Annotated in this window: 44 protein-coding genes, 13 pseudogenes and 1 other annotated feature (2 of these 58 running past the window's edge); of the genes and pseudogenes, 12 read left to right on the top strand and 45 right to left on the bottom strand. The window is 58.2% G+C overall.

Annotated features, from left to right (window positions below; all coding sequences use genetic code 11):
- Positions 1-238, top strand: partial view of a PTS system mannose/fructose/sorbose family transporter subunit IID gene (locus ABOC21_RS20845; protein WP_426813127.1) — the final stretch only. It extends 581 nt beyond the left edge of the window; the window shows 238 of its 819 coding nt (coding positions 582-819); its start codon lies off the left edge, out of view; the stop codon is at positions 236-238.
- An 83-nt stretch (positions 239-321) separates the two neighbouring features.
- Here the strand turns inward: ABOC21_RS20845 and ABOC21_RS20850 are convergent, their stop codons facing one another.
- The 3 genes and pseudogenes from ABOC21_RS20850 to ABOC21_RS20860 all read right to left on the bottom strand — a co-directional run bounded on the left by ABOC21_RS20850 (position 322) and on the right by ABOC21_RS20860 (position 2,406).
- Positions 322-1,104 (bottom strand): glucose-6-phosphate isomerase family protein, encoded by a 783-nt coding sequence (locus tag ABOC21_RS20850; protein ID WP_426813128.1) that lies wholly within the window; start codon positions 1,102-1,104, stop codon positions 322-324.
- Complete coding sequence (locus tag ABOC21_RS20855; protein WP_426813129.1) at positions 1,097-1,660, bottom strand: glucose-6-phosphate isomerase family protein; 564 nt, start codon at positions 1,658-1,660, stop codon at positions 1,097-1,099. The genes ABOC21_RS20850 and ABOC21_RS20855 overlap by 8 nt, the downstream gene beginning before the upstream one ends.
- Before the next feature lie 115 nt (positions 1,661-1,775).
- A pseudogene (locus tag ABOC21_RS20860) lies at positions 1,776-2,406 on the bottom strand (alanyl-tRNA editing protein).
- A 92-nt stretch (positions 2,407-2,498) separates the two neighbouring features.
- Here ABOC21_RS20860 and ABOC21_RS20865 point away from each other — a divergent pair.
- Complete coding sequence (locus ABOC21_RS20865; protein WP_426813130.1) at positions 2,499-3,401, top strand: LysR family transcriptional regulator; 903 nt, start codon at positions 2,499-2,501, stop codon at positions 3,399-3,401.
- Positions 3,402-3,406: 5 nt separating this feature from the next.
- Here ABOC21_RS20865 and rihC read toward each other — a convergent pair whose 3' ends face one another.
- The 7 genes and pseudogenes from rihC to ribF form a co-directional block, all read right to left on the bottom strand.
- On the bottom strand, positions 3,407-4,321 hold the full coding sequence (gene rihC, locus ABOC21_RS20870; RefSeq protein ID WP_426813131.1) for a ribonucleoside hydrolase RihC: 915 nt from the start codon (positions 4,319-4,321) through the stop codon (positions 3,407-3,409).
- A gap of 65 nt (positions 4,322-4,386) precedes the next feature.
- Positions 4,387-5,337 carry a 4-hydroxy-3-methylbut-2-enyl diphosphate reductase gene (gene ispH, locus ABOC21_RS20875; RefSeq protein WP_426813132.1) on the bottom strand — a complete coding sequence of 317 codons (951 nt, stop codon included), beginning with the start codon at positions 5,335-5,337 and terminating at the stop codon, positions 4,387-4,389.
- 1 nt (position 5,338) lies between these two features.
- Positions 5,339-5,788, bottom strand: coding sequence for an FKBP-type peptidyl-prolyl cis-trans isomerase (fkpB, locus tag ABOC21_RS20880; protein ID WP_045860016.1), 450 nt, complete (start codon positions 5,786-5,788; stop codon positions 5,339-5,341).
- Between the two features lie 97 nt (positions 5,789-5,885).
- Positions 5,886-6,383 (bottom strand): signal peptidase II, encoded by a 498-nt coding sequence (gene lspA, locus ABOC21_RS20885; RefSeq protein WP_045860018.1) that lies wholly within the window; start codon positions 6,381-6,383, stop codon positions 5,886-5,888.
- Positions 6,383-6,520, bottom strand: a pseudogene (locus tag ABOC21_RS20890) (zinc finger domain-containing protein); the annotation flags it as partial. The pseudogene ABOC21_RS20890 and the gene lspA, both read right to left, overlap by 1 nt.
- A 219-nt stretch (positions 6,521-6,739) precedes the next feature.
- A pseudogene (gene ileS / locus ABOC21_RS20895) lies at positions 6,740-9,200 on the bottom strand (isoleucine--tRNA ligase); the annotation flags it as partial.
- A gap of 44 nt (positions 9,201-9,244) precedes the next feature.
- Entirely contained in the window at positions 9,245-10,183 is a 939-nt protein-coding gene (gene ribF, locus ABOC21_RS20900; RefSeq protein WP_426813133.1) for a bifunctional riboflavin kinase/FAD synthetase, read from the bottom strand.
- Positions 10,184-10,513: 330 nt separating this feature from the next.
- Between ribF and rpsT the strand changes: the two genes are divergently transcribed.
- The gene (gene rpsT, locus ABOC21_RS20905) at positions 10,514-10,777 is read left to right on the top strand and encodes a 30S ribosomal protein S20 (RefSeq protein ID WP_003018940.1); all 264 of its coding nucleotides are present in this window, start codon (positions 10,514-10,516) and stop codon (positions 10,775-10,777) included.
- Between the two features lie 72 nt (positions 10,778-10,849).
- Here rpsT and nhaR read toward each other — a convergent pair whose 3' ends face one another.
- From nhaR to dnaK, 4 genes are all read right to left on the bottom strand, one after another.
- Positions 10,850-11,749, bottom strand: coding sequence for a transcriptional activator NhaR (gene nhaR / locus ABOC21_RS20910; protein WP_426813134.1), 900 nt, complete (start codon positions 11,747-11,749; stop codon positions 10,850-10,852).
- 52 nt (positions 11,750-11,801) lie between these two features.
- Positions 11,802-12,974 (bottom strand): Na+/H+ antiporter NhaA, encoded by a 1,173-nt coding sequence (nhaA, locus tag ABOC21_RS20915; protein ID WP_426813135.1) that lies wholly within the window; start codon positions 12,972-12,974, stop codon positions 11,802-11,804.
- Between the two features lie 223 nt (positions 12,975-13,197).
- Positions 13,198-14,334 (bottom strand): molecular chaperone DnaJ, encoded by a 1,137-nt coding sequence (gene dnaJ, locus ABOC21_RS20920; protein ID WP_045860025.1) that lies wholly within the window; start codon positions 14,332-14,334, stop codon positions 13,198-13,200.
- Between the two features lie 86 nt (positions 14,335-14,420).
- The gene (dnaK, locus tag ABOC21_RS20925; protein ID WP_426813136.1) at positions 14,421-16,337 is read right to left on the bottom strand and encodes a molecular chaperone DnaK; all 1,917 of its coding nucleotides are present in this window, start codon (positions 16,335-16,337) and stop codon (positions 14,421-14,423) included.
- Positions 16,338-16,872: 535 nt separating this feature from the next.
- On the opposite strand from dnaK, the gene satP reads away from it, so the two are divergent.
- Entirely contained in the window at positions 16,873-17,439 is a 567-nt protein-coding gene (gene satP, locus ABOC21_RS20930; RefSeq protein ID WP_426813137.1) for an acetate uptake transporter, read from the top strand.
- A gap of 44 nt (positions 17,440-17,483) precedes the next feature.
- Here satP and ABOC21_RS20935 read toward each other — a convergent pair.
- The 3 genes and pseudogenes from ABOC21_RS20935 to tal all read right to left on the bottom strand — a co-directional run bounded on the left by ABOC21_RS20935 (position 17,484) and on the right by tal (position 20,567).
- A pseudogene (locus ABOC21_RS20935) lies at positions 17,484-18,795 on the bottom strand (MFS transporter).
- Positions 18,796-18,916: 121 nt separating this feature from the next.
- The gene (mog, locus tag ABOC21_RS20940) at positions 18,917-19,504 is read right to left on the bottom strand and encodes a molybdopterin adenylyltransferase (RefSeq protein WP_426813138.1); all 588 of its coding nucleotides are present in this window, start codon (positions 19,502-19,504) and stop codon (positions 18,917-18,919) included.
- 109 nt (positions 19,505-19,613) lie between these two features.
- Positions 19,614-20,567, bottom strand: a complete 954-nt coding sequence (gene tal, locus ABOC21_RS20945; protein ID WP_426813139.1) for a transaldolase — start codon at positions 20,565-20,567, stop codon at positions 19,614-19,616.
- Between the two features lie 202 nt (positions 20,568-20,769).
- On the opposite strand from tal, the gene ABOC21_RS20950 reads away from it, so the two are divergent.
- The gene (locus tag ABOC21_RS20950) at positions 20,770-22,200 is read left to right on the top strand and encodes an alanine/glycine:cation symporter family protein (RefSeq protein ID WP_426813140.1); all 1,431 of its coding nucleotides are present in this window, start codon (positions 20,770-20,772) and stop codon (positions 22,198-22,200) included.
- 77 nt (positions 22,201-22,277) lie between these two features.
- A complete protein-coding gene (yaaA, locus tag ABOC21_RS20955; RefSeq protein WP_426813141.1) occupies positions 22,278-23,057 on the top strand; it encodes a peroxide stress protein YaaA in 780 nt (259 codons plus the stop codon).
- 40 nt (positions 23,058-23,097) lie between these two features.
- Here yaaA and ABOC21_RS20960 read toward each other — a convergent pair whose 3' ends face one another.
- From ABOC21_RS20960 to yjjY, 7 genes and pseudogenes are all read right to left on the bottom strand, one after another.
- Positions 23,098-23,382: a DUF2502 domain-containing protein gene (locus ABOC21_RS20960; protein ID WP_426813142.1), complete on the bottom strand. Its 285-nt coding sequence runs from the start codon at positions 23,380-23,382 to the stop codon at positions 23,098-23,100.
- A 202-nt stretch (positions 23,383-23,584) separates the two neighbouring features.
- A complete protein-coding gene (thrC, locus tag ABOC21_RS20965) occupies positions 23,585-24,871 on the bottom strand; it encodes a threonine synthase (protein WP_426813143.1) in 1,287 nt (428 codons plus the stop codon).
- Positions 24,872-24,874: 3 nt separating this feature from the next.
- A pseudogene (gene thrB, locus ABOC21_RS20970) lies at positions 24,875-25,805 on the bottom strand (homoserine kinase).
- 1 nt (position 25,806) lies between these two features.
- A pseudogene (gene thrA, locus ABOC21_RS20975) lies at positions 25,807-28,270 on the bottom strand (bifunctional aspartate kinase/homoserine dehydrogenase I).
- A gap of 25 nt (positions 28,271-28,295) precedes the next feature.
- Positions 28,296-28,413, bottom strand: a sequence feature (Thr leader region).
- Entirely contained in the window at positions 28,352-28,420 is a 69-nt protein-coding gene (gene thrL / locus ABOC21_RS20980) for a thr operon leader peptide (RefSeq protein ID WP_071845000.1), read from the bottom strand. Its footprint overlaps the feature before it by 62 nt.
- A 212-nt stretch (positions 28,421-28,632) precedes the next feature.
- The gene (locus ABOC21_RS20985) at positions 28,633-29,319 is read right to left on the bottom strand and encodes a tRNA/rRNA methyltransferase (RefSeq protein WP_426813144.1); all 687 of its coding nucleotides are present in this window, start codon (positions 29,317-29,319) and stop codon (positions 28,633-28,635) included.
- Positions 29,320-29,716: 397 nt separating this feature from the next.
- Positions 29,717-29,857: a protein YjjY gene (gene yjjY, locus ABOC21_RS20990; protein WP_049268126.1), complete on the bottom strand. Its 141-nt coding sequence runs from the start codon at positions 29,855-29,857 to the stop codon at positions 29,717-29,719.
- 95 nt (positions 29,858-29,952) lie between these two features.
- On the opposite strand from yjjY, the gene arcA reads away from it, so the two are divergent.
- Positions 29,953-30,669: a two-component system response regulator ArcA gene (arcA, locus tag ABOC21_RS20995; RefSeq protein WP_045860047.1), complete on the top strand. Its 717-nt coding sequence runs from the start codon at positions 29,953-29,955 to the stop codon at positions 30,667-30,669.
- A 51-nt stretch (positions 30,670-30,720) separates the two neighbouring features.
- Here the strand turns inward: arcA and creD are convergent.
- The 4 genes and pseudogenes from creD to creA all read right to left on the bottom strand — a co-directional run bounded on the left by creD (position 30,721) and on the right by creA (position 34,738).
- Positions 30,721-32,080, bottom strand: a pseudogene (creD, locus tag ABOC21_RS21000) (cell envelope integrity protein CreD).
- 57 nt (positions 32,081-32,137) lie between these two features.
- Positions 32,138-33,562, bottom strand: coding sequence for a two-component system sensor histidine kinase CreC (creC, locus tag ABOC21_RS21005; RefSeq protein WP_426813145.1), 1,425 nt, complete (start codon positions 33,560-33,562; stop codon positions 32,138-32,140).
- Positions 33,562-34,252, bottom strand: a pseudogene (gene creB, locus ABOC21_RS21010) (two-component system response regulator CreB). Before creB ends, creC begins: the two are co-directional and overlap by 1 nt.
- A 12-nt stretch (positions 34,253-34,264) precedes the next feature.
- Positions 34,265-34,738 (bottom strand): protein CreA, encoded by a 474-nt coding sequence (creA, locus tag ABOC21_RS21015; protein ID WP_426813146.1) that lies wholly within the window; start codon positions 34,736-34,738, stop codon positions 34,265-34,267.
- Between the two features lie 209 nt (positions 34,739-34,947).
- On the opposite strand from creA, the gene robA reads away from it, so the two are divergent.
- Positions 34,948-35,817 (top strand): MDR efflux pump AcrAB transcriptional activator RobA, encoded by an 870-nt coding sequence (gene robA, locus ABOC21_RS21020; RefSeq protein WP_426813147.1) that lies wholly within the window; start codon positions 34,948-34,950, stop codon positions 35,815-35,817.
- Here robA and gpmB read toward each other — a convergent pair.
- Complete coding sequence (gene gpmB, locus ABOC21_RS21025) at positions 35,814-36,461, bottom strand: 2,3-diphosphoglycerate-dependent phosphoglycerate mutase GpmB (RefSeq protein ID WP_426813148.1); 648 nt, start codon at positions 36,459-36,461, stop codon at positions 35,814-35,816. The genes robA and gpmB overlap by 4 nt on opposite strands.
- Before the next feature lie 113 nt (positions 36,462-36,574).
- Here gpmB and yjjX point away from each other — a divergent pair, with 113 nt between their 5' ends.
- Positions 36,575-37,090 carry an inosine/xanthosine triphosphatase gene (gene yjjX / locus ABOC21_RS21030; protein ID WP_426813149.1) on the top strand — a complete coding sequence of 172 codons (516 nt, stop codon included), beginning with the start codon at positions 36,575-36,577 and terminating at the stop codon, positions 37,088-37,090.
- Here yjjX and trpR read toward each other — a convergent pair.
- The gene (gene trpR / locus ABOC21_RS21035; RefSeq protein WP_095103919.1) at positions 37,077-37,409 is read right to left on the bottom strand and encodes a trp operon repressor; all 333 of its coding nucleotides are present in this window, start codon (positions 37,407-37,409) and stop codon (positions 37,077-37,079) included. The two genes, yjjX and trpR, sit on opposite strands and share 14 nt — an antisense overlap.
- Before the next feature lie 145 nt (positions 37,410-37,554).
- Positions 37,555-39,493: pseudogene (gene sltY, locus ABOC21_RS21040) on the bottom strand (murein transglycosylase).
- 269 nt (positions 39,494-39,762) lie between these two features.
- Here sltY and ettA point away from each other — a divergent pair.
- The gene (gene ettA / locus ABOC21_RS21045; protein WP_426813150.1) at positions 39,763-41,430 is read left to right on the top strand and encodes an energy-dependent translational throttle protein EttA; all 1,668 of its coding nucleotides are present in this window, start codon (positions 39,763-39,765) and stop codon (positions 41,428-41,430) included.
- Between the two features lie 67 nt (positions 41,431-41,497).
- Here the strand turns inward: ettA and nadR are convergent, their stop codons facing one another.
- The 3 genes from nadR to serB all read right to left on the bottom strand — a co-directional run bounded on the left by nadR (position 41,498) and on the right by serB (position 45,206).
- On the bottom strand, positions 41,498-42,730 hold the full coding sequence (nadR, locus tag ABOC21_RS21050; protein ID WP_426813151.1) for a multifunctional transcriptional regulator/nicotinamide-nucleotide adenylyltransferase/ribosylnicotinamide kinase NadR: 1,233 nt from the start codon (positions 42,728-42,730) through the stop codon (positions 41,498-41,500).
- 112 nt (positions 42,731-42,842) lie between these two features.
- Entirely contained in the window at positions 42,843-44,225 is a 1,383-nt protein-coding gene (gene radA, locus ABOC21_RS21055; protein WP_426813152.1) for a DNA repair protein RadA, read from the bottom strand.
- 9 nt (positions 44,226-44,234) lie between these two features.
- Positions 44,235-45,206, bottom strand: a complete 972-nt coding sequence (gene serB, locus ABOC21_RS21060; RefSeq protein ID WP_426813153.1) for a phosphoserine phosphatase — start codon at positions 45,204-45,206, stop codon at positions 44,235-44,237.
- 103 nt (positions 45,207-45,309) lie between these two features.
- Here serB and ABOC21_RS21065 point away from each other — a divergent pair, with 103 nt between their 5' ends.
- Entirely contained in the window at positions 45,310-45,945 is a 636-nt protein-coding gene (locus tag ABOC21_RS21065; RefSeq protein ID WP_132729992.1) for a YtjB family periplasmic protein, read from the top strand.
- A gap of 11 nt (positions 45,946-45,956) precedes the next feature.
- Positions 45,957-46,973 carry a lipoate--protein ligase LplA gene (gene lplA, locus ABOC21_RS21070; protein ID WP_426813154.1) on the top strand — a complete coding sequence of 339 codons (1,017 nt, stop codon included), beginning with the start codon at positions 45,957-45,959 and terminating at the stop codon, positions 46,971-46,973.
- Positions 46,974-47,058: 85 nt separating this feature from the next.
- Here lplA and deoD read toward each other — a convergent pair whose 3' ends face one another.
- The 11 genes and pseudogenes from deoD to rimI all read right to left on the bottom strand — a co-directional run.
- Positions 47,059-47,778 (bottom strand): purine-nucleoside phosphorylase, encoded by a 720-nt coding sequence (deoD, locus tag ABOC21_RS21075; RefSeq protein WP_004857662.1) that lies wholly within the window; start codon positions 47,776-47,778, stop codon positions 47,059-47,061.
- A 57-nt stretch (positions 47,779-47,835) separates the two neighbouring features.
- Positions 47,836-49,059 (bottom strand): phosphopentomutase, encoded by a 1,224-nt coding sequence (deoB, locus tag ABOC21_RS21080; RefSeq protein ID WP_426813155.1) that lies wholly within the window; start codon positions 49,057-49,059, stop codon positions 47,836-47,838.
- 52 nt (positions 49,060-49,111) lie between these two features.
- A pseudogene (gene deoA / locus ABOC21_RS21085) lies at positions 49,112-50,435 on the bottom strand (thymidine phosphorylase).
- Between the two features lie 157 nt (positions 50,436-50,592).
- Positions 50,593-51,372 carry a deoxyribose-phosphate aldolase gene (deoC, locus tag ABOC21_RS21090; protein WP_426813156.1) on the bottom strand — a complete coding sequence of 260 codons (780 nt, stop codon included), beginning with the start codon at positions 51,370-51,372 and terminating at the stop codon, positions 50,593-50,595.
- A 437-nt stretch (positions 51,373-51,809) separates the two neighbouring features.
- Positions 51,810-52,590, bottom strand: a pseudogene (locus tag ABOC21_RS21095) (metal-dependent hydrolase).
- Complete coding sequence (locus ABOC21_RS21100) at positions 52,587-53,660, bottom strand: patatin-like phospholipase family protein (protein ID WP_426813157.1); 1,074 nt, start codon at positions 53,658-53,660, stop codon at positions 52,587-52,589. Before ABOC21_RS21100 ends, ABOC21_RS21095 begins: the two are co-directional and overlap by 4 nt.
- A 143-nt stretch (positions 53,661-53,803) precedes the next feature.
- Entirely contained in the window at positions 53,804-53,965 is a 162-nt protein-coding gene (locus tag ABOC21_RS21105; RefSeq protein ID WP_004857650.1) for a DUF1328 domain-containing protein, read from the bottom strand.
- A 122-nt stretch (positions 53,966-54,087) separates the two neighbouring features.
- A pseudogene (gene osmY, locus ABOC21_RS21110) lies at positions 54,088-54,700 on the bottom strand (molecular chaperone OsmY).
- A 218-nt stretch (positions 54,701-54,918) separates the two neighbouring features.
- Positions 54,919-56,509, bottom strand: a pseudogene (gene prfC, locus ABOC21_RS21115) (peptide chain release factor 3).
- Positions 56,510-56,600: 91 nt separating this feature from the next.
- Positions 56,601-57,278: a pyrimidine 5'-nucleotidase gene (yjjG, locus tag ABOC21_RS21120; RefSeq protein WP_426813158.1), complete on the bottom strand. Its 678-nt coding sequence runs from the start codon at positions 57,276-57,278 to the stop codon at positions 56,601-56,603.
- Between the two features lie 14 nt (positions 57,279-57,292).
- Positions 57,293-57,671: the 3' portion of a ribosomal protein S18-alanine N-acetyltransferase gene (rimI, locus tag ABOC21_RS21125; RefSeq protein WP_426813159.1), read on the bottom strand. The gene runs 68 nt beyond the window's last position; 379 of the gene's 447 nt are visible here — the last part of the coding sequence; its start codon lies beyond the right edge, outside the window; the stop codon is at positions 57,293-57,295.

Here is a 57,671-nt window from a genome sequence, read left to right on the forward strand (position 1 = left end):
CGGCGTCGCGGCGAGCTACGTGAAGCTGGGAACCGGGCTGGAGTTCATTACCCGCGACGGCGTCAATATCCACATCCAACAGATGCTGGACGGCATATTCCCGCAACTCCTGCCGCTGGTGGTGGTGCTGGGAACCTGGTATTTAATGGCGAAGCGCGGCGTTTCGCCGGTGAAGGCGATGGTCATGCTGCTGGTGCTGGCTGCGGCAGGCGTCGCCAGCGGCCTGTTTGCCGGCTAGCCGCGAACGCGGCCCCGCTTCGCAAGCCGGGGTCGCCGCCTGGAGCGCCAATATCTGAACCGGGGCATCGCGCCCCGGTTTTTTTATGGGTGAAAGTTGTGCCACAGCTCCGCCGTCCTGTCGGGGCTGGAGATAAACTGCAGGCGGGCGGGATCGTCGATAAACTGCTGATAAATCGGCGCGGAGGTGATGCCAAACTCGACGTACCGGCGCGGCGTAATCGCCTGCAGGCGGCCGGGAAGATAGCGTGAATTATGCTGCCAGATAATGTGCTTGTCCTGCAGCAGCGGGTACCACGCCAGCCCCTTATGCGCCCGCACGGCATCATATTCAAAGCCGTACTCCCGATCGCACCAGGCGCCGAAGGTCAGCGGCACCTCGGGATCGGCGGAAATGGTCGCGTGCCCCCAGCCCGGCGGCACCAGCACCTTATCGCCGGGTTCGGCAATTACCGCAAAGCAGCGGCCCGGGTCGTCCTCCACCCGCTCCTGCATATAGATAATCGCCCTCCCCTGCCAGATCTCATACAGCTCCGGCGGCGACCAGCCGCTGTGCTGGCTAATACGATGAATATGGCCCTGGCTGCGCACCGGCTCTTCCCCCAGCCTTCCGGCGGCGTAGGTCACGACGCCAAACAGCAGCATGCGCTTTTTCAGCTCATCGCGATCCTGCATGCGCGCCACGTCCATGGCGATCGCATAGACCTCATCCGGCTCTGTACAGTGCGGATCGCGCAGCGAGGCGCGGATCTGATCGAGGCGACGGATTTCCGGCATCGGCCCGGTCACGTCATTGCCGTAGCTAAAACCAGGAGGGTTCTGGTGAATCGTCATATCCAGGCCCCAGGCGCGGGCGGAGTCAGCCATTCTGCACCTCCTTTGCCTGAATCGTCTGGTTCTCCTCCACGACCCGCAGCCTGAAGCCGCCGTCCAGCGCCGCATAATCATGCCCGGCAGCGGCAGGCCACACCGCCAGCGCCGACAGAATATCGCTGCCGGTGTTGATCAGGCGGTGGGCGGTATAGCCGGGGATAACGTGCACCGAGCCGGCGAAAACCTTCTCCAGACGGGTTTCCCGGCGCTCGTTTTGCAGTAGCAGCAGGCCGCCGCCGCGCAGGCCGAAGTAGACTTCGCCCTGCTCGCGGCGGGCGTGAAAGTGCCCGCGGGTCATAAAAAATTCATCCCCGACTTTGCCGGGTTGGAGACGGGTTACGCCGGTATAAAGCTCGCCCGGTGCGGAGGAGGTATCGAGCATCTCAACTTCGTACACTACGCGGTCGCCCGCCATCGTCAGACGGGTTCGTTCATCGGCAAAAACGCCGACCAGATCCTGAATACGCGTCGACTTGCGCAGCAGCGGGCCGTCGGAAAACAGGCCGCTGGCCCACGCCACCTGCGGCGGCTGGAAAAAGAAAGGATTCATATTTGTCTCCGGCCCAAGGAGAACAGCACAATCAGCTTAGCTGATTAATCGATTAACCCAAGGGCGAGCGGATGACTTTGTAGCGGATGTCACAGCCGGCACCGCAAATGTACCTTCACGCCAGCGTGTAGCTCACGATCAGCTGGCCCTTTTTCATTTTCACCTGAGCGATCGCCACCTCGCCCAGCTCGGAGAGGCTGGCAACGTGGGTTCCGCCGCAGGGATAGGCAGGCAGGGAACCAAATCCTACCCTGCGCAGCCCGTCGGTCACGGAGATATGGCGCGGCAGGTTTTCCGCCCGCCAGCCGGCAATCTTTGCCTGCAGCGCGCCGGCCTCCGGCAGGGCCGCGTTAGCGCCCGAAGTGAAGGTAATCCGCCCCTCTCCGGGCCAGTGATGGGCCTTCGTCGGCTGCCAGCCGTACTGCTCTCCCGCCAGGCCAATCAGGTGGCCAGCGGAGTGCAGGCGGGCATGCTGATGCCGCACCGTGGCATCAATCCGCATCTCCACCTCGCCCGGGACCAGCGGCTGCGGGACAAGGTGCAGAATGCTGTCGCCAAACGCCGTCACCCCTTCAACGGCGATCTCCGCTATCCAGCCGCGATCCGCCGGCTGCCCGCCGCCCTGCGGATGAAACAGCGTCCGGTCCAGTTCTATTGCGTAGCGGCCATCGGCCTGCTCTACGCAGACTCACCACCCGCGCGCGCCCTTCGGTGGCATCGCTGGTGTAATAAAGACGTTCGGTCATGGTTGTTCTCCTCTCTTTGCGCACAGTATATTGATAATACGCGCAGCGATAATCCTGCCATCCGTCAATGCACCTTTGCTTAGAGAGCACAAATGAACTTAAGCTTACTTCCCGATTTGGCCCTCTTCGTGCAAATCGTCGAGCAGGGCAGCTTTTCCGCGGTCGCCCGGCTTGCGGGAACCACGCCCTCGGCGGTCAGCCGCAGCGTCTCGCGCCTTGAACGGGAGATGGGCAGCAAGCTGCTGCACCGCTCCACGCGCAAACTCCGCCTGAGCGATGCCGGCAAAACGGTTTACGCCCATGCGCTGGAGATGCTGGAAGCCGCGCGCCTGGCGATGGATGCCGCCAGCAGCACCCAGCAGGTGGCGCAGGGCAAGCTGACGCTCAGCGTGCCGAAGGCCGTCGGGCGGTTTGTTATCCATCCGCTGATGACTGAGTTTCTGACCCGCTTTCCGCAGGTTGACGTCTGCCTGCGTCTCGAAGATCGCTATCTGGATCTGATTGATGATGGTATCGACCTGGCGCTGCGCATCACCCATTCGCCTTCGCCGGGACTCCACGGCAGGCCGCTAATGCCGATCGGCCACGTGATCTGCGCCACCCCGCACTATTTACAGCAGCACGGCGCGCCGCAAAATCCGCAGGATCTGCGCGCCCATAGCTGCATCAGCCTCGGCGAAACGCCTGCCGATGCGCGCTGGAAATTTCGTCGTGAAGGAAAAACAGAGACCGTTCAGACCCGGGGACGCTACGCCGCCAACCACACCGCCGTGCGGCTGGACGCGGTGAAGCAGAATTTAGGCATTGGCAGCCTGCCGCTGTTTACCGCCCGCGAAGCGCTGGAGCGCGGGGAGATCGTCCAGGTGCTGGCTGAATGGGAGTTTATCAGCAGCTACTCCGGCCAGCTGTGGCTGCTGTGGGCGGGCAATAAACATATGCCCGCCAGAATGCGGGCCATGATTGACTATCTCAGCGAGAAAATTTATCGCCGCTAAGCGGCCTATGGCGCCAGCGCCAGCACTTCCGCGACCCAGCGCTGGAAGCCTGCCACGTCCAGGTCCAGCGCCACGCTGGCGTTGGCCGGCTGGCCAAGGCGGCCTTCGATATCAACGACCGTGGTGCCCGCCGTCCAGCTCCCCTGCGTTTCGACCGCCACAAAGCACGATTTAAGGGTAAACAGCTCCGGGCGAACCAGCCAGGCGATGGCGCACAGGTCATGCATGCGCAGCCCGCTCTCCATGCTGCCGCTGCGGTAGTGGCTGAACAGCGCGTGGAGCATTTTCCCGGTCCTGTTCAGCGTCGGCAGCGTGGCGAGATACTCCGGCGCCAGCATGGCCTGATTGGTGACATCCAGCCCGCACATCACGATCTCCAGCCCGCTCTGAAACACTTTGGCCGCGGCTTCCGGATCGATGGCAATATTGAACTCGGCGTTGGGGGTGAAGTTACCGCGCCCGGCGGAGCCGCCCATAATCACCAGACGGCGAATGTTAAACCGACACTCCGGATACTGCGTCAGCAGCAGCGCAATGTTGGTCAGCGGGCCAATGGCCACCAGCGTCATCGGCTGCGGGGCGTGCATCAGCGCATCGCGAATGGCCTGAAACGCCGGCTTCTGCAGCGGCTGGCCGTCATGCTCGACAAAATCATATCCCTCCATCCCCGACTCGCCGTGCACGGAGGCCGCATCGCGCAGCGGGCGCAGCAGGGGCATCGAGGCTCCCTGAGCCAGCGGAACGTCGGCGTTCCAGAAATGCAGCAGCTGCAGCGCATTGCGGGTGGTTTTCTCCACCGACACGTTGCCGGCCACCGTGGTCATCAGCTGTAGATCCAGCTCGGGCGCGAACAGCGCGGCGGCGATCGCCGCCGCATCATCAATGCCGGGATCGGTATCAAGAACGATCGGTAAGCGCATAAATTCTCCAAAAAAAATGCCGGACGTTAAGTCTGGCATCTTCGCATACTGACGGCGTAAAGAACTTACTCTACTTCACGGACATCAACCCGCAGCTCTTTAGGCACTTCAAAGACAATATTCTCTTCGCGCCCTTCCAGCGGCACCGCTTCGCCGCCGCCCAACTCCTGCAGGCGAGCGATCACGTTCTGCACCAGAATATCCGGCGCCGATGCGCCGGCGGTCACGCCCACGCATTTAGCCGCTTTGACCCACGACTCCTGGATATCGGCCGCATCATCGATCAGATACGCCGCTTTCCCCATGCGCTGCGCGAGTTCGGCCAGACGGTTGGAGTTGGAGGAGTTCTTCGACCCCACCACCAGCACCACGTCCGCCTGCTCCGCCAGCGCGCGTACCGCTTCCTGGCGGTTGGTGGTGGCATAGCAAATATCGTCTTTACGCGGCCCGACAATTTTCGGGAAGCGCTCGCGCAGGGCGTCAATGACATCAGAGGTGTCATCAACGGAGAGCGTGGTCTGGGTCATAAACGACAGCCTGGCGTCGTTTTTCACCTCCAGCGTCCAGACGTCGTCCGGCGACTCCACCAGGTACATGCCCCCCTGCGGGTTGCTGTACTGGCCCATCGTCCCCTCGACTTCCGGGTGGCCGGCGTGACCGATCAGAATCGACTCTTCGCCGCGGCGGCTGGCGCGAGCCACTTCCATATGCACCTTGGTCACCAGCGGACAGGTGGCATCAAAGACCGTCAGGTCGCGGTTTTTCGCTTCGTTGCGTACCGCCTGCGAGACACCGTGGGCGGAGAAAATCAGGATCGCGCCGTCCGGCACTTCACCGATTTGCTCGATAAAAATAGCGCCGCGCTTGCGCAGGCTATCGACCACATAGCGGTTATGCACCACTTCATGACGAACATAGATCGGCGCGCCGTACAGCGTCAGCGCGTTTTCGACAATGCTGATAGCACGGTCAACGCCGGCGCAGAAGCCGCGCGGGTTAGCCAACAGGATCTGCATTTTACTCCTCCAGCGCCGGATCGACTTCCAGCACTTCAATATCAAAATGAACGGTGCGCCCGGCCAGCGGATGGTTGAAATCAACGGTGATAGAGTCGCCGTTAACTTCCCGAATCACGCCGGGCATTTCGCTGCCATCCATTGCGGTAAAGAGCATAATTGCGCCAATTTCCGGCTCGCCCGCATCGATAAATTCGCGGCGGGAGAAGTACTGAATCAGGTCCGGGCTGGGTACGCCAAACGCGGCATCAGGCTCGAGAGAGAAGTTGGTTTTATCCCCCGCCTTCAGCCCCAGCAGGTGCTGCTCGAGCCCCTCGGAGAGCGAAGCATCGCCGAGACGGAACAGCGCCGGCTTGCCGTTATTGCGCGTAGACTCCGCGGTGGAGCCATCATCAAGTTTCAGCGTGAAGTGCACCAGCACCCCGCTGTTGCTCTGTACAGAGTTTGACATGCAGGTTTGCTCTAAGTTGGTTCTGCGTTTCCCCCGCGCGGCGGCGGGGTACGCTTATAATGTAGGCCGGGCCGGCGAAAACGCCACCCGGCAAGGATTACGCGGTTTTCTTCGCAGCGCCGGGCAAAAAGCCCTCCAGCACAATCAGCGCCGCGCCGATACAGATGGCGGTATCGGCCAGGTTGAAGGTGGCGAAATGCCACTCACCGACGTAGAAATCAATCATATCGACGACAAAACCGTGCCACAGCCGGTCGAACAGGTTGCCTAACGCCCCGCCAATAATCAGCGCGTAGGCGATGTTATTCAGCTTCTGCGTCGCCTTTGAGCGGTACATCAGCACCGTCAGAATCACGCAGATGCCGAGGGCGATCCCCGCAAAGAACCAGCGCTGCCAGCCGCCGCTATCGGCGAGGAAGCTAAAGGCAGCGCCGTAGTTGCGCGCATAGTGCAGGTTCAGCGATGGGAACAGCGAAACCGTATCCCCCAGAGCAAAGTTCTGGAGGATCAGGAATTTGCTGCCCAGATCGATAATCAGCACGGCGACGACGACCCACAGCCAGCGTAGCCCGGTTGAACAGACAGATTTACTCATCAGGCAAACTTACGTTGTTCGCCGTCACCGGCGACGTTGCTGACACAGCGACCGCAGATTTCCGCGTGTTCCGCCACCTTGCCGACGTCGCTGGTGTAGTGCCAGCAGCGTGGGCACTTATCGCCTTCCGCTTTGCTCAGCACCACCTTCAGACCCTTCAGCAGTTCACTCTGCCAGGCATCAGCTGGCGCCTGCGCGTAATCGGCAACTTTCGCCCCGGAGGTTAACAGGACAAAGCGCAGCTCATCGCCCAGCGCGTGCAGCTTCGCCGCCAGCTCGCTATCGGCATACAGCGTCACCGCCGCCTCAAGAGAGCCGCCCACCAGCTTGTCGGCGCGCGCCTGCTCGATAACCTTGTTGACTTCGCCGCGTACTTTCAGCAGCTCGTCCCAGAAGCCATCGTTCATCGCTTCGTCGTCGGCCAGGCCAAACAGGCCTTCATACCACTCGCCGGTGAAGACGTATTTCTCGCGGGAACCCGGCAGGTAGCCCCAGATTTCGTCGGCGGTGAAGGACATGATCGGCGCCATCCAGCGCACCAGCGCTTCCACGATGTGGAACAGCGCGGTCTGGCAGACTGCGACGCGCCACGCTGTCCGCCTTCGCGGTGTACTGGCGGTCTTTGATGATGTCGAGGTAGAACGAGCCCATCTCGATGGAGCAGAAGCGCATCAGGCGCTGCACCACTTCGTGGAAATCGTAGGACTCGTAGGCTTTGAGGATATCTTCCTGCGCCGCTTGCGCGCAGCCCACCGCCCAGCGATCGAGCACCACCATCTCTTCCGGTTTCACCATGTCGGTCTGCGGGTCGAAACCGTTAAGGTTCGCCAGCAGGAAGCGCGCGGTGTTACGGATGCGACGATAGCTGTCGGCGGCGCGTTTGAGGATCTCATCGGAGACCGCCATTTCGCCGGTATAGTCGGTGGAAGCCACCCACAGGCGCAGGATATCCGCGCCCAGCTTGTTCATCACGTCCTGCGGAGAGACGGTATTGCCGATGGATTTGGACATCTTGCGGCCCTGGCCATCAACGGTAAAGCCGTGGGTCAGCACCTGGCGATACGGCGCTTTGCCCTTCATCGCCGTGGAGATCATCAGCGAGGACATGAACCAGCCGCGGTGCTGGTCGGAACCTTCCAGATACATATCGGCGGCGTGACCGGCAAACTCCGGACGCACGTCCACCACCGAGGAGTGGGTAGAGCCGGAGTCGAACCACACGTCGAGGGTATCCGGCACTTTCTCGTAGCTGTCGGCATCGGCACCGAGGATGTCGCGGGAGTCGAGATCCCACCACGCCTGAATACCGTCAACCTCAACGCGCTTCGCCACTTCTTCCATTAGCTCCAGGGTGCGCGGATGCAGCTCCTGGGTCTCTTTATGCACGAACAGGGACATCGGAACGCCCCAGGTACGCTGACGGGAGATACACCAGTCAGGACGGTTGGCAACCATCGATTCGATACGCGCCTGGCCCCAGTCCGGGATCCACTGCACGCCTTTGATCTCTTTCAGCGACTGCGCGCGCAGGCCTTTCTGATCCATGCTGACGAACCACTGCGGCGTGGCGCGGAAGATGATCGGCGACTTGTGGCGCCAGCAGCACGGATAGCTGTGCTGCATTTTTTCGACGTGCAGCAGCGCGCCACTGTCACGCAGCAGCTCAACGATGATGTCGTTAGCTTTGAAGACGTTGATACCGTCCAGCGACGGCCAGGTTCCCGGCAGGTAGGCGCCGTCCGGCCCCACCGGATTGGCGATTTCCAGACCATATTTCTGGCTGATGGTGTAGTCGTCAGGGCCGTGGCCGCCGGCGGTATGCACCGCTCCGGTACCCGCATCGAGGGTAACGTGGTCGCCGAGGATCGCCGGAACGTCGAAGTCGAGGAACGGATGCTTAAAGCGCATCAGCTCCAGCCCGGCGCCGTTGACCACCGCAAGAATGGTGTAATCCGCAACGCCCGTACGCTTCATCACGCTTTCAACCAGGTCTTTCGCCAGGACCAGCGCCTGGCCGTCAACCTGCACCAGCGCATAGTCGAACTCCGGCGACAGGGAGATGGCGCGGTTAGCCGGCAGGGTCCACGGCGTGGTGGTCCAGATAACCAGGGAAACCGGGCCGCTGACGTCGGCGACGCCGAATTTCGCCAGCACCGCCGCTTTATCGACCGCATGGAACGCCACGTCGATAGACGGAGAGGTTTTGTCGTAATACTCAACTTCCGCTTCCGCCAGCGCGGAGCGGCAGTCGACGCACCAGTGCACCGGCTTCGCGCCTTTGTGCAGGTGGCCGTTGCCGATGATTTTACCCAGCGCGCGGATGATATTGGCTTCGGTTTTGAAGTCCATGGTCAGGTACGGATGCGACCAGTCGCCCAGCACGCCAAGACGGATAAAGTCTTTACGCTGGCCGTCAACCTGGGTCGCGGCGTATTCGCGGCACTTGGCGCGGAACTCGGCCGCGGTGAACTTCTCACCCGGCTTGCCGTATTCCTGCTCCACTTTCAGTTCGATCGGCAGACCGTGGCAGTCCCAGCCCGGAACGTAGGGAGAATCGTAGCCCGCCAGCCCTTTGGACTTAACGATAATGTCTTTCAGAATCTTGTTAACCGAGTGACCAATATGAATGCTGCCATTCGCATAAGGAGGGCCATCATGCAGAATGAAGGTTTTTTTGCCTTTTTTCGCCGCACGGATGATGCCGTACAGATCATCATCGGTCCAACGCGCCAGCATTCCCGGTTCGCGCTTGGCGAGATCGCCACGCATCGGGAACCCTGTTTCCGGCAAATTCAGGGTGGATTTATAGTCACTCATCAGATTCTCGGTTCCGTATTTCGGTTTGATAAACACCAACAGGTTTATGCCTGGCTGGTCAGCCCAAAAAGCTCTCGGGCCGTTAACTCATCACGTGCAATTTGCGCCTTCAGCTCATCGAGCGACGCAAATCGCTGTTCGTTACGTATTTTTTTACGCAGTATTACATCTATATGGCGACCGTAGAGGTCCATTACAACGTCCAGCAGATGCACTTCCAGCTGTTGACGGACGCCGGCGACCGTTGGGCGAGTGCCGATATTGGCGACCCCCGGCAAAGGTTTGTCGCCAAGCCCCGTCACTTCCACCGCATAGACCCCTTTAACCGGGGAAACCTGACGACGTAGCGGTAAGTTCGCCGTCGGGAAGCCGATGGTGCGCCCCAGTTCATCGCCGTGGACCACGCGTCCGGAGATGGTAAACGGATGGCCCAGCAGGGTTTCTGCGAGAGCCAGATCGTCATCCGCCAGCGCCTGCCGCACCGCGGTGCTGCTGATGCGGACGCCGCCTTCACAGAAGGTCTGGGTGCTGGTGACGTCAAAGCCAAACTCCGCCCCGGCTTTCTGTAATAACAAGAAATCCCCCTGACGACCAGCGCCAAAGCGGAAATCATCGCCCACGGCGAGGAACTGCACGCCCAGCCGGCGGACCAGCAGTTCGCTGATAAAGTCCTGAGCGGTCAGGGCGGCAAAGCGTCGGTCGAACCGCACGCACAGCACGTAGTCGACGCCGCTTTCCGCCAGATAGCGCAGCTTTTCACGCAGGCGCGTCAGGCGTGCGGGCGCCTTATCGGCGGCAAACAGCTCCAGCGGCTGCGGTTCGAAAATCATCACCACCACCGGTAAGCCACGCTGGCGGCCCTCTGCGCGCAGCCGCTGCAGCAGCGCCTGATGCCCGCGGTGCACGCCGTCAAAATTACCAATGGTCAGCACGCACCCGCGCGGGGCCTGGCTGAGATTATGTATGCCGCGTATCAGCTTCATGTCTGGCTCAAAACAGTGAAAATCGTCCGAGTATACCTTGTACAACTGGCGACGTTAACCAGCGATTGCACCTCTTCGTTGAAAGATCCCGAGAATTCATCAACTCAGCGCCGCAATGCGGGGAAAACTGCGCGGGCCCGTCGATTTTTATGGTGGAAAGGCTGTATTCGCCTGCAACAAGCTGATAGAATCTTGCGCCATCACTACGTAATAAAGCGTCGTTGTTTTAAGCGCCGCTTATTTGCACAAATCCATTGACAAAAGAAGGCTAAACGGGCATTCTCCTCGGCCTTTGAATTGTCCATATAGAACACATTTGGGAGTTGGACCTTGGCTAATATCAAATCAGCTAAGAAGCGCGCCGTTCAGTCTGAAAAGGCCCGCAAGCACAACGCTAGCCGTCGCTCTATGATGCGTACTTTCATCAAGAAAGTATACGCAGCTATCGAAGCTGGCGACAAAGCTACTGCACTGAAAGCATTTAACGAAATGCAACCGATCGTGGACCGTCAGGCTGCTAAAGGTCTGATCCACAAAAACAAAGCTGCGCGTCATAAAGCAAACCTGACCGCTCAGATCAACAAACTGGCTTAATCGCCCGCTTGTTATCGCTTTGTAGAAAAACCCGCGAAAGCGGGTTTTTTTATGCCTGAAATCTGCCGCCCGTCAGCGCGGCGGTGAGGTGAAGAGCGCCGAGTAGTCGCGGTTACAGATACGCTGTACCGCCGGGTGCTGGATCATGCGCTCGGCAAAAATGGCGTGATACTCCTCCATCACGTTCTCCATCCGGCCAATCTCTGTAATCGACTCGTCGTGGTAGAAATCATGCGCGTAGAGCGTCGGCGCGACAAAAATCGCATTGTGCGCCGCGCCGAACGCCTTCATCAGCGCCGCGTCATCAAACTCCCCGAGGATCTCAACCTTGAGCCCCTGCGAATTAAACCAGTTCAGCAGCTTGCGGCCCAGCATCGAACGCCGGCCGGGGATCAGCAGGCGGCGCTCCTCAAGGCAGGCGGGAAACGGCTTCTCCGGCGGCGGATTCATACACCAGAAGCTCACGCTGCATTCGCCGATGCGCACCGAGAACAGCCCCTCCTGCTGGGTTGAATCGATGGGGCAATCGGAGATAATCATATCGAGCTTATGCTGGCTCAGCTGCTCCAGCAGCATCTCGTGGGTCGATTCAAAGCAGCGCAGATGGATCTGCTCATCCTCAACCACCGCGGCATCCAGCACGCCGCTCACCAGCCGCTTCGAGAGCGCATCCGCCACGCCAACGTCGAACAGCAGATTAGACTCCTTGCGATAGTTGACGATATCCAGCATCTCCTGGCTTAGCGTAAACATGCGGTCGGCATAGCGGAACACCAGTTCACCCAGCTCGCTCGGCTCCAGTCCCCTGCCCTTACGCTTAAACAGCTTGCCCTGCAGGCGCTCTTCAAGCGCTTTAATTTGCCCGGTGATGGTCTGTGGCGTCAGAAATAGCGCTTCCGCCGCCCCGACCACGGAGCCTTCCTTGTAGACGTGCCAGAAGTAATAAAGGTGGTTGTAATTCATATGCGACATATTTCTCTCCCTGATAATGCCGCGAGAGCCTTTGCCGGCTCTCGCTTGAAGGTTAAACGGCGGCGGGAGCCGCCATCCGCATCCTAAGAATCGTATAGCCGATGACCGCCGACATGAGGGATCCCGTCAGGATCCCCAGCTTCGCCCAGGTGATTAATTCAGGGCTCACGCTACCGAAGGCCAGACTGGCGATGAAAATCGACATGGTGAAGCCAATCCCGCACAGCACGCCGACGGCCATAACCTGTTTATAGGTGGCGCCCTCCGGCAATGAAGCCCATCGGAACTTCAGCGCCAGCCAGCAGAACAGGCTAATACCCAATGGCTTACCAATTAACAATCCGGCAATAATGCCCAGCGGCAGTAGCGAGGTCAGCCCTTGAGGCATCACTCCTTGCAGCGACACGCCGGCATTGGCGAAGGCGAAAAGCGGCAAAATCAGCCAGGCCACCCACGGATGCAGAACGTGCTCAAGCTGCCTGGCCGGCGATTTGCCGTCCTGCTCCTTCAGTGGGATCATAAAGCCGACAATTACCCCGGCTAAGGTCGCGTGCACGCCGGATTTCAACACCGCGGTCCACAACACAACGCCCACCAGAATATAAATACCGGTCCGCCGTACGCCGCACCAATTGAGTGCCGCCAGCACGACGATGGCTCCGGCCGCGACCACCAGCGACAGCATCGAGAGGTGGTGAGTATAGAACAGGGCAATGATAACGATCGCCCCCAGGTCATCAATAATGGCCAGCGCCATCAGGAATACTTTCAGCGCGGTGGGCACCCGGCTTCCCAGCAGCGCCAGCACGCCCAGCGCAAAGGCGATATCGGTCGCCGTCGGAATGGCCCAACCTTGCCGGGCCAGCGGATCCTGAGCGTTAAACGCCAGATAAATCAGCGCCGGAACCACCATTCCGCCCAGCGCGGCGATCGCCGGAAAAACCGCCTGCCGACGGCTGGCCAGCGCGCCATGCAGCATCTCGCGCTTCACTTCGAGGCCAATCAGCAGAAAGAAGACGGCCATCAGCGCATCGTTAATCCACAGCAGCATGTTCTTGTTGATTTCTAACGCGCCAACGCGCAGCTGAACGGGCGTTTCCAAAAAGGAGTGATACAGACCGCTGGTGGCGTCGGTATTTGCCAACAGCATCGCCAGCACAGCGGCAAAAATGAGGACAATGCCCCCGGAAGCATCGCTACTTAAAAAACGCTGCAAATGTTTCACTTTTTACTCTCTCTATCAGGATGACTCATCGTTTAAGCTATTCTAATCGCCACAACAGATCGAAAAAATAAGATTATTATTGCCTTTTCGATCGTTTTTTACGAAATAAAACAGAAGGATCAGCAAGGTGTCCGATCGCGAGTTTCAGGCATTATTAGCAGATAGGCGGCGAGAAATAAAAAAGCCACTTTGCGATAAAGTGGCTTTTTACACAGCGCGATGATTAGCGCGTCAAATCGTCGAAGAATTTCTTCACGCCGTCAAAGAAGCTTTTCGAGCGCGGGCTGTTGTTCTCACCCGTCGGGCCGCCGAAGCTTTCCTGCAGCTCTTTCAACAGCTGGCGCTGCTTGTCGTTGAGGCCAACCGGCGTTTCAACCACCACGCGGCACAGCAGATCGCCCTGCGCGCCGCCGCGTACGGACTTCACGCCTTTACCGCGCATGCGGAACAGCTTGCCGGTCTGCGTTTCGCCAGGCACCTTCAGGTTCACGCGGCCATCCAGCGTCGGCACTTCGATCTCGCCGCCCAGCGCCGCCATGGTGAAGTTAATCGGCACTTCGCAGTACAGGTTATTGCCTTCACGCTCAAAGATGGCGTGCTGTTTGACCTGCACCTGAACGTACAGATCGCCGGCCGGAGCGCCGTGCTCGCCGGCTTCACCTTCGCCAGACAGACGAATGCGATCGCCGGTGTCTACGCCCGCCGGGATTTTAACCGACAGCGTTTTGGTTTTCTCTACCCGACCGTGACCGTGGCATTTATTGCACGGGTCTTTAATCAGCGTTCCGCGGCCCTGACAGTGCGGACAGGTCTGCTGAACGGCGAAGAAGCCCTGACGCATCTGCACCTGGCCGGCACCGTGACAGGTCGGACAGGTCTGCGGCTTGCTGCCCGATTTCGCGCCGCTGCCGTGGCAGACGTCGCACTCTTCCAGAGTCGGGATACGGATCTCTTTCGTTACGCCGCGAACCGCTTCTTCCAGCGTCAGATCCATGTTGTAACGCAGGTCAGCCCCGCGCGACGCGCGCTGACGACCGCGGCCACCGCCGAAGATGTCGCCGAAAACATCGCCAAAGATATCGCTGAAATCCGCGCCGCCGCCGAAACCACCGCCACCGCCGCCCATGCCGCCCTGCTCAAACGCGGCGTGGCCGTACTGATCGTAGGCCGCACGCTTCTGGTCATCCGTCAGGATTTCGTAGGCTTCTTTGATTTCTTTAAATTTAGCTTCGGCCTCTTTATCGCCCTGGTTGCGGTCCGGGTGATATTTCATGGCCAGGCGTTTGTACGCCTTTTTGATTTCACGCTCTTCCGCTGTTTTGGAAACGCCTAAAATCTCGTAATAATCTTGCTTTGCCATTGGTGTTTTCAGCCCCTTAACATGCGTGCACGGGCGGAGAGGAAACCTCTTCGCCCGTGCCAGTATTTTACCCGTTCAAAGGGCGATTATTTTTTATCTTTCACTTCTTCAAACTCAGCGTCGACGACGTCATCGTCTTTCGCATTGCTTTCGGAAGCTTCAGCGCCGCCAGCCTGCTGCTGAGCATGCTGCTGCTGGGCAATTTCCATCAGCTTCTGGGAAGCCTGAGCCAGCGCCTGCATTTTCGCTTCGATATCGGCTTTATCTTCACCTTTCAGGGAAGCTTCCAGCGCGGTCAGCGCAGACTCGATCGCGGTTTTGTCGTCAGCCGGCAGTTTGTCGCCCGCTTCTTCAACCTGCTTACGCGTGCTGTGCAGCAGATGGTCGCCCTGGTTGCGGGTCTGAACCAGCTCTTCGAACTTACGGTCAGATTCCGCGTTCGCTTCCGCTTCACGAACCATTTTGGCGATCTCTTCTTCGTTCAGGCCGGAAGACGCTTTAATGGTAATTTTCTGCTCTTTACCGCTGTTTTTATCTTTCGCGGAGACGTGCAGGATACCATCGGCATCGATATCGAAGGTTACTTCGATCTGCGGCATGCCGCGCGGCGCCGGGTTGATGCCGTCGAGGTTAAACTGACCCAGTGATTTGTTATCGGAGGCGCGTTTACGCTCGCCCTGAATCACGTGGATAGTTACCGCCGACTGGTTATCTTCCGCCGTGGAGAACACCTGGCTGTGCTTGGTCGGGATCGTGGTGTTCTTGTTGATCAGCGCAGTCATCACGCCGCCCATGGTTTCGATACCCAGCGACAGCGGGGTCACGTCCAGCAGCAGAACGTCTTTAACTTCGCCAGTCAGTACGCCGCCCTGAACCGCTGCGCCGATAGCAACAGCTTCATCCGGGTTAACGTCTTTACGCGGCTCTTTACCAAAGAACTCGGCAACTTTCTTCTGCACCATCGGCATACGAGTCTGACCACCGACCAGGATAACGTCCTGGATGTCGGATACGGACAGGCCGGCATCCTGCAGCGCAACTTTCAGCGGCTCGATAGAACGGTTAACCAGGTCTTCTACCAGGCTTTCCAGTTTCGCACGGGTCACTTTGATGTTCATGTGTTTCGGACCGGTGGCGTCTGCGGTGATGTACGGCAGGTTCACGTCGGTCTGCTGAGCGGAAGAAAGCTCGATTTTCGCTTTTTCTGCCGCTTCTTTCAGGCGCTGCATCGCCAGCGGGTCGTTACGCAGGTCAATGCCCTGATCTTTCTTAAACTCGTCAACGAGGTAGTTGATCATACGGCTATCGAAGTCTTCGCCGCCGAGGTGGGTATCACCGTTGGTTGCCAGAACTTCGAAGGTTTTTTCGCCGTCAACTTCGTCAATTTCGATAATAGAGATATCGAAGGTACCGCCGCCGAGGTCGTAAACCGCGATAGTACGGTTGCCAACTTCTTTATCCAGACCGTAGGCCAGCGCAGCGGCGGTCGGTTCGTTGATGATACGCTTAACTTCCAGACCCGCGATACGACCGGCGTCTTTCGTCGCCTGACGCTGAGCATCGTTGAAGTATGCCGGTACGGTGATAACGGCTTCAGTTACCGGCTCACCCAGGTAATCTTCCGCGGTTTTCTTCATTTTCTTCAGCACTTCAGCAGAAATCTGCGGCGGTGCGGTGCGGGTGCCTTTCACATCAAGCCATGCGTCGCCATTGTCTGCGGCAACAATTTTGTACGGCATGATAGAAACGTCACGCTGAACTTCTTCATCCTGGAAGCGGCGGCCAATCAGGCGTTTAATCGCAAACAGGGTGTTTTGCGGGTTTGTCACTGCCTGACGTTTAGCCGGCTGACCAACCAGAGTTTCACCGTCCTGGGTATAAGCAATGATAGAAGGCGTGGTGCGATCGCCTTCGGCGTTTTCCAGCACGCGAGCAGTAGTGCCATCCATAATCGCTACACAAGAGTTGGTAGTACCCAGGTCGATACCAATAATTTTACCCATCTAAACGTCTCCACTAAAAATTCAGTCAACATGTGGTTGTGAACCTGTAATAAGGGCGAAACGTGCGGTTTCAACTGCCCAACATCTTTTTTTTTCAGGTTCATTCACTGCGGTTGACTACAAGATGGGGTCGCCCACTGCTTCATCAAGGGGGGAAGCAAAAAAATTTTTATTTTCATCGTTCCACGAAGCCGGGCGACGACGCGAGGGTTTTGCCGATATGGCGCGAAAAAACGAGCTTCACATCGTTCATCCGCGATGGCCCTTTAAATGAATGATGATTAAAACCATACGCTTGCTGCGGAGGATTCGTCCCGACTTTGAGGGGCCTGAAGCTAAACGGATCATAGCCTTACGACCATCATCCCCCACCCGACTTCAGGCAAATGCCCGCCATCGTTCGGCCAGAGTATAAAATTGGCGAAAAATACCTCGCCAGATCATAGACAGCCTGACGACACCTCATTATTATGCCGCGCCCCACCGCCGCGCGGCGGGGTAATGCTTCCCTTTCTAATCATTATTTTGAGGAATTATGGGCAACACTAAGTTGGCTAATCCGGCACCGCTGGGCCTTATGGGCTTCGGCATGACTACTATTCTGCTTAACCTGGCGAATAGCGGCCTTTTCGCGTTTGATGTAGCTATCCTGGCGATGGGCATTTTTTACGGCGGCATTGCGCAGATTTTCGCAGGCCTGCTGGAGTTCAAAAAAGGTAACACCTTTGGTTTAACCGCTTTTACGTCCTACGGCTCCTTCTGGCTGACGTTGGTCGCGATTCTTCTCATGCCGAAAATGGGCCTGGCAGAGGCGCCGAACGCGCACTTCCTGGGCATGTATCTCGGACTGTGGGGCGTCTTCACGCTGTTTATGTTCTTCGGTACCCTAAAAGCCGCCCGGATGCTGCAGTTCGTCTTCCTCAGCCTGACCGTACTGTTTGCCCTGCTGGCAATTGGTCACCTGGCCGATAACGAAGGCATCGTTAAAATCGCGGGCTGGATTGGTTTGGTCTGCGGCGGCAGCGCCATTTATCTGGCGATGGGTGAAGTGCTCAACGAGCAGTTTGGCCGCACCATTCTGCCGATCGGCGCGCCGCAATGATCGACGATACCCTCGCCTGACGGCGAGGGTATTTCGCAGCCGCGCTAAGGCAGGCGCTGCAGTTCGCCAGCCGCAACGGCGGCATCTCTCCCCAGCCCCTGACGCAGCCAAATTCCCAGCCCCAGCCCGATCAGCGAAAGCGCCAGCACGTACCACGCCGGAGCCATCGGCGACACGCCCATCAGCATAGTGACGGCAATCGGCGTCAGGCCGCCGAAAATGGCGTAGGAGACGTTGTACGAGAATGAAATCCCGGTAAAGCGCACTTCCGCGGGGAAGGCGCGGACCATGACATAAGGCACCGCCCCCACCACGCCAACGCACAGCCCTACGGTGCCGTACAGGAGGAAAAGCTGTTCAGGCGAGGTGCCGGAAAGGTGGTAGAACGCCCAACTGGAGACCGCCAGCAGAAGGCTGCCGACGATAAAAGTTCGGCTGGCGCCAAAGCGATCGGCCGCCAGACCCGCCAGCAGGCAGCCGACACACAGCATAATCGTCGCAATACTGTTCGCCTGCAGGGTGAGGGCCGGCGCAAAGCCGTAATGCTTTTGCAGCCACACCGGCGACATCAGAATCACCACCACGATGCCGGCGGACAGGAGCCAGGTCAGCAGCATTGAGACCACCACGGCCTTCTGGTGCTTCAGCACCACGGCTTTAACCGGCAGCTCCTGAGCTAATGCTTTACGCTGCTGCATTTCGAGGAAGATTGGCGTCTCCTGCAGCCAGCGGCGTAAATACATCGCCACCAGGCCAAACGCGCCGCCCAGCAGGAAAGGAATGCGCCAGCCGCCGTCATGGATGCCCTGCGGCGTGAGGCTGGTATTAATCAGCGTCGCCACCACCGACCCCAGCAGGATCCCCACCGTTAAGCCCGCCGTCAGCGTGCCGCAGGCGATACCGATTTTTTTCTCCGGCACGTGCTCCGCAACAAACACCCAGGCGCCGGGAACCTCACCGCCAATAGCCGCGCCCTGCAGCACGCGCATCAGCAACAGCAGCAGCGGGGCGACGATCCCCATCGATTCATAGGTCGGCAGCAGGCCGATCGCCAGCGTCGGCAGCGCCATCAGCAAAATGCTCAAGGTAAACATTTTCTTGCGCCCGACCAGATCGCCAAAGTGGGCCATGATAATGCCGCCGAGCGGGCGCGCCAGATATCCGGCAGCGAAAATGCCGAAGGTCTGCACCTGGCGCAGCCACTCCGGGATATCCGCCGGGAAGAACAGACTCGCCGACGACGGCGGCAAAGAAGACGAAGATAATGAAGTCATAAAACTCCAGCGCCCCGCCAAGGGCGGCCAGCGTCAGAGTTTTATAGTCTTGTCGATTCAGAGGTCGGGTATGTTGTGACATAACGAGCTATTCATCCAGAGGTACGTAGGTGTTATCACGCAATATGTAAAGTAAAAACACTATATCGTAAATAAAACGGCACACCACCAGGATTGCAGGTTATGTCAGGAAAGCATCAAATTCAGGATAAACTTTCGCGTCTTGCGCTTTTTGGGCGGAAAGCCGCTACCACTTGCGGCGCAGTCTCGACGTAAGGCCCTTCAAGCAACTGTACACAATACGGTACGCTTGCAAAGACGCCATGCACCAGCACCTGGCCGTCGGCATCTTTGACCCCTTCCAGGGTTTCCTGAATAGCCTTCGGCTGGCCGGGTAGATTGAGGATCAGCGCCTGCTTACGGATCACCCCGACCTGGCGGGAGAGAATGGCCGTCGGGACAAAGTGCAGGCTCACCTGACGCATCTGTTCGCCAAAGCCCGGCATCACGCGATCGGCAATCGCCAGCGTCGCATCCGGCGTCACGTCGCGCCGCGCGGGGCCGGTACCGCCGGTGGTTAACACCAGATGACACCCCATTTCGTCAACCAGCTCGCATAGCGTTTGCTCGATAATCACCTGTTCATCGGGGATCAGGCGGCTCTGGATCTCAAAAGGGGTCGTCAGCGCACGCGCCAGCCACTCTTCAAGCGCCGGGATGCCTTTATCCTGATAAACGCCGCTGGAGGCGCGATCGGAGATGGAAACTAAGCCGATTCGTAAGGTATTCATCGTTATTCCGTTCAAATAGTGCAGTTAGACGGAATGATACACGCTGGAGGGAAATACAGACAGGGCTCAAAAGAAGTAGCGTGACCGGAAGCCCGGCCACGCGCAATGATTACAGCAGGTCGCCGATCATTTTTTCCAGTTTTTCCTGGTCGATGGCAAACTTACGGATACCTTCCGCCAGTTTGTCTACCGCCATCGGATCCTGGTTGTGCTGCCACAGGAACTGAGATTCGGTGATGCGTTCCGGACGGGCTTTCACTTCGCCGCTGAAGGTCAGCTTACGTTCGATAGCGCCTTCGCTTTCCGCCAGCTCTTTCAGCAGCGTCGGAGCAATGGTCAGACGGTCGCAGCCGGCCAGCTCGAGGATTTCACCGACGTTACGGAAGCTTGCGCCCATCACCACGGTTTCATAACCGTGCTGCTTGTAGTACTCGTAGATTTCGCTAACGGAAACCACGCCCGGATCTTCCGCCGGCGCATACTCTTTCTTATCGGTGTTCGCTTTGTACCAGTCAAGAATACGGCCTACGAACGGAGAGATCAGGAATACGCCCGCTTCCGCACAAGCGCGAGCCTGAGCGAAGGAGAACAGCAGAGTCAGGTTACAGTTGATGCCTTCTTTTTCCAGCTGCTCGGCGGCGCAGATGCCCTGCCAGGTAGAAGCCAGTTTGATCAGAATGCGATCGTTGCCGATGCCCGCATCGTTGTAGAGCTTGATGATGCGTTTAGCTTTAGCGATGGATGCCGTGGTGTCATAGGAGAGACGAGCGTCAACTTCGGTAGAAATACGGCCTGGAATCAGCTTAAGGATTTCGAGACCAATATTCACCGCCAGCTTATCGGAAGCGTCGATAACCTGCTGAGCGCGATCGCTGCTCTGAGCGCGGGCCCAGACGATAGCGTCATCAATCAGCTTACGGTACTCAGGGATCTGAGCCGCGCCAAGAATCAAGGAAGGGTTAGTCGTGGCATCCTGAGGCTGATACAGCTTCATTGCCGCAATATCTCCGGTATCAGCTACGACAGTGGTGTACTGACGCAGAGAAGTCAATTTATCCGTCATGATAGTGTTCTCTTAAACAGCAGTTAAGGGGATGTAACCGGTCTGCCAAGATGATAACACGCTGCCGGGTCAGCGCAACTGCGGACCATGCAAGAGCGCAGAGTGTGATAAACTCAATGAATTAATTCTCTGAATGTTAAAGGATTGTCACTAAAATGGTAACGTTTACACGCGCTTACCGACATGGGCAAGAGGATGCTTAATGCCTGATTTTTTCTCATTTATCAATGAAATACTCTGGGGCTCGGTAATGATTTACCTGTTACTGGGTGCCGGCGTATGGTTTACCTGGCGGACGAAATGCATTCAGTTCCGTTATGTTAGCCAGTTTGGGAAAAGTTTGCGCAAAAGCCTTCTGCCCCAGCCCGACGGCTTAACCTCTTTTCAGGCCCTGTGCACCAGCCTGGCCGCCCGCGTCGGTAGCGGTAACCTCGCCGGCGTGGCGCTGGCTATCACCGCCGGCGGGCCGGGCGCCATCTTCTGGATGTGGGTCTCCGCCCTACTCGGAATGGCCAGCAGCTTCGCCGAATGCTCTCTTGCGCAGCTCTACAAAGAGCGCGATGCGCAGGGGCAATTTCGCGGCGGTCCCGCGTGGTATATGGCCCGGGGCCTGGGAATGCGCTGGATGGGCGTGCTGTTCTCAATCCTGCTGCTGCTCGCCTACGGCATTATTTTTAATACCGTTCAGGCCAACTCGGTGGCGCATGCTATGGCCTATGCCTTCGATCTGCCCGGCGTTATCACCGGCGGCGCGCTGGCGCTGCTCACCCTGCTGGTTATCGTTCGCGGCTTGCGCAACGTGGCAAAAATCCTGCAATGGCTCGTCCCGCTGATGGCAATCCTGTGGGTCGCCGCCAGCCTGCTAATCGGCCTGTGGCACATCACCGCCCTGCCGGCCATTTTCAACACCATTTTCCGCTGCGCATTCGGCTGGCAGGAAGCCGCCGCCGGGGCGGTGGGCTATACCATCAGTCAGGCGTTAACCAGCGGTTTTCAGCGCGGGATGTTCTCTAACGAGGCGGGGATGGGCTCAACGCCTAACGCCGCCGCGGCCGCCGCCTCCTGGCCCCCGCATCCGGCGGCCCAGGGGATAGTCCAGATGATTGGCGTGTTTATCGATACCGTTATTATCTGCACCGCCAGCGCGGTGATTATCATGCTGGCGCCGCGCGCAGGCGGCGAGGATGGCGTTAACGGTATCCAGGCCATTCAGCATGCGATGAGCGGCCTCGTCGGCGGCTGGGGCGCCGGCTTTGTCGCCGTCATCGTGCTGCTGTTTGCCTTTAGCGCCATCGTAGTAAACTACATCTACGCCGAAAATAACCTGATTTTTCTGCGCCTTAATAGCCCTCGCTGCATTTGGGCGCTGCGGATTACCACCATCCTGATGGTCTTAACGGGAACGATGATGAGCCTTCCCGTCGTCTGGCGGCTGGCGGATATTATTATGGCGCTGATGGCTATCACCAACCTGACGGCCATCCTCCTGCTGTCGCCCACGGTGCGGCTGCTGGCCAGCGACTACCTCCACCAGCGACGGCTGGGCGTACAGCCCGCGTTTGACGCCACGCGCTACCCGGAAATTCGCCAGCAGCTGGCGCCGGGAACCTGGGACGGGCCGTCGCGCGAATAGCGCAGCAATCGCAGCTATCGCTCCCTCCGCGCTATTTTTTTGCTAAAATCGCGGAAAATCTCCCGCAAGGACTGGATATGCTGATTCTGATTTCACCTGCTAAAACGCTCGATTATCAAAGCCCGCTGGCGACGACGCGCTACACCCAGCCCGAGCTGCTGGAGTACTCTCAACAGCTTATCGGCGTGGCGCGCCAGCTTTCCGCGCCGCAGATAGGCAAGCTAATGGGCATCAGCGATAAGCTGGCGGACCTCAACGCCACCCGTTTTCACGACTGGCATCCTGATTTCACGCCGCAAAACGCCCGCCAGGCCATTCTGGCCTTTAAAGGTGACGTCTATACCGGGCTGCAGGCGGAAACCTTCGACGAGGCGGATTTCGATTTCGCCCAGCAGCATCTGCGCATGCTCTCCGGCCTGTACGGCGTGCTGCGCCCGCTGGATCTGATGCAGCCCTATCGCCTGGAGATGGGGATTAAGCTGGAAAACGCCAGAGGCAAAGATCTCTATCAGTTCTGGGATGAGACGATTACCGATACGCTGAATCAGGCGCTGAAGGCGCAGGGCGACGATGTGGTGATTAACCTCGCCTCCGACGAATACTTCCGCTCGGTCAAGACGAAGCGGCTGCAGGGCCAGATTATCAAGCCGGTGTTCCTCGATGAGAAAAACGGCCAGTTCAAGGTGATCAGCTTCTACGCCAAGAAAGCGCGCGGCTTGATGAGCCGCTATATCATTGAGAACCGCTTAACCCTGCCGGAACAGCTCGCGCATTTCGACAGCGAGGGGTACTTCTTCGACGCCGATGCTTCCGATTCCGATAAAGGCGAGATGGTCTTTAAGCGCCACGAACGCTAACCCGCTTCCCGGCCACCAACCAGCAGGCCGGGAGCGTCTCCTAGCGGTGGCGCCAGTCGCGATCCGGGCCGCGATCGTCGTGATAGCGCTGGGGATAACGATGCTCATCGTGGTGCGGATGCCAGCGGTTGTCGCGCCAGTCGTAATGATGTCCCCACCATTCGCGATCCCGCCAGCGGCCGCCGTCCCAATAGTTGCCGGAGTTATCGCGATCGCCGATCTGCAGTTTTACCGCCGGAACCAGCGTAATTTCAGCGGCGTGAACGGCCGCAGGAGCCACCAGCAGCATCGAAAGCGCAAGGATCACAGATTTCAGCTTTGACATAGGTTTCCCCTTTGTTAACAGTGCCCGCAATGGGTCGATAGCCAAAGGTTAACCCTGCGCAACGGCGCTTGTTATTCTCCGCAATCCTATTCTTCAGGCCCCGGCATTTATTGATAATTCATGCATAATTTCTCCTTTTTTGTCCGTAAAAAAACCGGGCGCCGGGCCCGGTTTGCGAAATAAACAACGTCTGTAGCCGTCGTTACGCTTTCGCCATCATCAGCTCGCGCAGCGCCGCATAGTCCGCAGGCAGGTTATGCGACAGCAGCGGCAGGTCGGCGCGATCGGCCAGCTCTTTCGGTAGCGGCAGCGTCTCCTGGAGGATCTCTTCGACGCTCTCCTTAAATTTCGCCGGATGCGCGGTACCGAGGAACAGGCCATATTCACCCGGCTGCAGCTGGTCGCGCAGCGCGCGCCAGGCGATGGCCGCATGCGGCTCCGAGGTGTAGCCGATGGCTTTCAGCTCGCGCATCGCCTCTTTGGTCGTCTCGTCGTCCACGGTCGCGTAGCCCAGCTCGTTCAGGCGCCAGGTTTTACGGCGGAACAGCTCTTCAACGCGCGGCCAGTTGTTAGGCTGGCTGACGTCCATGGCGTTAGACAGCGTCGCCTGAGTGGCATTCGGCGCCCAGTTGCCGTCCTGCAGGAAGCGAGGAACGGTATCGTTGGCGTTGGTGGCGGCGATAAAGCGCTTAACCGGCAGACCCAAAGACTTCGCCAGCAGGCCGGCGGTCAGGTCGCCAAAGTTGCCGCTTGGCACCGAAATCACCAGCTGATTACGCGCTTCCTGCGGCAGCTGCGCGACCGCTTCGAAGTAGTAGCAAATCTGCGCCAGCAGACGGCTGATGTTAATCGAGTTGGCGGAGTTCAGGCCCAGCGCGGCCTTCAGCTCTTCGTCGTCGAAGGCCTGTTTCACCAGCGCCTGGCAGGCATCGAAGTCGCCGTCGATAGCCACGGTTTCAATGTTGCCGCCCAGGGTGCAGAACAGCTTCTCCTGCAGCGGGCTAATCTTGCCGCGCGGATAGAGAATCACCACCTTCACGTTTGGCAGACCGTAGAACGCATGGGCTACCGCCGCGCCGGTATCGCCGGACGTCGCAGTCAGGATAGTTACCGGTTTGTCGCCTGCGATATGGGTCAGCATCTGGGCCATGAAACGGCCGCCGAAGTCTTTAAACGCCAGCGTCGGGCCGTGGAACAGCTCAAGGCAGCCGACGTCATCCTGCACCTTGCTGACCGGAGCCGGGAAGGTGAAGGCCGCGCCGATACGCTCCTGCAGGACCGCCTGCGGGATCTCTTCGGCAATAAATGCCGCCAGGATCTTCGCGCTGCGGGTGACAAAATCCAGCGCCAGCATCTCATCGATTTCGGTCAGGCTAAATTCCGGCAGATCGTGCGGAAAAAACAGCCCCTGATGCTTACCAAGCCCCTGCGTGACGGCCTGCGCAAAGCTGACCTGTTCGTTATGATCTTTTAAGTTATAGAGTTTCATTGGTTATCCCACTACTCGTGCGCCCGCCGTGTCCAGCCGGCAAATATGAACAAAACCTTCGTGATTCTGCAGATAATGCGTACCCAGCCAGTCGGCGACGCGCTGCGCGGTTTCCGGCTTATCGCACAACGCAAACAGCGTCGGACCAGAGCCGGAAATTCCGCAGGCCTGCGCGCCAATCTCCAGCGTCGCCTGCCGCGCTTCGCTGAAGCCCGGCAGCAGTTTGGTGCGATAGGGTTCGGCAATCACATCTTTCATCAGTTTCGCTGCCAGCTGCGGCTGGCGGGTATAGCAGGCGTGAATAAAGCCCGCCAGATGACGACCGTGAGCAATACAGTCCTGCCGGCGATACTGAGCCGGCAGAATGGCGCGCGCTTCCGCCGTCGAGACTTTAATGCCAGGGTAGGCCAGCACCCACAGCCACTCGTCAAAACCGGGCACCTGCTGGCTGATGATGTCGTTTTCTTCGATCATCGAGCTGCATGCCGCCCAGATAGCACGGCGCGACGTTATCGTAATGAATGCTGCCGGAGATGCGCCCTTCCATTTCGCCCATCAGCGCCAGCATCCGCGTTTCGTTCAGCGGCTTGCCGCAAAATTCATTCATCGCCACCAGCGCCGCCACCACCGAACAGGCGCTGGAGCCAAGGCCGGAGCCAATCGGCATATTTTTTTCCAGCACCATCGCCACCGGAACCTTCCGGCCAATCTCTTCGCAGAAACGCTCCCAGCACTGATAAACGATATTCTCCTGCGCCACCGCCGGCAGTTTACTGGCAAAATGGCCGACGTTTTGCAGGCTGAAGCTGGCGGCCGCCTCAACCGAGACGTTGTCCCCCAGCAGCGTACCGTCAACCGGCGTGACCGCCGCGCCCAGCACATCAAACCCGACGCTCATATTGGCACTGGAAGCCGGGGCATATACTTTGACCATCTTAAACTCCTAACTTCCATGACAGGGTACGCAGCAGGTCGGCGAATACGCCGGCCGCCGTCACATCGTTACCCGCGCCATAGCCGCGCAGCACCAGCGGCAGCGGCTGATAATAGTGGCTGTAAAAGGCCAGCGCGTTCTCACCGTTTTTGACTTTAAACAGCGGATCGTTCCCGTCCACCGCGGCGATTTTCACGCGGCAGGTTCCATCCTCTTCGATATTACCGACGTAACGCAAGACTTTACCTTCATCGCGCGCTTTCGACACCCGCGAAGCAAATTCGTTATCCAGCGCAGGCAGGCGCGCCATAAAGCTGTCGACGTCGCCGCTGGCATCAAACGCTTCAGGCAGAGCCGACTCAACGATAATGTCCGACAACTCCAGCTCGCGACCGGTCTCACGGGCCAGGATCAGCAGCTTGCGGGCAACGTCGACGCCGGAGAGATCGTCGCGCGGATCCGGTTCGGTATAGCCCATATCCCGCGCCAGCGTCGTCGCCGCCGAGAGCGTCATCCCCTCGTCCAGCTTGCCGAAGATAAACGACAGCGAGCCGGAGAGGATGCCGGAGAAGTGCAGCAGTTCATCGCCGGCGTTGAGCAGGTTCTGCAGGTTCTCGATAACCGGCAGGCCGGCGCCGACGTTGGTGTCGTAGAGGAATTTACGTCTTGAGCTGCTCGCCGCGTGACGCAGCTGATGATAGTAGTCCAGCGATGAGGTGTTGGCCTTTTTATTCGGCGTCACCACGTGGAAACCTTCGCGCAGGAAATCAGCGTACTGATCGGCGACCGCCTGGCTCGAAGTACAGTCAACGATCACCGGGTTCAGCAGGTGATACTCTTTCACCAGGCGAATCAAGCGGCCGAGGTTAAGCGACTCTTTCGCTTCGGCCAGCTCAGCGCGCCAGTTTTCCAGATTCAGGCCGTGGACGTTGGTCAGCAAAGCCCGGGAATTGGCGACGCCGCACACCCGCAGGTCGATATGCTTGTTCTTCAGCCAGCCCTGCTGACGCTTGATTTGCTCAATCAGCGCGCCGCCAACGCCGCCAACGCCGATAACAAACACCTCGATGACCTGGTCGGTGTTGAACAGCATCTGGTGGGTGACGCGGACCCCGGTGGTGGCATCGTCATTGCTGACCACCACGGAAATGGAGCGTTCGGAAGAGCCCTGGGCAATCGCCACGATATTGATATTGGCGCGGGCCAGCGCGGCGAAGAACTTGGCTGAAATACCGCGCAGGGTACGCATACCGTCGCCGACAACGGAAATGATCGCCAGGCGATCCATGATCGACAGCGGCTCCAGCTGCCCCTCTTTCAGCTCCAGATAAAACTCCTCCTCCATCACCCGTTTTGCCCGGGCGCAGTCGCTTTGCGGCACGCAGAAGCTGATGCTGTACTCGGAAGAGGACTGGGTGATCAGGACCACCGAAATGCCGGCGCGGGACATGGTGGCGAAGACGCGGGCGGCCATGCCGACCATGCCCTTCATACCCGGGCCGGAGACGTTGAACATCGCCATATTATTGAGGTTAGAGATCCCCTTCACCGGCAGGCCGTCGTCATCAAGGCTCGCGCCGATAAGCGTACCCGGCGCCTGCGGATTGCCGGTATTTTTAATCAGGCAGGGGATCTGGAACTGGGCGATAGGCGCAATGGTGCGCGGGTGCAGAACCTTCGCGCCGAAGTAGGAGAACTCCATCGCCTCCTGATAGGACATCGACTTCAGCAGGCGGGCATCCGGTACCTGACGCGGATCGCAGGTGTAAACGCCGTCGACGTCGGTCCAGATTTCACAACAGTCGGCGCGCAGGCAGGCGGCGAGTACGGCGGCAGAATAGTCGGAGCCGTTACGGCCGAGAACCACCAGCTCGCCCTTTTCGTTGCCGGCGGTAAAACCGGCCATCAGCACCATATGGTCTGCAGGAATCTGGCTGGCGGTAATGCGGCGGGTAGATTCGGCGATATCGACGGTGGATTCGAGATAGTGACCCACGGCTAGCAGTTTTTCGACGGGATTGATCACGCTGACCTTATGGCCGCGCGCTTCGAGAAGGCCGGCCATAATCGCGATGGAGAGCTTTTCACCGCGGCAAATCAGCGCCGCGTTAACGCTATCCGGGCACTGGCCAAGCAGGCTGATGCCGTGCAGCACGTGCTTTATCTGGGAGAACTCCTGCTCGACGAAAGTTTTCAGTCTGCGCCAGCGCAAAGCCCGGCTGAGCATCGGCGAGCCCCTGCAGCAGTTCGGCAAAAATGCGTTCAGCGTCAGCGATATTGGTGAGCGCGTCCTGACCGCCGATGGTTTTTTCAATCATCGCGACCAGATGGTTGGTAATTTTCGCCGGGGCAGACAGTACGGTCGCTACCTGCCCCTGCCTGGCATTGCTCTCCAGAATATCGGCAACACGCAGAAAACGTTCCGCATTTGCCACTGATGTACCGCCGAACTTCAACACGCGCATGGTTGTTACCCCTAGATTTTTTGTCGAAAAAAAAGCCCGCACTGTTCAGGTGCGGGCTTTTTTCTGTGTTTCCTGTACGCGTCAGCCCGCACCGTTACCTGTGGTAATAGTGGTGGTGATAATCGTTGTAATCATGCCGATGCGTTTCATGGATGTTGTGTACTCTGTAATTTTTATCTGTCTGTGTCCTGTGCCTATATTGGTTAAAGTATCTGCCGGCTTAAGTCAATGAATTTCTGTTTTTCGCCGGTTTTCACGCACCTGGGCAATGCGCCAAAATGCACCGCTCATTCATCCCTGTTCGCACAGTCGCGCGACTTCAATCAGCAGAAAAAACCATACCTAAAACTTATGGCAGAACTTTACTCCGGAAGGTTTTTTTCAATATCGTGCAGCAAACGATGGAGCATCGCCGTATCGCGCTGCTGCAAAAGCCCGATCCGCTGCTGTAGCCAATCGGTGAGCTTTACGTCTTCCGCGACGCCAAGGCGGGTCAACAGATCGAGGGTTCGCAAACGCAGCGCCTGCAGCTGGTTTTCATCGACGCTCGCACAAACGGCGGACGCCTGCTGAACCAGGGAGGTCAGCTGATAGCAGTAGACCATCACCGACTGGCCGAGGTTGAGCGACGGGTAGTCGGCAACCATCGGCACGCCGGTCAACACGTCGGCAAGGGCCAGCTCCTCGTTGGTCAAGCCGGAATCTTCCCGGCCAAACACCAGCGCCGCGTGATTCATCCACTGCGCCTTCTCCTCCATCAGCGGCAGGAGCTGCTGCGGTGTGACGTAGTAATGGAAGCGCGCCCGGCTGCGGGCCGTGGTGGCGACCGTAAAATCGACATCGTGCAGCGCCTGCGCCAGCGTTGAGTAAGTGCTTATATTATCGAGAATATCTCCGGAACCATGGGCGACCCAGCGCGCCGCAGGCTGCAAATGGGCATCGCTTTCAACGATCCGCATATCGCTAAAACCCATCGTTTTCATCGCTCGCGCGGCCGCGCCAACGTTCTCTGCCCGAGCCGGGGATACTAATACAATAGATACGCGCATTGTGCTTCTCTTCTACTCTCTCAGGGGGCGAAAATGAAAGTTATCCCTCATTTTACGCGGCGAAAATTTACAAATTTGCAACAAGTATCACTAAAATTGCGTTCGATCACCCTTAAAAAAAACTAAACTATTTCCAACCAGCCGCAACACGAGGTATGTTAACAGAACGCTTTTATCCATATGTTTGCCAATGAGATTTCCCAGCGGATACCGTTTCAGGCGTTGGATTCAGCATATTTATCAGTTTCTCCACGCAACCATTTGAGCTGTGTAATGTTTGTGACTATAAATAGCATTTTAATACGATGATTTCACAAGACTGTTAACGTGCTACAATTGAACTTGATATATGTCAACGAAGCGTAGTTTTATTGGGTGTTCAGCCTCTCTTAGCCTGTTATATTGCTGTTAAAATGGTTAGGATGACAGCCGTTTTTGACACCGTCGGGTCCAGAGGGAAAGTACCCACGACCAAGCTAATAATGTTGTTGACGTTGATGGAAAGTGCATCAAGAACGCAATTACGTACTTTAGTCATGTTACGCCGGACATGTTAATTTGCGACATGTACCAGGCAGGTCAGGGACTTTGGTACTTCCTGTTTCGATTTAGTTGGCAATTTAGGTAGCAAACATGCAGACCCCGCACATTCTTATCGTTGAAGACGAGTTGGTAACACGCAACACGTTAAAAAGTATTTTCGAAGCAGAAGGTTATGATGTGTTCGAAGCGACCGATGGCGCGGAAATGCATCAGATCCTGTCTGAAAATGATATCAACCTGGTAATCATGGATATTAACCTGCCGGGTAAAAATGGTCTCCTGCTGGCGCGTGAACTGCGCGAACAGGCGGACGTCGCGCTGATGTTCCTTACCGGCCGCGATAATGAAGTTGATAAGATTTTGGGCCTTGAAATTGGCGCAGATGACTATATCACCAAGCCATTCAACCCCCGTGAACTGACAATCCGCGCGCGCAACCTGCTCTCCCGTACCATGAATCTGGGTACCGTAAGCGAAGAACGCCGCAGCGTAGAAAGCTACAGGTTCAACGGCTGGGAACTGGATATCAATAGCCGTTCTCTGGTCAGCCCGAACGGTGAGCAGTACAAGCTGCCGCGCAGTGAATTCCGCGCAATGCTGCACTTCTGCGAAAACCCGGGCAAAATCCAGTCACGCGCTGAACTGCTGAAGAAAATGACCGGCCGTGAGCTTAAGCCGCACGACCGTACCGTAGACGTGACCATCCGTCGCATTCGTAAGCATTTTGAATCAACTCCGGATACGCCGGAAATCATCGCTACCATTCACGGTGAAGGTTACCGCTTCTGTGGCGATCTGCAGGAATAATTAAATCTTCCCGCAGCAATAACGTAAAACGGCGCCCAGGGCGCCGTTTTTTTATTTCCAGATCCTGAACTTATCGTCCCCCCCGCCGGCGGGTTGCTCCGCTTTTTTTGGCTTCTGAGACGATAGCGCATACCAGTCAACGTGGCGGGTCAGGAACATCAGCGCGCTTAGCGCCAGCAGCAGTACGCCAGTCCCGAGCAGCAGCGCGCTATCTTCCGAACGCAGCAGCATCCACATAACGCTATCCAGCAATAATAGCGCGCAGACGAAGAGCAGGCTGTTGCGCCAGCCTTTCAGCACGGCGTGCAGATACACGGCGTTGATCAGCGCCCCGATCGCGCTGGCGGCAATCCATGATGGCGTAAAGCCAATATGTTCCGAGAGCGCCAGCAATACCAGGTAGAACATCACCAACGACAGGCCAACCAGCAGATACTGCAGAGGATGCAAACGATAGATCGTTAGGCTTTCGAAAACAAAGAAAGCCATAAAAGTCAGCGCAATCAAAAGAATGGCATATTTAGTCGCCCGATCGGTCAGCTGATATTGATCGGCGGGCGTGGTGACGTTTACGCTGAAAGCCGGCAGTTGACTCCACTCAACCTCCCGATCGTCAACAAAGAACTTCGCCATATTGTTAGCAAACCAGCTACTTTGCCAGCGGGCGCTATAGCCCGAAGCGCTGACCTCGCGGCTAACGGGAAGAAAATCGCCAAGAAAACCGGGATGCGCCCAGTTGCTTGCCAGATGCAGCTCGCTATTGCGCCCAACGGGCACCACCGAAAAGCTTCCCGTTCCGTTCAGGTTAAGGGTGAACGCAAGGTCCAGCGTTTTCTGCTGCGCCGACAGCGGCGGCAGACTGCATATGAATCCCCTCTCCGCTGCCGCTAAGGCCCAGCCCGGGCTCCACGGGCAGCGTCTCGCCGCCTATCTCCGGCGCTTCAATAGCGCCAATTCCGCGCGCATCGCTAACGCCGACCACCACAAAAGGCTTACCCAGCGTAATATTATCTTTTTTGAGTTCAGCCAGCCGGGAAGTATCAAACTGGGCCCTGATCCCGAGCGTATTGTGCCAGATTTGCCCCTCATAAATGCCGATTTGCCGGGACTCCACGTTTTGCTTCCCGCTTATCGCCAGCGATTCCGGTAGCCAGTAATGCAGCCAGGTCTGCTGATATTCGACCTTTTTATTATCCTCAAGACGGCTCAGCGTCTCGGTGACGGGGATGGCGATCAGCGGCCCGGTCAGCTTTTGCGCGCCGCTGGTGCTGCTCTCCAGCGCATCCACAACATCGCTACGATAGTCCGCCCGCTCGACGATCAGCTGCCGGACCATCATCAGGGGGATAGATAACAACATAATGCACCCCAGCAGGGTGCCCATTTTCCAGAATAGCGGTGATTTCAACATAGCGTCCTCCTCGGTGAAGCGCTCACCTTAAACGGGCTATGTGGGGAGAGTTTGAAGCTATGTGAAGGGACGGTGAAGTATCAGCACCGCGCGGACACCGCCTTCCGGGCGATTGCTCAGCTCAATATCCCCCTGATGCAGCCGCGCCACCTCGCGGACAAAAGCCAGCCCCAGGCCGCTGCTTTTATGGCCATTATCGCGCGGGAGCGAATAGAAACGTTCAAAAACGCGTCCGAGCGCATAATCCGGGATACCGCTGCCGCTATCGCTGATGGTCAGCGCCACGCCCGCTTCCTGCGGCTCCGCGCTCATGACGATCTCCCCTGCCGCGGGGGTAAAATCTATAGCATTATCCAACAGATTGCCCAGAGCCTGCGCCAGCAGCTCGCCGTCGCCCTCAGCCATCAGGCCGCTCTCCTGCCAGCGCAATCTGATTTGCCTCACCGCCAGCACCGCCTCGCGCTCCTCGGCTAGCTGACGGAAAAGGCTATCAATCGCCAGCGGCTGGAGGGTGATCTCCAGCCGGTTCTCCAGCCTCGCCTGGCGCAGCAGCTTTTCTATCAACGACTGCATGCGCGCATTCTGCGTAAGAATATTATCGGTGAAACGCGCGGCGACCTCCGGCGGCGGCCCTTCGCGCAGGATCTCCGCGGCGCCTCGAATGGCCGCCAGGGGGCTTTTCAGCTCATGCGTTAAGGCGTGAACGTAGTTTTCAATGGTGTTTTTCCCTTCCAGCTCGACGCGCATGCTTTCCAGCGCCAGCACCAGCTTGCGCAACTCGCTACTGCCAACGTCGGGCAGCGGAAGCGGACGGTCGGCGGCGACCGAATCGGCGTAGCGCACCAGCTTACCGATCGAGAAATTAATCCACCAGACCATCAGCGAGCCGACCAGCAGTGCGATCCCCAGCAGCGCCCCGCCGGCCCAGAGTATTCTCCGCTCGCTGCGCTGAATCACCGGCGCCATCGCCTGGTTGGGTTTACTGACGCTAAGCACCCCGATAATACGGCCGCCATCGGTAACCGGCGCGGCAACGTACATCACCGAACTGTCCGTGTCGTTGGGGTCGGCCAGAGTGCTGCGCGCGCCGTACTCACCGCGCAGGGTCAGCCAGACGTCATTCCAGCGGGAATAATCCTGCCCCACCGCTTCTCCCGCTGAATCGAAAACCACCTTGCCCTTCTCATCCGTCAGGTAGACGCGATACTCGTTGCGCGTTTTGCTGATGCCCGCGATATTCGCCTCAATCGGCCGCTGGTACAGCGCCTGAAACGCCTGGGCCAGGCGCCCCCGCTGCGGCTGAGCGGAAAGCAGGTCCTGGCGCGCCAGCTCCGCCAGCAGAGTGGCGGTGTCAATCAGCGTACCTTCCGTCGCCCGGCGCACTCCGGGCTTGATCTCCTGGACGAAAATGAACAGCACGAACCATGCCGCAATCGCGACAATCAGAAAATAGCCCAGCAGCAGCCGCATGCCGATTCGCATCAGGCGCCTCCCAGGCTATATCCCATGCCGCGATGTGTATTAACCGGTGAGAGATGGGGGTTTACCTCGCGCAGCTTGGCGCGCAGGGTTTTGATATGGGTATCGACGGTGCGGTCGAAGCTTTCATGCGCATCTCCCCACACCCTGTCCATCAGCTGCTGGCGGGAAAAGACCCGCCCGGGCGAGTGCAGGAGCGTTTTCAGCAGCAGGAATTCATAGCGCGTCAGGGATAGCGGCTGGCCGCACCATGTGACCCGCACCGCGGCCTCGTCGAGCAAAAATTCGCCGACCCGCAGCACCGCGGAAGGGGCCGCAAACTTTTGCACCCGCCGCAGAACGGTGCGCACTCTGGCGCAAACCTCGCGCGGCGAAAAGGGCTTCGCGATATAGTCGTCAGCGCCTATTTCAAGACCCAGCAGCTTATCCACCTCTTCGCTACGGGCAGTGAGGAACAGAACCGGCAGCGTCGGATAGCGGCCCAGCAGACTGACGACACAGCTCAAAACCGCTGATGTCGGGCAGGCCCACGTCCAGAATGGCCAGGTCCGGCATCTGCTGGCGGGCGGCGTCGAGCGCGGGCAGACCGCGCTCAAAAACGCTCACCACAAAGCCTTCCTGCTGGAGCATGTAGACCAGCGCGTCGGCGATACTCTGCTCATCCTCCACCAACCAGATCCGCGGCTGCAGCATCGTCGCTCCCTGCTATTTATTCCACGGCATAATCGGCACGGCGCTGAGCGCATTCTTCGGCGATCCATCGACGACCTTATCGGAATAGCTCATGTAGATCAGGGCATTGCGTTTGCTGTCATAAAAACGGACGACCTGCAGCTTTTTAAACACCAGCGAGGTGCGTTTCTGGAACACGACTTCGCCCTGCGACTTGCCGTTTTTGATTTTATCGGTCACTTCAATCGGCCCGACCTGCTGGCAGGAGATCGCCGCGTCAGAGGTGTCTTCGGCCAGCCCCAGACCGCCCTTAATGCCGCCGGTTTTCGCCCGGCTGATATAGCAGGTGACGTTCTGCACGTCCGGATCGTCGAAGGCTTCAACGACGATCTTATGGTCCGGGCCAAAGAGTTTGAAGACGGTATCCACCGAGCCAATCTGTTCCGCCTGAGCGGCCTGGCAGCCGGCCAGTAAAAGCAGTCCAATCATTAACTTCTTGTATTTCATATTGTTACCATTTTTTAGATTTTCCCCGAGCGATGATTATTGGCTCAATGGAAAAGGTTTATAGATCACAGCTTTACAAAAATAGCAGGCGCTTTCGCTGACACATCGCATTTAAAGGCAAAAAAAACACTGAATGCTAAAACATCAAAAAATGCTATTATCCGCTACCTTAAGTAGCAGGCACCTAAGTTTAAGGATGAGGACATTTTATGGATCAAGCAGGGATTATTCGCGATCTCCTTAGCTGGCTGGAAGGTCACCTGGATCAGCCGCTGTCGTTGGACAATGTGGCAGCGAAGGCCGGTTATTCCAAGTGGCATTTGCAAAGAATGTTCAAAGACGTGACCGGCCATGCTATAGGTGCCTATATCCGCGCGCGCCGTTTATCAAAATCGGCGGTGGCGCTGCGCCTGACCGCGCGTCCGATCCTCGACATCGCGCTACAGTACCGCTTCGACTCCCAGCAGACGTTTACCCGAGCGTTTAAAAAACAGTTCTCCCTGACGCCTGCGCTCTACCGCCGCTCCCCTGACTGGAGCGCTTACGGTATGCGTCCTCCCCTGCGTCTGGGCGAATTCACCATGCCGCAGCATGAGTTTATCACTCTGAACAATACGCCGCTGATTGGCGTCACCCAGAGCTATACCTGTAAGCTGGAGGAGATCTCTGACTTCCGTAACCAGATGCGCGTGCAGTTCTGGCGGGATTTCCTCGGCAATTCGCCGTCGATTCCGCCCACCCTCTACGGCCTGCATGAACCGCGCCCAAGCCTTGAGAAAGATGACGAGCAGGAGGTCTTCTATACCACCGCCGTGACGCCTGAGATGGCCAGCGGTCACCTGCACAATTCGCATCCGATCGTCCTCGAAGGCGGTGAATATGTGATGTTCACTTATGAAGGATTAGGGAGCGGGCTGCAGGAGTTTATCCTGACGGTGTACGGCACCTGCATGCCGATGCTGAACCTCACCCGCCGCAAGGGCCTGGATATCGAACGCTTCTTCCCTCAGGATGAAAACCGGGATCAGGATACGCCGATTCAGCTGCGCTGCGAGTATCTGATCCCGATCCGCCGCTAGCGCTGCAGTTCGTCCATCGCGGGGGCATCAAGATGCGAAATATCCCCCGCGGTCTCCACCACCCAGCCTGAAGCCAGCCACGGGCTTTGCTGATAATCAACGCGTGAAATTGAACAGTTACGCAGGCGCAGCCGACGTTCGGCGTGCGCGGGCAGGCCAAGAATCGTACTCACCAGACAGCCCAACGCCATCCCGTGACTCACCAGCAGCGGGCGGCTCCCTTCAGGCAGCTCCAGGCAGGATGCCAGGGCCGCGTGCATACGCTGGCTAAGCTCCTGCATCGACTCGCCTTGCGGAATACGTCCGTCCGGGGTGCCGTTAACCAGCTGACGACGCCAGTCCTCCTCCTCCGCGCTCAGCGAATCAATATGGCGTTTCTCAAGAACCCCCATATCCAGCTCGCGCAGGCGTGAGTCGAGGACAACGCTACAGCCGCAGGCTTCCGCGATAATTTCTGCCGTTCGGCGCGTACGTCCTAAATCGCTGGCAATAATATGCGTAATGTTCAGCGTTCTGGCGCGTTCGCCAACCTGCCGGGCCTGGCGCTCACCGTGGGCGGTTAGCGGACTGTCGGACTGGCCCTGAATACGTCGCTCGGCGTTCCACTGCGTTTCACCGTGGCGAACAAGGTGTACCTGTAACATGCTTTTTATCCGTTCTGTGCTCTTCACAATTTCAGCTAGCGGGCCGGCGGCCTGCAGCGAAAACGATTTGGAGTATACTGCGATGACGTTAATTTATTCTGAGTTGTTTGATTATGCACCATGTTGTCTCAGCTACCACTAATCCCGCCAAAATTCAGGCAATTCTGCAGGCTTTTAACGAGATCTTCGGCGAAGGATCCTGCCACATTGAGTCCGTCTCCGTCGAGAGCGGCGTGCCGGAACAGCCGTTTGGCAGCGACGAAACGCGCGCTGGCGCACGAAATCGACTGGCAAATGCGCGGGCCGCGCGCCCGAATGCCGATTTCTGGGTCGCCATTGAGGCCGGAATCGATGACGGCAGTACGTTTAGCTGGGTGGTTATCGAAAATAGCCTGCAGCGCGGTGAAGCGCGCTCGGCCACCCTGCCGCTGCCGGCGGTCATTCTCGAGCAGGTCCGCGCCGGCGCGGCCCTTGGGCCGGTGATGTCACAGCACACCGGCATCGATGAGATCGGTCGTAAAGAGGGAGCTATCGGCATCTTTACCGCCGGTAAACTTACGCGCAGCAGCGTGTATCATCAGGCGGTCGTGCTGGCGCTTAGCCCGTTTCATAACGCTATTTATCGTTAACGTTCAGCAGCGCCTGCTCCAGCCACTGGCGCAGCTCGGCGGGCGCCGATTTCAGGCTATTCGAGCCGCGGGTGATGGTGGCAATCCCGGCGCCGAGCTCGCTTTTCAGCTCGCGCTGGCTCATCTCCCCGCGCAGCAGCTCTTCAATAATCCGCACGCGGGTGCCCAGCGCCTCGCGCTCATCGGGCGTCAGCATCAGCTGCAGCAGCGGCAGGTGCAGATCGTCGGCGTACGCCTGCTGAAGTAGGGCCACGAAGCGAAGCCACTCCTGATGACGTTGTTCGGCCACCGCCGCGGAATAAGGGGATTGTTGGGTCATGTTGCGCCGCCATGTTAAGGCCGACGGTTCGAACTGTCGGGCGTATGTACTCATTAACGAGTACAAAGCATAGCATACTCCGGTCAATACTCTATCGATTTCGGGCGGCATAGCAAAATGCTATGCCGCCCGCAGGCCGCCGGCGCTAGTAACGCTGCTGCCACTCCGCATCGCTGAGCATTCCCGCTTTCTCGCCCATGAAGTAGCGATAGTAAGCGTCATAGGAGAGCACGTTCTTCACGTAGCCGCGCGTTTCCGAGAACGGAATGCTCTCGATAAACGCCACCGCGTCGATCCGCCCGGCGCTATTACTCCGCCAGGTACGCACCCGTCCAGGCCCGGCGTTATAGGCTGCGGAGGCGTAAATGCGGTTATTGCCGAACTGCTGATAAACGTACTGCAGATAGCTGGTGCCAATATTGATATTGGTTTCCGGATCCAGCAGCTGCGACGGGCCGCCGTAGCCGGCAATATTAAACATGCCAACCGTATGACTGGCGGTGCCCGGCATAATCTGCATCAGGCCGCTGGCGCCAACCGGCGAGCGGACCTTCGGGTTCCAGGCGCTCTCCTGACGGGCAATCGCCATGGCGTAGCTTTGCGTAATATCCTTACCGCTGATGTAGCGGGAGAAAAGATCGTTCCAGGCCAGCGGGAAGCGCTCTTCCAGCTGATCCCACAGCTTCCCGGCGATCGTCGCCTGCACGCTAAGATCCCACCAGTGCTGGTTGAAGGCATAGCGCGCCAGCCTGCGCCTGCTGATCTTTGGTCCGGCTGGTTACCAGGTTGGCCCACTCGCTGCGCGCGGTGTTATCCATATTCCAGTACATCAGCTCGCGTACCCTGGCCATTTCCGGCCCCGAGGTCAGCGCCGAATCGAGGGTGGCTGGCGCCTTATCGATGCGGAAGGTGAACGCTTCGCCCAGCCGCTGGGCGGCGATCATCGGGTAGAAACCGCGCTGCTGCATCAGCGAATGGAGGATGGCTTTCGCTTCATCGTCACGCCCGCGCTCCAGCAGCAAATCCGCCTGCCAGTAGCGCCACTCGTCTTTCTCTTTGGCCTCCATCGGCAGGCGCGCCAGCCAGGTGTTCAGGCCGTGGCGATCGCCGGTCCCCAGCGCCATGCGCACGCGACGTTCCACCAGCGGCGTGGACTGCGAGCGCATAATGGCGTCATCGCGCCAGACCGCCTGCTCGTCGGTAACGTCGCTGCCCATCAGGCGCCAGGCCACGATATCCCGCAGCGCCTGGGTTTGATCGTCATTGAGCTGCTGCGCCTGGACCAGCGACGGGATCATCAGCCGGGCGTTTTCAACGTCCTGACGCGCCACGCTCTCAAAGGCCACCGCCGCCATCTGGCGGGTGAAGTCGGTGGCTCCGGTGGTGCGGGCAAAGTTCATCACGCTATTCGGGTCGTTGGCCAGCGCCACAATCGCCGAAGAGATGGTCTGATATTCAGGCGGCATCTGCTGCGCCAGCGATCTCACGAGGCTGGTGTTGCCCGCCTTCATCGCCAGACGGATGCGTTCGAGCCAGGCCAGCGGGTCCTGCTGGCCGGAAGCGCGCCAGGCGCTAAACAGCGCATCGCAGGCGTTGGGCTGGCTTTTACCGGTGAGCCACAGCGTTTTTGCGCCCTCCCAGGCCTCCTGCGCCTGGCCTACGCTCAGCTTCGCATAGTAATAGTTACACTGCGCCTCGGTGCTGGCCGGCTTGTCGGGGCTAAACGCCAGCAGGCCCTGCCAGTCGCTGCGGCGGGCAAGCTCATTGACGAAGCGCGATTTCAGGGAGCGGGCGGGCGGAAGCGTGGGGTTAGCCTCAATGAAATTTTTCACCACCAGCGCCGGCTGGTTCATCAGGTCATCGGTTATCTGCCGGTACTGGAGATATGGATATAACGGATAGGTCGACAGCGTGGGCATCAGCTCATCGACGACCGCCATCTGCCGGGCGTCCCATGCCTGCTTAATTTGGGCATAGCGGCTGCGCTGTTCATCCAGTGAATCCGCATGCGCCAGCTGGCTAAGCGTCAGCAGACTTACGCCGGCAGCCAGAAGGCGCCATGCCGTAGTTTTGGCCTTTTCCACAAGCTATTCCCCTATTTCAGTCCATCAGAGCAGCATCGTGCCGCTTTTAAAGTATTCCGGTATCGCTTTAGATATGCTAACCAGACAACGCCAAACGCGCCACGTCCTGAACATTTTTTTACTCTTCTGTGAATCCCATCGCCTCTCTGGGATTAAAGCGCGAAAAAGGCTACACTTCGCCTTTGAAAACTATTCACTACCCTACTCAAAATCATTCCGGCTGAGGCAGCCTGAAGGGTGAAGAGTATATAAAAGAGGCGAAGTCCAACGTGGCTCAATTCGTTTATACCATGCATCGTGTCGGCAAAGTGGTTCCGCCGAAGCGTCATATTTTGAAAAATATCTCCCTGAGCTTCTTCCCTGGGGCGAAGATCGGCGTTCTCGGCCTGAACGGCGCCGGTAAGTCCACCCTGCTGCGCATTATGGCCGGTATCGATACCGATATCGAAGGCGAAGCCCGCCCGCAGCCGGGCCTTAAGATTGGCTACCTGCCGCAGGAGCCGAAGCTTAATCCAGAGCAGACCGTTCGCGAGTCCGTGGAAGAAGCGGTTGCCGAAGTGGTTAACGCGCTGAAAGGCCTCGATGAGGTGTACGCGAAGTACGCCGAGCCGGACGCCGACTTCGATAAGCTCGCCGCCCAGCAGGGCAAGTTTGAGGAGATTATTCAGGCGCACGACGGCCATAACCTGAACGTGCAGCTCGAGCGCGCGGCCGACGCCCTGCGCCTGCCGGACTGGGATGCCAAAATCGCCAACCTCTCCGGTGGTGAACGCCGCCGCGTGGCGCTGTGCCGCCTGCTGCTGGAAAAGCCGGACATGCTGCTGCTCGACGAACCGACCAACCACCTGGATGCCGAATCCGTGGCCTGGCTGGAACGCTTCCTGCACGACTTCGAAGGCACCGTTGTGGCCATTACCCACGACCGTTACTTCCTTGATAACGTCGCCGGCTGGATCCTCGAGCTCGACCGCGGCGAAGGCATTCCGTGGGAAGGCAACTACTCCTCCTGGCTGGAGCAGAAAGATCAGCGTCTGGCCCAGGAAGCTTCCCAGGAAGCGGCTCGTCGCAAGTCGATTGAGAAAGAGCTGGAGTGGGTCCGCCAGGGCGCCAAAGGCCGTCAGTCCAAGGGCAAAGCCCGTCTGGCGCGCTTCGAAGAGCTTAACAGCGTTGAATACCAGAAACGTAACGAAACCAACGAACTGTTTATTCCGCCTGGAGCCCGTCTCGGGGATAAGGTCGTTGAGGTTAGCAACCTGCGTAAATCCTACGGCGATCGCCTGCTGATCGACGACCTGAGCTTCTCGGTACCGAAAGGCGCCATCGTCGGGATCATCGGGCCAAACGGCGCGGGTAAATCCACCCTGTTCCGCATGATGTCCGGCCAGGAACAGCCTGATGCCGGTACTATCACCCTGGGTGAGACCGTCAAGCTGGCCTCCGTCGATCAGTTCCGTGACGCCATGGATAACAGCAAAACCGTGTGGGAAGAGGTCTCCGGCGGGCTGGATATCATGAAGATCGGCAACACCGAGATGCCAAGCCGCGCCTACGTTGGCCGCTTTAACTTCAAAGGCGTCGATCAGGGCAAACGCGTCGGCGAGCTCTCCGGCGGCGAGCGCGGTCGTCTGCACCTAGCGAAACTGCTGCAGGTTGGCGGTAACGTGCTGCTGCTCGATGAACCAACCAACGACCTGGATATCGAAACCCTGCGCGCGTTAGAAAACGCCCTGCTGGAGTTCCCGGGCTGCGCGATGGTTATCTCGCACGACCGCTGGTTCCTTGACCGCGTCGCGACCCACATTCTGGACTACCAGGATGAAGGTAAGGTGGAGTTCTTCGAAGGCAACTTTACCGAATACGAAGAGTACAAGAAACGCACCCTCGGCGCCGATGCGCTGGAGCCGAAGCGTATCAAGTACAAACGTATCGCCAAGTAATAAGCACGAGTAATAAAAAACGGGTGGCCCAGGCCACCCGTTTTTCTCTCCCACGCCATCACGGTCGTTAGCCCGGCTCACCCATCAGCTGCTTCACCAGCTCGACGCAGCGCAGAAAGCGCGTATCGTAGTCCGCCTCTTTCACGTGCACGAAGTCTATTTCGTTCTCTTTCAGCAACGACACCAGCAGGGTCTGGAACTCCGTACGATCCACCGAGCTTCCCAGGCTACGCAAACCGTCGGCCACCCACGGCGTATTGTTCTCCAGCAGGATAACCAGGTCGAAACGGTACTCGTCAATCAGCGCCTGGACGAAGGGATGCTCGCGGCCTTCATACTTCAGACAGAACGCCTGAGTACTGACGAAATCGGTATCGATAAACGCCACCTTGTTGGCATATTTAACAGCAAAATCAATGTACTGAGCATGACCAAGCGCAATTTTGTCATAGTCAGAATACTGCAGCGCCATCTCGTCGCCGCCCAGATGCGAAAAGACATAGTCCCGGCCGTACTCCCAGGCGCTGGTGGTATTAAAGATATTGGACAGCTTATTGACCAACGTCGATTTACCGCTCGACTCGCCGCCCAGAATCGCCACCGTACGCACGAAAAACGGCTTCACTTCGGTGGGAATATATTCCCAGTAGCGGAACGGGTTTTCACGGATCTGGCCGCCGCTGATGCTCATAAAGGTGCGCTTCGGGTCGATCAGAACCGTCTCGATCCCCAGGTGCTCCAGATACTGCGGCGCATCGGACTCTTCTGAGGTATAGATCCAGTTCGGCTGAATGCCCTTCTCGTCCATAAAGCCGCGGATCCCGCGGCTCCAGACGTCCCAGCCGTGCGGATAAGGCTCCATCCCCTCTTCATTAAAGGCGTGAATGCGGATGTTTTTCTGATATTTGAACGTTTGCAGCAGCCAGCGCAGGCGGTCGGGCACCGTCGGCTGCTGCGACATGGCGCTCTCTTCAAACAGCTCGCGGTCGCGGGTATCGTCATAGCCCATGATGATATGCAGCTCGTCGACCTGGCTGCAGGCGCGCTGGATCAAATAGATATGGCCGGTATGCAGCGGGTAAAACTTACCAAACACCACGCCGACGCTTTTCTGCCGACGCGGGAACTCAAGGCCGAGAAAGCGGTGCAGGGCTTCCAGCTTCTGCGCGCTCGGGCTCTTAATTTTCGCATTCAGCAGTTGGCTCAGATAGCCTTTGGTCATCCCGCTGGCTTCAGCCACCTGCTGCAGCGTGCAGCCTTTTTGCTTAATCGCGGTTTTGAGATAGTCGAACGATGACACAAGAGCCTCCTGCTTTAGCAATACTGAAAAAATATCCGCTGGGTTTCGGCTGGCAGAAAGGCGGCAAGCAAACGCCGCCCCCCCTGCCGCCGGAAAGACGACAGATATTTAATTATAAGTCGTCAAAAACGCTTAGCGCATCCGCAAGCTTTTTCACGCCAAAGATTTGCATCCCTTCCGGTACTTTTTTCGGCACGTTGGCCGCCGGGACGATGGCGCGACGGAACCCGTGCTTGGCCGCCTCGGAGATGCGCTCCTGACCGCTGGGCACCGGGCGGATTTCGCCTGACAGCCCCACTTCGCCAAACACCACCAGATCGTGCGGCAGCGGACGATCGCGCAGGCTTGAAACCATCGCCAGCAGCAGCGCGAGGTCGGCGCTGGTTTCCGCCACCTTCACCCCGCCAACGACGTTGACGAAGACGTCCTGGTCGGCCATCTGCAGGCCGCCGTGACGGTGCAGCACCGCCAGCAGTATCGCCAGACGGTTCTGCTCCAGCCCCACGGCCACCCGGCGCGGATTGGACATCATCGAGTGATCGACCAGCGCCTGAATCTCCACCAGCAGCGGACGGGTGCCTTCCCAGACCACCATCACCGAACTACCGGAAGTGACCTCATCGCCACGGCTGAGGAAAATAGCCGAAGGGTTGCTGATTTCGCGCAGCCCCTGCTCGGTCATCGCGAAGACCCCCAGCTCATTCACCGCGCCGAAGCGGTTTTTATGGCTGCGCAGGGTGCGAAAGCGGGAATCGGCGTCGCCATCCAGCAGTACCGAGCAGTCAATACAGTGTTCGAGCACCTTCGGCCCGGCCAGCGAGCCGTCTTTGGTGACGTGACCCACCATGATAATCGCCACGTCGCGGGTTTTGGCAAACCGCGTCAGATAAGCGGCGGTCTCACGCACCTGGGCCACGCTGCCCGGCGAGGACTGGACGTCGGCCATATGCATCACCTGGATCGAGTCGATCACCATCAGCTGCGGCTTCTCTTCGTCGGCGATCTGGCAAATTTGCTCAATGCTGGTTTCGGAGAGCATGTTGAGATTGGCCGTCGGCAGTCCCAGACGATGCGCGCGCATCGCCACCTGCTGCAGCGACTCCTCCCCGGTGACGTACAGGGTTTTCATTCCTTCCGCCAGCCGGCACAGCGTCTGGAGCAGCAGCGTCGATTTCCCCGCACCCGGGCTGCCGCCAATCAGAATCGCGCTCCCCGGCACCACGCCGCCGCCAAGCACGCGGTCAAACTCTTTAAAGCCGGTGGAAAAGCGCGGCAGCGCCTCAAGGCTGATCTCCGACAGCTTTTGCACCTTCGACACGCCGGCATGACCGGCATAGCCCGTCAGGCGTTCGTTTCTCGCCACCTGCGGCGAAGCGGCAATACGCACCTCGGTGATGGTATTCCAGGCATGACAGGCGCTGCACTGCCCCTGCCAGCGGGGGTAATCCGCACCACATTCATTACAGACAAATGCGCGTTTTGGAGCTTTCGCCACGTTAACCTCTTACTTTTGGTTCATGCTGCCCGAGAGAATACAGAATACCCCCATCAGGTCAGCGTGGCGGATCGTCACTTCCGCAAGCTCGTTCACTTTCGGTTTCGCATGATAGGCGATACCGAGGCCCGCGGCCTTGATCATCGGCAGATCGTTGGCACCGTCGCCAATAGCCACGGTTTGCGCCGACGGAATTTCATATTTTTCCGCCAGCTTGCGCAGCGTCGCGGCTTTGTATTTAGCGTCGACGATATCACCAATCACGTTGCCGGTGAGCCTGCCGTCCACGATCTCCAGCTCATTGGCGAACACGGCGTCAAGATGCAGCTTGTCGCGCAGGTACTCCGCAAAGAACGTGAAGCCGCCGGAGGCGATAGCCACCTTCCAGCCCAGCGCTTCCAGCTTCAGCACCAGCTGGGTCAGCCCCGGCATCAGCGGCAGCGCTTCGCGCACCTGCAGCAAAATATTGGCATCGGCATCTTTCAGCGTCGCCACCCGCTGGCGCAGGCTGGCGGTAAAGTCCAGCTCGCCGCGCATTGCGCGCTCGGTCACTTCCGATACCAGCTCGCCGGTTCCCGCCAGCTTCGCAATTTCATCGATACACTCGATCTGAATAGCGGTGGAGTCCATATCCATCACCAGCAGCCCCGGCGAGCGCAGGTGCGGGATTTTGCCCAGCGGCGCGACGTCCAGCCCGGCCTCGTGGGCCAGTCGGGTCGCGCGCAGGGTCAGAGAGCCGGCCAGACGAATCACCTGATAGTCCTCAACGACCCAGGAGGCGACGATAACCAGCGCCGCGCCCAGCTCGCGCTGGCAGTCGGTTAGACGGCGCTTATCCAGCCCCCGGCCGTAGAGTAGCCAGCCGCTGCGTCCGGCATGATAATCCAGCGGCATGACCTCATCACCGCTCAGCGAAAGCGGTAATCCAGGCCACAGGGAAACATCTTCGGGCAGATCGCACCAGGTCAAACTGTTTGGCATTACGGCTCCAGATCTCTTCATTCAGGCGAGGAAAATAACGCATGAGGCTACCTTGTAACCAGCGCTTCTGGCAACATTAAGCTGCAAATATTAAAGGTGGAATATGGTACGCGCAAAACTGAAATTCCGACTGCATCGCGCCGTCATCGTTCTGATCTGTCTGGCGCTTCTCGTTGCCCTGATGCAGGGCGCCTCGTGGTTCAGCCAGAACAGCCAAAAGCAGCGTAACCCGCAGCTGGAAGAGCTGGCCCGCACCCTTGCGCAGCAGGTTACGCTGAATCTGGCGCCGATGATGCGCAGCGAAACACCCGATGAAAAGCGCATCGGCCAGCTGCTGGAGCAGCTGACCCAGCGCAGCCGCATTCTTGATGCCGGCGTCTATGACGACCAGGGCGACCTGGTGGCGCGCTCCGGCGAAGGCGTCGACGTGCGCGACCGGCTGGCGCTGGACGGCAAAAAAGCCGGCGGCTACTTTAATCAGCAAATCGTCGAACCCATTGCGGGGAAAAACGGTCCGCTGGGCTATCTGCGCCTGACCCTCGATACCCACACCTTAGCCACCGAGGCGAAACAGGTGGATAATACCACTAACATTCTACGCCTGATGCTGCTGCTGTCGCTGGCTATCGGCGTCGTGCTGACCCGTACGCTGCTGCAGGGCAAGCGTACCCGCTGGCAGCAATCGCCCTTCCTGCTCACCGCCAATAAACCGGTACAGGACGAAGATAAAGATGAATAAGGAAATCGCCAATGTCGACGCTACGCCTGCTGCTCTCCGATTCTTATGACCCGTGGTTCAACCTCGCGGTTGAAGAGTCTATTTTCCGCCAGATGCCGGCAACCCAGAGAGTCCTGTTCCTGTGGCGCAATGCCGATACGGTGGTGATTGGCCGGGCGCAAAACCCGTGGAAAGAGTGCAATACCCGACGGATGGAGGAGGATAACGTGCGTCTGGCCCGCCGCAGCAGCGGCGGCGGCGCCGTTTTTCACGATCTGGGCAACACCTGCTTTACCTTTATGGCGGGCAAGCCGGAGTACGATAAAACCGTCTCCACGCGTATCGTCCTCGAGGCGCTCAACGCGCTGGGCGTCGCGGCGGAAGCCTCCGGGCGCAACGATCTGGTAGTAAAAACCGCCGACGGCGATCGCAAGGTCTCCGGCTCCGCGTATCGTGAAACGAAGGATCGCGGTTTTCACCACGGCACGCTGCTGTTGAACGCCGATTTAAGCCGTCTCGCCAACTACCTCAATCCGGACCAAAAAAAGCTGCAGGCCAAGGGGATAACCTCGGTACGCGGCCGGGTGGCCAATCTGGTGGAGCTGCTGTCGGGCATCACCCACAGTCAGGTTTGCGCCGCCATTGCTGAGGCTTTTTTCAACCACTACGGCGAGCGCGTGGAAGCCGAAGTTATTTCCCCGGACAAAACGCCCGACCTGCCCAATTTTGCCGAAACCTTCGCCCGTCAGAGCAGCTGGGAGTGGAATTTTGGCCAGGCGCCGGCCTTCTCTCATCTGCTGGATGAGCGCTTTCGCTGGGGAGGCGTCGAGCTGCATTTCGACGTCGAAAAGGGGCATATCACCCGCACGCAGGTATTTACCGACAGCCTGAACCCGGCGCCGCTGGAAGCGCTGGCCGCGCGGCTGCAGGGCTGTGCGTATCGCGCCGAGGCGCTGCGGCAGGCGTGCGAGGCGCTGCGGGCCGATTTCCCCGGGCAGGAACAGGAGTTACGCGAGCTGTCCGCATGGCTAGCGGGGGCGGTACGCTAATGGCGGGAGGCGGGTATCCGGCCGCGGCGTTCGCGCCTTAGCCGGAAAAGACGGCCCTCCCCGCATCGGGGGAGAGCCGCTCATCTTACTCTTTATCGCCCAGCAGAACGGATTCCAGCGCGATTTTGATCATATCGTTGAAGGTGGTCTGACGCTCGGCAGCGGTGGTCTGCTCGTGCGTGCGGATGTGGTCAGAGACGGTGCAGATGGTCAGCGCTTTTGCCCCGAACTCCGCCGCCACGCCGTAGATACCGGCCGCTTCCATTTCCACGCCCAGAATGCCGTATTTTTCCATCACATCAAACATGGACGGATCCGGCGTATAGAACAGATCGGCGGAGAAGATGTTACCGACGCGCGCGTCAACGCCCAGCGCTTTCGCGGCGTCAACGGCGTTGCGCACCATGCCGAAGTCGGCAATAGCGGCAAAGTCATGGTCTTTAAAACGCAGACGGTTCACTTTCGAATCGGTGCAGGCGCCCATACCGATAACCACGTCGCGCAGCTTCACGTCAGCGCGCACCGCGCCGCAGGATCCAACGCGAATGATTTTCTTCACGCCGAAATCGGTAATCAGCTCTTTGGTGTAGATGGAGCAGGATGGGATACCCATACCGTGGCCCATAACGGAGATTTTGCGGCCTTTGTAGGTCCCGGTGAAGCCCAGCATGCCGCGCACGTTGTTCACTTCGCGCACGTCTTCAAGGAAGGTTTCCGCAATGTGCTTCGCGCGCAGCGGGTCGCCCGGCATCAGCACGACGTCAGCGAAATCACCCATCTCGGCGTTAATGTGTGGAGTTGCCATCGTTTTATCCTTTTATTTTTGTCTGCATAATGGGCGGGAAGCCCCCGCCCAAATCCATCAGAACATGGCTTTGCCATATTCCATATCAGAGGTACCGAAGTACTTCGCCAGAGTCTGACCGATGTCGGCGAAGGTTTCGCGGTGGCCAAGCGAGCCGGGTTTAACCTTCGGACCGTAAACCAGCACCGGAATATGTTCCCGGGTATGGTCGGTGCCCTGCCAGCTTGGGTCACAGCCGTGGTCGGCGGTGAGGATCAGAATGTCATCCTCCCCGACCAGCTCCATTAGCTCAGGCAGGCGGCGGTCGAACAGCTCCAGGCCCGCGGCGTAGCCGGCGATATCGCGACGGTGGCCCCAGGAGGAGTCGAAATCGACAAAGTTGGTGAAGACGATGGTCTTATCGCCCGCTTCTTTCATCTCTTTGACGGTGGCGTCAAACAGCGCGTCCAGGCCGGTCGCCTTCACTTTTTTGGTGATCCCGCAGTTCGCGTAGATGTCGGCGATTTTACCCACCGATACCACCTGACCGTCCTTCTCATCGACCAGCTTCTGCAGCACGGTGGCGGCAGGCGGCTCAACGGCGAGGTCATGACGGTTGCCGGTACGCTGGAAGTTACCCGCCTTGTCGCCGATAAACGGACGCGCAATCACGCGGCCGATGTTGTAGCCGCCTTCGGTCAGCTCTTCGCGCGCGATTTCGCACAGCTCATACAGCTTATCGAGACCGTAGGTCTCTTCGTGACAGGCAATCTGGAACACCGAGTCAGCGGAGGTATAGAAAATCGGCTTGCCGGTTTTCATATGCTCTTCGCCGAGCTGATCCAGAATGACGGTACCTGAAGAGTGGCAGTTGCCGAGGTAGCCCGGCAGATTTGCGCGCTTAACCAGCTTGTCCAGCAGCTCCTGCGGGAAGCTGTTTTCGTGTTCCGGGAAGTAGCCCCAGTCGAACAGCACCGGCACGCCGGCGATTTCCCAGTGGCCAGACGGCGTATCTTTACCGGAAGAGAGCTCGTGCGCCCACGCAAAGGCGCCGACAACTTCCGCATTGCCATCCATACCCGCCGCGATGGAACCCGTAGAGCCTTCATGCGCCTTTACCAGACCGAGACGGGTCAGGTTTGGTAAATTCAGCGGGCCTTTGCGGCCATGGTCAGCTTCCCCTTTGGCACAGGCTTCAGCAATGTGTCCAAGGGTGTCTGCGCCAACGTCGCCAAAGCGAGCGGCGTCTTCAGTCGCACCGATGCCGAAGGAGTCCAGCACCATAATAAATGCACGTTTCATATTATTCTCCGTACCTTTTGCGCTGCAAAAAAGCGATCAGATCAGTATACCGCTATTCGGTAATGCGACGATAGACCGTCGGCGTTTCTTTCGCAGCGGTACCGTCCAGTTTAATTGCCGCTTTCACGGCTTTGGCGGCGTCCTGCCAGCTGGATTCATCTTTCGCATGAATCACCGCCAGCGGCCGCTGCCCGTCTACGCTATCGCCCAGGCGGGCCATATCGGTAAAGCCGACGCTATAGTCAATCGGGTCGGATGCCTGGCGGCGACCGCCGCCCATCGACACCACCGCCATGCCCAGCGCCCGGGTGTCCATTGCGCTGATAAACCCTTCGCCATCAGCATAGACCGCTTTGCTCAACATCGCGGTCGGCAGATATTTATCATAGTTTTCAACGAAATCGTTCGGGCCTTTCTGCGCCGCCACCATTCGGCCAAAGACCTCGGCCGCCTTACCGTTATCCAGCACCGCCTGCAGTTTCGCCCGCGCGTCGGCCTCGTCCTGGGCCAGCCTGCCGGAGATCAGCATTTCGACGCACAGCGCCATCGTCACGTCAAACAGGCGCGGGTTGCGGTATTCTCCGGTCAGGAACTGCACCGCTTCGCGAACTTCCACGGCGTTGCCGGCGCTGGAAGCCAGCACCTGATTCATATCGGTCAGCAGCGCGGTGGTACGCACGCCCGCGCCGTTGGAGACGCCAACGATCGCTTCGGCCAGCGCCGCAGAGAGCTCGTAGGTCGGCATAAAGGCGCCGCTGCCAACCTTCACGTCCATCACCAGCGCATCCAGACCTTCAGCCAGCTTTTTCGCCAGAATAGAAGCGGTGATCAGCGGAATCGAGTCCACCGTCGCGGTAATATCGCGGGTGGCGTAGAAGCGTTTGTCGGCAGGCGCCAGCGAGTCTGGTCTGCCCGATGATCGCCACGCCGACATCCTTAATGATGTCGCGGAAACGGCCGTCGTCCGGGAAAATATCGAAGCCCGGGATCGCTTCCAGCTTGTCGAGCGTTCCGCCGGTATGGCCGAGCCCGCGGCCGGAGATCATCGGCACATAGCCGCCGCAGGCGGCGACCATCGGGCCAAGCATCAGCGACGTGACGTCGCCCACGCCGCCGGTGGAGTGCTTATCCACGATCGGCCCGTTAAGATTGAGGCTTTTCCAGTTCAGAACGGTTCCTGAATCCCGCATCGCCATGGTCAGCGAAACGCGTTCCGGCATAGTCATATCGTGGAAAAAAATGGTCATCGCCAGGGCGGCTATCTGCCCTTCGGAGACGGCGTTATCGCGGATCCCGTTGATGAAAAAGCGAATCTCATCATCGCTCAGCGCGTGACCATCACGTTTTTTACGAATAATTTCTTGTGCGAGGAACAAGATAACCCCCTGAGGAATAAGGTCAAACACGGCGGGCGGCGATATCTGCGCCCGCGCTAAAGTCCTGAAGCCCGGCCGCACGTCGCGGCGCCGGGGATCTCCCGGCGTCGGCGCTGCTGCGCCTCGTCCGGGATGCGGTTATGTCAACCGTTACGTCTTAGTAGCTGCTGGCGCTCTTGCCGTCGCCGTGGCCCAGCGCTTTCAGCAGGCTAGCCAGCAGGCTGGAAGCGCCAAAACGGTAGTGGCGCGAGTCGGCCCAGTCGGCGCCGAACAGCTCATCGGCAATCGCCAGGAACTGCTGCGCATCTTCCGCGCTGCGTACGCCGCCCGCTGGCTTAAAGCCTACGGTTTCCCGTACGCCCATATCGCGGATAACTTCCAGCATGATGCGCGCGCTTTCCGGCGTGGCGTTTACCGGCACTTTACCGGTAGAAGTTTTGATGAAATCCGCGCCCGCTTTGATGGAGATTTCGGAAGCTTTGCGGATCAGCGCCTCTTCCTTCAGCTCGCCGGTTTCGATGATCACCTTGAGCAGCACGTTAGCCGCCGCGCAGGCCTCTTTACAGGCTTTCACCAGGTCGAATCCAACCTGCTCGTTGCCGGCAATCAGCGCGCGGTACGGGAATACCACGTCAACTTCATCGGCGCCGTAGGCGATCGCGGCGCGGGTTTCCGCCAGGGCGATAGCGATATCGTCATTACCGTGCGGGAAGTTGGTCACCGTGGCGATATGGATATCCGGAGTGCCTTGCTCATTCAAAGTCTTACGAGCAATCGGGATAAAGCGCGGGTAGATACAGATAGCGGCCGTGTTGCCTACCGGCGTTTTTGCCTGATGACACAGCGCAATCACCTTCTCATTGGTGTCGTCGTCATTCAGGGTAGTCAGGTCCATCAGTTTCAATGCGCGCAGGCTGCTTGCAGATAAATCAGTCATTTCATACTCCAACGGCCTATTGCCGGTTGAATAGTTTGTCACCTTGCGAGTCTGTTACTATTGTAACATCACCTCGCCGCCACACTTCGACATCCATCACAGTTAATGAAAACTAATTACTAGATTGCACAACCATAATGAGATGCAAATCACATAAAATAGCAATGCTCACCATCTCAGCGACAAGTTTTCTTTAAGCATAATCAGAATTCCTCATCGCGCGACAATGTTATTATTGTAACATACAGGTGCGACAAAACTCGACAAAGGCGCGTACATATTGTGCTAAAGAAAGAGAAAATCACGACTAACCATTGAAAAATAGATGTTTTATTTAACGTTAAAAAATGATGGAATTTTCACAAAAAAAAGGGCTGTAGCGTACGTTTTGCCGCCGCGGCGGCGGAGAGGACAGGCCAGGGCCGTTTAGCGAGGATTTACAGCGTGCCGAACAACGCTTTGGTGTTGCTCAGGAGAGCGTGGGCGATAACATCGGCCGGCTCCCGGCGCAGCTCGCACAGGGCGGCAAAGACCCGCGCCGCCTGCTCCGGACGGTTTGGCTCTCCCTGAAAACCGTTTAGCGGCATATCCGGGGCGTCCGTTTCCAGCAGCAGCGCCGACAGCGGCAGCCGCGACATGACCTCGCGCGTTTTGCTGGCGCGGGGATAGGTGATGGTGCCGCCAACGCCAATTTTGTAGCCTGACTGCACGAAACGCTCCGCCTGCTGCAGGCTGCCGGCAAAACCATGCACCACGCCGGTACGCGCCAGCGCATGCTTTTTCAGCAGCATCGCCAGCTTATCGTGGGTGCGTCGCGAATGGAGGATCACCGGCAGATCGTAGCGCTTTGCCAGCCGCAGGCTGCGCCTCAAGCAGCGCCTGCTGGCGCTCAAACTGCGGGTCCTCACGATAGAGATCGAGGCCAATTTCACCTATTGCCACCACCCTGGCGCTACGCTGCTGCAGGCAGGTCTCAAGCCGCTGAAGGCTGCTCTCGTCATGACGCTCAATCACTATCGGATGTAGGCCCAGAGCGGCATACAGCGCATCGTAACGTTCGGCCAGGGCCAGCACGCGGGGAAAATTATCCGCCTCGATAGCGGGGACAATAATCTGCATCACCCCTTCACGCGCGGCCCGGGCGATGCTCTCCGCCTCATCACCTGCGAACGGTGGAAAATCGAAATGGCAGTGGGTATCGATAAACTGCCGCATCATGCCAGATCCTCATTATCGAAGCTGGCATCGTTGGCCTGGGCGGCGTTAATCAGGGTTGCCTGATGCGCATCGTTGGCCACGGAAGCCGGCGGCACCACCACCGGCGCAGGCACCGCGAGACGCGGCATATGGCGCAGCAGCGGCGGACGATCGGCCAGCAGCTTGCCCACCGTGGCCAGAAAATAGCGGCCGCACTGGCGCCCGGTTTTATAGTCCTCGAGCAGCGCCGGCAGCCGACTCCCCAGGGCCATGCTTTTTAACGGCTTCTGCGGGTAGATTTCGAGGATCCGCAGCTTGCCCGGCGGCGTCTCAATAAACTGCTGGGTCGCGCGATAGGTCGCCTCATGGTGCTGGACCAGATTCACAAACGGCTGCAGGCTGCTTTCGCCGAGCCAGCGCTCCATACGTTTAAACCACTGCGGGGTATAGTACATCTGCGACGGAACCGTGCGGATCACCACAATCGTCTGCGCGCCGCGTTTTGCGGCCTCCTGCACCGGGATCGCATCGCTGACGCCGCCGTCGAGATAGCTGATGCCGTCAAGCACCACGCCGCTGCGATAAAAACCGGGGATCGCGCTGGAGGCGCGGATCTGATCGAGCCACGTGGACTGCGTCGGGGAAAAGTAGTTTGGCGTATAGTCATCGCCGCGGCAGGCGCACATCCACAGCTCTTTGCCCTGCGCAAACCGCTCTTCGGCATAGCTCATCGCCAGCGGCATTTTTTCCGCGGTGGTACCCACCAGCCAGTCGAGGTCGATAAGATTCCCGCCGCGCACGAAGCGCATCGGGTCAAAAAACTCGCGGGAGGTGGTGTAACGGGTGATGACCTTGCGCGCGTAGCCCTGCTGATTGCACATATAGGCTGACAGATTTTGCGCCCCGGCGGAGGTGCCGAGCATGATGTCAAAAGGGTTGAATCCGGCGCGCATAAACTCATCCAGCACCCCGGCGGTGAAGATCCCCCTTTGTCCACCCCCCTCACACACCAGGCCAAGCTTGCCCGGGTGAAAAGGCTTAACCGATAATGGCGCAATATTGCCAAGCGTGACGGGAATTCGATGCCCCACTCTGCGTTCCTGTTTTGCTTATTTTATAACATCAAGGTAACGCAATTTTTATACCCCTGATACAGCAAAAGCCAGTCATATAGACTGGCTTTATGTAAAACACTATTTCCTTAATACGCCCGAAGCCGTTCCGGCCTTAGCATCTACGGGCGCCGGCGCCCGGTAAACAGGCTGACCAGGAACAGAATAATACCGACGACAAAGACAATTTTCGCCGCCCAGGCTGCCGTACCTGCCAGGCTACCGAATCCTAAAGCGGCGGCAATTAAGGCGATGACCAGAAAAATAATGCCCCATCGAAACATAATGCTCTCCTTACCATAGTGGATAACGGTCGCTTTTCTACGCGCTCAGGTCGCGCAGGCACCAACCCTGTCGTGCTCTGATTCAACGGCAGTAGCCGAAAAAAAGTGTTTAGTGAACGGTGTTATTGAACTTTGAGGTCGTTTTTCACGGTTTTTACGCCAGTCACGGCTTTCGCGATCCCGGCGGCGCGCTCCGCCTGCTGACGAGACGCCACCGTCCCGGAGAGATGCACGGTACCGGCGCGGGTTTCAACCGTCACCTTGCGCGAAGGGACAATGTCATCGGCCAGCAGCTTAGCTTTAATTTCGCTGGTGATCGCCGTATCGCCAGCGTAGCCCTTCAGGCTTGCGGACGGCTCGTTGACCACGCTCAGCTTATCGTTAACCGTCGAGACGCCCTTAACCTCTTTCGCGAGCTTGACCGCCAGCTCTTTCTGCGCGGAGGCTCTCTACCGAGCCGCTCAGGGTGACCGCTTTATTCTCGGTTTTCACCGAAATATCCGTACTGCGGATGCTTTTATCATCGATCAGCGCCGCCTTGACTCTGGCGGTAATCGTGCTGTCGTCCATAAAGTCGCCGACTTTATTCATCGAGCTATCGACAGCCTGCCCGGCGCTGTTAGCAACGGACTTTGCGCTGTCCGTCGTTGAGTTGTCCGCATATGCCGAGGCGCTGATCATGGCCGAGCCTAAGAAGAGCGCCAGCAACGCGCTGGTATTCTTTAGTCTTGTCATGGTGATCTCCTCGTTATTTCTATATCGCTAAAGCCAAATAAGTAGTTTATTAAGCCAGAATTTTGAAAATTGCTTATTAAATATAGTAGACGGTCGCAAGGAGAGAGAGAAATATGCATAAAAAAATGAGAGAACGGAAAAATTTAAGAACTTTCTTTAGCGGCGGGAACGGCGGGGAAATCGAGTAGAGCGCGGCTAAAGCCGCGCTCCAGAAGGGATTAGTGCTCGCGTGTTTTACGGAACATGACCTCAGGATAACGCTCCTGAGTCAGGTTGAGGTTTACCATCGTCGGGGCGATATAGGTCAAATTATCGCCGCCATCGAGGGCCAGCTGAATTTCGTTTTTACGCTTAAATTCTTCGAATTTTTTTACGTCGGTCGATTCGACCCAGCGAGCGGTCGCCACGTTTACCGATTCGTAAATCGCTTCCACGTTATATTCGCTCTTCAGGCGCGCAACCACCACGTCAAACTGCAGCACCCCAACGGCCCCAACGATCAGATCGTTATTGGCGATTGGACGGAAGACCTGTACCGCGCCCTCTTCAGAGAGCTGAACCAGCCCTTTAAGCAGACTGTTTCTGCTTCAGCGGATCCTTCAGGCGAATCCGACGGAACAGCTCCGGCGCGAAGTTCGGAATGCCGGTGAACTTCATCATCTCGCCCTGGGTAAAGGTATCGCCGATCTGAATGGTGCCGTGGTTATGTAAGCCGATAATATCGCCAGGGTACGCTTCTTCAACGTGCGAGCGGTCGCCGGCCATAAAGGTTAGCGCATCGGAAATCACCACGTCTTTGCCAATACGCACCTGGCGCAGCTTCATGCCCTTTTCGTACTGACCGGAAACCACGCGCATAAAGGCGACGCGGTCGCGGTGTTTCGGGTCCATGTTGGCCTGAATTTTAAACACAAAGCCGCTGAACTTCTCCTCTTCCGCGCGAACTTCGCGCGTATCGGTCTTACGCGGCATCGGCGCTGGCGCCCACTCCACCAGACCATCCAGCATATGATCGACGCCGAAGTTGCCTAAAGCCGTTCCGAAGAAGACCGGGGTGATCTCCCCTGAGAGGAACAGATCTTTATCAAATTCGTTAGAGGCGCCCTGCACCAGCTCCAGCTCATCGCGCAGCTGCTGCGCGAGGTCTTCACCGACCGCGCTGTCGAGATCCGGGTTGTTCAGGCCCTTAACAATGCGGACTTCCTGAATGGTATGGCCCTTACCGGTCTGATAGAGATACGTTTCATCTTTATAGAGATGATACACGCCCTTAAACAGCTTCCCGCAGCCAATCGGCCAGGTGATCGGCGCGCAGGCGATGCGCAGCTCGTTTTCAACTTCGTCCAGCAGCTCCATCGGATCGCGAATATCGCGGTCGAGCTTGTTCATAAACGTCAGGATCGGCGTGTCGCGCAGACGAGTGACTTCCATCAGCTTACGGGTACGATCTTCGACGCCTTTAGCCGCATCGATCACCATCAGGCAGCAGTCCACCGCCGTCAGCGTACGATAGGTATCTTCGGAGAAGTCTTCGTGGCCCGGGGTATCGAGCAGGTTAACCAGGCTACCGTGATACGGGAACTGCATCACCGAGGTGGTAATAGAGATACCGCGCTGCTTTTCCATCTCCATCCAGTCCGACTTGGCGTGCTGGCTGGAGCCGCGGCCCTTAACGGTACCGGCGGTTTGAATCGCCTGTCCGAACAGCAGCACCTTTTCGGTGATGGTAGTTTTACCGGCATCCGGGTGAGAAATAATGGCAAAAGTGCGGCGCTTCGCCACCTCTTGCAGATAAGGAGACAACGTCATAATTGAATCTTCTTAGTAAACGCGGCAACCGGCCACGCATGTTAAATACGAAAAATTGCGGCTATTTTACCCATCAACGGGGGGGAGGCAATCAGTGTTTACACAGGAGCTGCTCCAGTTCGCTTAACGAGGTTACCGTCCAGTCCGGACGGAGATCCGCAGGCAGCTCGCGCTGATGGGCGTTGAGCCAGCAGGTCGCGAGGCCGGCGTTGACGCCGCCGCGGATATCAGACTCTGCGGTGTCTCCCACCATCAGCACGCGGGAACGATCCGCAACGCCCGCCTGCGCCAGCGCGTAATCAAAGATCCGCGCATCCGGTTTTGCGACGCCAACTTCTTCAGAAATAATCAATAAATCAAAGTGATCGCGCAAACCGGTGCGCTCCAGACGGATCTGCTGCAGCGCGGTGAAGCCGTTAGTGATAATCCCCATCTTCACCTTGCCCTGCAGCGCATTCAGCAGCGATACCGCACCGGGAAGCGGCGAGCAAATCTCGGCCATGGCGTTCATAAACGCATCGTTCAGCTCGCCCGGCGGTACGCTCAGGCGGCTGGCCCAGCTGTCAAAACGCTGGTGCTGCAGCTGTAGCGAGGTGATAGCGCCGTTTTGATAATCCACCCACAGCGGTTTATTCACGGCCTGATAGTCCTGAAAATCTTCAGCGGTAAACGTCACGCTATAGTCGAGGAACATCCGCTGTAAACCGGTGAAGGAGTCAAACGTAAACAGCGTTTCATCGGCATCAAAGAAAATCCAGTCCCACTTCATTGTATCACCTTGTCTTACATGCTTAGCGGTAGAGCCATAATGATTGCATCCTCACGACCGTCGGCCGTGGGGTAGTAGTTGCGGCGGATGGTCGCCTCGTTAAAGCCTAAGCTTTCATACAGCGCAATGGCCGCAGCATTAGAGGCGCGCACCTCCAGCCACAGCGTGACGACGCCGCGCTTTTCGACCTCATCAATCACCCGCTCCAGCAGCTCTCGCCCGAGGCCGCGCCGCTGGAAGGCCGGATCGACGGCCATGTTGAACAGGGTCGCTTCGTCCAGCACAATTTGCGTAATAGCAAAGGCCGCCATTTCACCATCGACCGTCAGCTGAAGATTCAGGTAGCGCTCTCCCTGATTGCTGGCGAAGGTTTGCTCACTCCACGGAAAAGCG

It is taken from the genome of Klebsiella sp. WOUb02, assembly GCF_050058015.1.
In the GTDB taxonomy this organism is placed as follows: domain Bacteria; phylum Pseudomonadota; class Gammaproteobacteria; order Enterobacterales; family Enterobacteriaceae; genus Klebsiella.

Excerpts from the sequence above, each read along its gene's own strand:
- yjjG (WP_426813158.1), bottom strand. The coding sequence starts at position 57,278 with ATGAAGTGGGACTGGATTTTCTTTGATGCCGATGAAACGCTGTTTACG.
- gpmB (WP_426813148.1), bottom strand. The coding sequence starts at position 36,461 with ATGTTACAGGTACACCTTGTTCGCCACGGTGAAACGCAGTGGAACGCC.
- dnaJ (WP_045860025.1), bottom strand. The coding sequence starts at position 14,334 with ATGGCAAAGCAAGATTATTACGAGATTTTAGGCGTTTCCAAAACAGCG.
- ABOC21_RS20865 (WP_426813130.1), top strand. The coding sequence starts at position 2,499 with ATGAACTTAAGCTTACTTCCCGATTTGGCCCTCTTCGTGCAAATCGTC.
- ABOC21_RS21065 (WP_132729992.1), top strand. The coding sequence starts at position 45,310 with ATGGTACGCGCAAAACTGAAATTCCGACTGCATCGCGCCGTCATCGTT.
- yjjY (WP_049268126.1), bottom strand. The coding sequence starts at position 29,857 with ATGACTAAAGTACGTAATTGCGTTCTTGATGCACTTTCCATCAACGTC.
- deoC (WP_426813156.1), bottom strand. The coding sequence starts at position 51,372 with ATGACTGATTTATCTGCAAGCAGCCTGCGCGCATTGAAACTGATGGAC.
- ABOC21_RS20850 (WP_426813128.1), bottom strand. The coding sequence starts at position 1,104 with ATGGCTGACTCCGCCCGCGCCTGGGGCCTGGATATGACGATTCACCAG.
- lplA (WP_426813154.1), top strand. The coding sequence starts at position 45,957 with ATGTCGACGCTACGCCTGCTGCTCTCCGATTCTTATGACCCGTGGTTC.
- deoD (WP_004857662.1), bottom strand. The coding sequence starts at position 47,778 with ATGGCAACTCCACACATTAACGCCGAGATGGGTGATTTCGCTGACGTC.
- fkpB (WP_045860016.1), bottom strand. The coding sequence starts at position 5,788 with ATGTCAAACTCTGTACAGAGCAACAGCGGGGTGCTGGTGCACTTCACG.
- arcA (WP_045860047.1), top strand. The coding sequence starts at position 29,953 with ATGCAGACCCCGCACATTCTTATCGTTGAAGACGAGTTGGTAACACGC.
- ABOC21_RS20855 (WP_426813129.1), bottom strand. The coding sequence starts at position 1,660 with ATGAATCCTTTCTTTTTCCAGCCGCCGCAGGTGGCGTGGGCCAGCGGC.
- serB (WP_426813153.1), bottom strand. The coding sequence starts at position 45,206 with ATGCCAAACAGTTTGACCTGGTGCGATCTGCCCGAAGATGTTTCCCTG.
- ribF (WP_426813133.1), bottom strand. The coding sequence starts at position 10,183 with ATGAAGCTGATACGCGGCATACATAATCTCAGCCAGGCCCCGCGCGGG.
- creA (WP_426813146.1), bottom strand. The coding sequence starts at position 34,738 with ATGAAATACAAGAAGTTAATGATTGGACTGCTTTTACTGGCCGGCTGC.
- dnaK (WP_426813136.1), bottom strand. The coding sequence starts at position 16,337 with ATGGGTAAAATTATTGGTATCGACCTGGGTACTACCAACTCTTGTGTA.
- creC (WP_426813145.1), bottom strand. The coding sequence starts at position 33,562 with ATGCGAATCGGCATGCGGCTGCTGCTGGGCTATTTTCTGATTGTCGCG.
- deoB (WP_426813155.1), bottom strand. The coding sequence starts at position 49,059 with ATGAAACGTGCATTTATTATGGTGCTGGACTCCTTCGGCATCGGTGCG.
- ABOC21_RS21105 (WP_004857650.1), bottom strand. The coding sequence starts at position 53,965 with ATGTTTCGATGGGGCATTATTTTTCTGGTCATCGCCTTAATTGCCGCC.
- rihC (WP_426813131.1), bottom strand. The coding sequence starts at position 4,321 with ATGCGCTTACCGATCGTTCTTGATACCGATCCCGGCATTGATGATGCG.
- trpR (WP_095103919.1), bottom strand. The coding sequence starts at position 37,409 with ATGACCCAACAATCCCCTTATTCCGCGGCGGTGGCCGAACAACGTCAT.
- tal (WP_426813139.1), bottom strand. The coding sequence starts at position 20,567 with ATGACGGATAAATTGACTTCTCTGCGTCAGTACACCACTGTCGTAGCT.
- yaaA (WP_426813141.1), top strand. The coding sequence starts at position 22,278 with ATGCTGATTCTGATTTCACCTGCTAAAACGCTCGATTATCAAAGCCCG.
- nhaR (WP_426813134.1), bottom strand. The coding sequence starts at position 11,749 with ATGTCGCATATGAATTACAACCACCTTTATTACTTCTGGCACGTCTAC.
- mog (WP_426813138.1), bottom strand. The coding sequence starts at position 19,504 with ATGAATACCTTACGAATCGGCTTAGTTTCCATCTCCGATCGCGCCTCC.
- satP (WP_426813137.1), top strand. The coding sequence starts at position 16,873 with ATGGGCAACACTAAGTTGGCTAATCCGGCACCGCTGGGCCTTATGGGC.
- lspA (WP_045860018.1), bottom strand. The coding sequence starts at position 6,383 with ATGAGTAAATCTGTCTGTTCAACCGGGCTACGCTGGCTGTGGGTCGTC.
- ABOC21_RS20985 (WP_426813144.1), bottom strand. The coding sequence starts at position 29,319 with ATGCGCGTATCTATTGTATTAGTATCCCCGGCTCGGGCAGAGAACGTT.
- ABOC21_RS20960 (WP_426813142.1), bottom strand. The coding sequence starts at position 23,382 with ATGTCAAAGCTGAAATCTGTGATCCTTGCGCTTTCGATGCTGCTGGTG.
- yjjX (WP_426813149.1), top strand. The coding sequence starts at position 36,575 with ATGCACCATGTTGTCTCAGCTACCACTAATCCCGCCAAAATTCAGGCA.
- ABOC21_RS20950 (WP_426813140.1), top strand. The coding sequence starts at position 20,770 with ATGCCTGATTTTTTCTCATTTATCAATGAAATACTCTGGGGCTCGGTA.
- ispH (WP_426813132.1), bottom strand. The coding sequence starts at position 5,337 with ATGCAGATCCTGTTGGCTAACCCGCGCGGCTTCTGCGCCGGCGTTGAC.
- robA (WP_426813147.1), top strand. The coding sequence starts at position 34,948 with ATGGATCAAGCAGGGATTATTCGCGATCTCCTTAGCTGGCTGGAAGGT.
- thrC (WP_426813143.1), bottom strand. The coding sequence starts at position 24,871 with ATGAAACTCTATAACTTAAAAGATCATAACGAACAGGTCAGCTTTGCG.